Annotated in this window: 53 protein-coding genes (1 of these 53 running past the window's edge); 13 read left to right on the top strand and 40 right to left on the bottom strand. The window is 40.0% G+C overall.

From position 1 onward, the window contains the following. From mfnA to rplJ, 3 genes are all read right to left on the bottom strand, one after another. A protein-coding gene (gene mfnA, locus J2743_RS05740) for a tyrosine decarboxylase MfnA (protein WP_209625621.1) crosses the window boundary here: on the bottom strand, positions 1–792 show its 5' portion. The gene continues 360 nt to the left of window position 1, outside the view; 792 of the gene's 1,152 nt are visible here — the first part of the coding sequence; the start codon lies at positions 790–792; the stop codon falls past the left edge of the window. An 80-nt stretch (positions 793–872) separates the two neighbouring features. After that, complete coding sequence (gene ppsA / locus J2743_RS05735; protein WP_209625620.1) at positions 873–3,164, bottom strand: phosphoenolpyruvate synthase; 2,292 nt, start codon at positions 3,162–3,164, stop codon at positions 873–875. Between the two features lie 62 nt (positions 3,165–3,226). Then, on the bottom strand, positions 3,227–3,709 hold the full coding sequence (rplJ, locus tag J2743_RS05730; RefSeq protein WP_209625619.1) for a 50S ribosomal protein L16: 483 nt from the start codon (positions 3,707–3,709) through the stop codon (positions 3,227–3,229). 285 nt (positions 3,710–3,994) lie between these two features. On the opposite strand from rplJ, the gene J2743_RS05725 reads away from it, so the two are divergent. The 3 genes from J2743_RS05725 (at position 3,995) to serS (ending at position 6,696) form a co-directional block, all read left to right on the top strand. After that, positions 3,995–4,783 (top strand): ATP-binding protein, encoded by a 789-nt coding sequence (locus tag J2743_RS05725; RefSeq protein WP_209625618.1) that lies wholly within the window; start codon positions 3,995–3,997, stop codon positions 4,781–4,783. 18 nt (positions 4,784–4,801) lie between these two features. Then, a complete protein-coding gene (locus J2743_RS05720; protein WP_209625617.1) occupies positions 4,802–5,023 on the top strand; it encodes a KEOPS complex subunit Pcc1 in 222 nt (73 codons plus the stop codon). A 116-nt stretch (positions 5,024–5,139) separates the two neighbouring features. Then, positions 5,140–6,696, top strand: coding sequence for a serine--tRNA ligase (gene serS, locus J2743_RS05715; protein ID WP_209625616.1), 1,557 nt, complete (start codon positions 5,140–5,142; stop codon positions 6,694–6,696). A 164-nt stretch (positions 6,697–6,860) separates the two neighbouring features. Here serS and J2743_RS05710 read toward each other — a convergent pair whose 3' ends face one another. Further along, entirely contained in the window at positions 6,861–7,700 is an 840-nt protein-coding gene (locus J2743_RS05710; protein ID WP_209625615.1) for a peptidylprolyl isomerase, read from the bottom strand. Continuing rightward, a complete protein-coding gene (locus J2743_RS05705; RefSeq protein ID WP_209625614.1) occupies positions 7,691–8,788 on the bottom strand; it encodes a nucleotidyltransferase family protein in 1,098 nt (365 codons plus the stop codon). The genes J2743_RS05710 and J2743_RS05705 overlap by 10 nt, the downstream gene beginning before the upstream one ends. Before the next feature lie 126 nt (positions 8,789–8,914). Between J2743_RS05705 and J2743_RS05700 the strand changes: the two genes are divergently transcribed. Both J2743_RS05700 and J2743_RS05695 read left to right on the top strand, forming a co-directional pair. Then, on the top strand, positions 8,915–10,195 hold the full coding sequence (locus J2743_RS05700; RefSeq protein ID WP_209625613.1) for a dihydroorotase: 1,281 nt from the start codon (positions 8,915–8,917) through the stop codon (positions 10,193–10,195). Between the two features lie 56 nt (positions 10,196–10,251). Continuing rightward, positions 10,252–10,449: a CooT family nickel-binding protein gene (locus tag J2743_RS05695; protein WP_209625612.1), complete on the top strand. Its 198-nt coding sequence runs from the start codon at positions 10,252–10,254 to the stop codon at positions 10,447–10,449. A 143-nt stretch (positions 10,450–10,592) separates the two neighbouring features. On the opposite strand, the gene J2743_RS05690 is transcribed toward J2743_RS05695, so the two are convergent. The 5 genes from J2743_RS05690 to J2743_RS05670 all read right to left on the bottom strand — a co-directional run bounded on the left by J2743_RS05690 (position 10,593) and on the right by J2743_RS05670 (position 24,786). Further along, the gene (locus tag J2743_RS05690; protein ID WP_209625611.1) at positions 10,593–20,282 is read right to left on the bottom strand and encodes an isopeptide-forming domain-containing fimbrial protein; all 9,690 of its coding nucleotides are present in this window, start codon (positions 20,280–20,282) and stop codon (positions 10,593–10,595) included. Positions 20,283–20,727: 445 nt separating this feature from the next. Continuing rightward, positions 20,728–21,966: a 4Fe-4S binding protein gene (locus tag J2743_RS05685; RefSeq protein ID WP_209625610.1), complete on the bottom strand. Its 1,239-nt coding sequence runs from the start codon at positions 21,964–21,966 to the stop codon at positions 20,728–20,730. A gap of 23 nt (positions 21,967–21,989) precedes the next feature. Beyond that, positions 21,990–23,408 (bottom strand): F420-non-reducing hydrogenase subunit MvhA, encoded by a 1,419-nt coding sequence (gene mvhA / locus J2743_RS05680; protein ID WP_209625609.1) that lies wholly within the window; start codon positions 23,406–23,408, stop codon positions 21,990–21,992. Next, entirely contained in the window at positions 23,409–24,338 is a 930-nt protein-coding gene (locus tag J2743_RS05675; RefSeq protein ID WP_209625608.1) for an NADH-quinone oxidoreductase subunit B family protein, read from the bottom strand. 1 nt (position 24,339) lies between these two features. Continuing rightward, complete coding sequence (locus J2743_RS05670) at positions 24,340–24,786, bottom strand: hydrogenase iron-sulfur subunit (protein WP_209625607.1); 447 nt, start codon at positions 24,784–24,786, stop codon at positions 24,340–24,342. A gap of 503 nt (positions 24,787–25,289) precedes the next feature. On the opposite strand from J2743_RS05670, the gene sufC reads away from it, so the two are divergent. The 3 genes from sufC to fae all read left to right on the top strand — a co-directional run bounded on the left by sufC (position 25,290) and on the right by fae (position 28,037). Further along, positions 25,290–26,048, top strand: a complete 759-nt coding sequence (gene sufC / locus J2743_RS05665) for a Fe-S cluster assembly ATPase SufC (RefSeq protein ID WP_209625764.1) — start codon at positions 25,290–25,292, stop codon at positions 26,046–26,048. After that, a complete protein-coding gene (locus J2743_RS05660) occupies positions 26,030–27,265 on the top strand; it encodes a SufB/SufD family protein (protein ID WP_209625606.1) in 1,236 nt (411 codons plus the stop codon). The genes sufC and J2743_RS05660 overlap by 19 nt, the downstream gene beginning before the upstream one ends. Positions 27,266–27,545: 280 nt before the next feature. Further along, positions 27,546–28,037: a formaldehyde-activating enzyme gene (gene fae, locus J2743_RS05655; protein ID WP_209625605.1), complete on the top strand. Its 492-nt coding sequence runs from the start codon at positions 27,546–27,548 to the stop codon at positions 28,035–28,037. Between the two features lie 117 nt (positions 28,038–28,154). On the opposite strand, the gene J2743_RS05650 is transcribed toward fae, so the two are convergent. From J2743_RS05650 to mcrB, 22 genes are all read right to left on the bottom strand, one after another. Next, positions 28,155–28,430, bottom strand: coding sequence for a PRC-barrel domain-containing protein (locus tag J2743_RS05650; RefSeq protein WP_209625604.1), 276 nt, complete (start codon positions 28,428–28,430; stop codon positions 28,155–28,157). A gap of 4 nt (positions 28,431–28,434) precedes the next feature. Continuing rightward, positions 28,435–29,046 carry an NTP transferase domain-containing protein gene (locus J2743_RS05645; protein ID WP_209625603.1) on the bottom strand — a complete coding sequence of 204 codons (612 nt, stop codon included), beginning with the start codon at positions 29,044–29,046 and terminating at the stop codon, positions 28,435–28,437. Positions 29,047–29,237: 191 nt separating this feature from the next. Continuing rightward, the gene (locus J2743_RS05640; protein WP_209625602.1) at positions 29,238–29,639 is read right to left on the bottom strand and encodes a DUF8036 family membrane protein; all 402 of its coding nucleotides are present in this window, start codon (positions 29,637–29,639) and stop codon (positions 29,238–29,240) included. Between the two features lie 48 nt (positions 29,640–29,687). After that, positions 29,688–29,975, bottom strand: a complete 288-nt coding sequence (locus J2743_RS05635; RefSeq protein WP_209625601.1) for an ArsR/SmtB family transcription factor — start codon at positions 29,973–29,975, stop codon at positions 29,688–29,690. Positions 29,976–30,167: 192 nt separating this feature from the next. Next, positions 30,168–31,640 (bottom strand): methanogenesis marker 14 protein, encoded by a 1,473-nt coding sequence (locus tag J2743_RS05630; protein ID WP_209625763.1) that lies wholly within the window; start codon positions 31,638–31,640, stop codon positions 30,168–30,170. Between the two features lie 123 nt (positions 31,641–31,763). Beyond that, positions 31,764–32,186, bottom strand: a complete 423-nt coding sequence (locus tag J2743_RS05625; protein WP_209625600.1) for a universal stress protein — start codon at positions 32,184–32,186, stop codon at positions 31,764–31,766. Positions 32,187–32,219: 33 nt separating this feature from the next. Continuing rightward, on the bottom strand, positions 32,220–33,182 hold the full coding sequence (locus tag J2743_RS05620; RefSeq protein ID WP_209625599.1) for a calcium/sodium antiporter: 963 nt from the start codon (positions 33,180–33,182) through the stop codon (positions 32,220–32,222). A 180-nt stretch (positions 33,183–33,362) separates the two neighbouring features. Continuing rightward, on the bottom strand, positions 33,363–33,794 hold the full coding sequence (locus J2743_RS05615; protein ID WP_209625598.1) for a universal stress protein: 432 nt from the start codon (positions 33,792–33,794) through the stop codon (positions 33,363–33,365). Between the two features lie 10 nt (positions 33,795–33,804). Beyond that, a complete protein-coding gene (locus J2743_RS05610) occupies positions 33,805–34,809 on the bottom strand; it encodes a calcium/sodium antiporter (protein WP_209625597.1) in 1,005 nt (334 codons plus the stop codon). 271 nt (positions 34,810–35,080) lie between these two features. Beyond that, on the bottom strand, positions 35,081–36,034 hold the full coding sequence (gene mtrH, locus J2743_RS05605) for a tetrahydromethanopterin S-methyltransferase subunit H (RefSeq protein WP_209625596.1): 954 nt from the start codon (positions 36,032–36,034) through the stop codon (positions 35,081–35,083). A gap of 17 nt (positions 36,035–36,051) precedes the next feature. Beyond that, complete coding sequence (mtrG, locus tag J2743_RS05600; protein WP_209625595.1) at positions 36,052–36,306, bottom strand: tetrahydromethanopterin S-methyltransferase subunit MtrG; 255 nt, start codon at positions 36,304–36,306, stop codon at positions 36,052–36,054. A 3-nt stretch (positions 36,307–36,309) separates the two neighbouring features. Next, the gene (gene mtrF, locus J2743_RS05595; protein ID WP_209625594.1) at positions 36,310–36,513 is read right to left on the bottom strand and encodes a tetrahydromethanopterin S-methyltransferase subunit F; all 204 of its coding nucleotides are present in this window, start codon (positions 36,511–36,513) and stop codon (positions 36,310–36,312) included. Between the two features lie 13 nt (positions 36,514–36,526). Then, positions 36,527–37,249, bottom strand: a complete 723-nt coding sequence (gene mtrA / locus J2743_RS05590; protein ID WP_209625593.1) for a tetrahydromethanopterin S-methyltransferase subunit A — start codon at positions 37,247–37,249, stop codon at positions 36,527–36,529. Between the two features lie 12 nt (positions 37,250–37,261). After that, the gene (gene mtrB / locus J2743_RS05585) at positions 37,262–37,561 is read right to left on the bottom strand and encodes a tetrahydromethanopterin S-methyltransferase subunit MtrB (protein WP_209625592.1); all 300 of its coding nucleotides are present in this window, start codon (positions 37,559–37,561) and stop codon (positions 37,262–37,264) included. An 11-nt stretch (positions 37,562–37,572) separates the two neighbouring features. After that, positions 37,573–38,385, bottom strand: coding sequence for a tetrahydromethanopterin S-methyltransferase subunit MtrC (gene mtrC / locus J2743_RS05580; protein WP_209625591.1), 813 nt, complete (start codon positions 38,383–38,385; stop codon positions 37,573–37,575). Beyond that, positions 38,385–39,110: a tetrahydromethanopterin S-methyltransferase subunit D gene (gene mtrD, locus J2743_RS05575; RefSeq protein ID WP_209625590.1), complete on the bottom strand. Its 726-nt coding sequence runs from the start codon at positions 39,108–39,110 to the stop codon at positions 38,385–38,387. The genes mtrC and mtrD overlap by 1 nt, the downstream gene beginning before the upstream one ends. Before the next feature lie 12 nt (positions 39,111–39,122). Then, complete coding sequence (mtrE, locus tag J2743_RS05570; RefSeq protein WP_209625589.1) at positions 39,123–40,010, bottom strand: tetrahydromethanopterin S-methyltransferase subunit E; 888 nt, start codon at positions 40,008–40,010, stop codon at positions 39,123–39,125. Positions 40,011–40,064: 54 nt separating this feature from the next. Continuing rightward, the gene (gene mcrA / locus J2743_RS05565) at positions 40,065–41,720 is read right to left on the bottom strand and encodes a coenzyme-B sulfoethylthiotransferase subunit alpha (RefSeq protein ID WP_209625588.1); all 1,656 of its coding nucleotides are present in this window, start codon (positions 41,718–41,720) and stop codon (positions 40,065–40,067) included. 12 nt (positions 41,721–41,732) lie between these two features. After that, entirely contained in the window at positions 41,733–42,482 is a 750-nt protein-coding gene (gene mcrG, locus J2743_RS05560) for a coenzyme-B sulfoethylthiotransferase subunit gamma (RefSeq protein ID WP_209625587.1), read from the bottom strand. 2 nt (positions 42,483–42,484) lie between these two features. Next, positions 42,485–43,081 (bottom strand): methyl-coenzyme M reductase I operon protein C, encoded by a 597-nt coding sequence (gene mcrC / locus J2743_RS05555; RefSeq protein ID WP_209625586.1) that lies wholly within the window; start codon positions 43,079–43,081, stop codon positions 42,485–42,487. 1 nt (position 43,082) lies between these two features. Beyond that, positions 43,083–43,517 carry a methyl-coenzyme M reductase operon protein D gene (gene mcrD, locus J2743_RS05550; protein ID WP_209625585.1) on the bottom strand — a complete coding sequence of 145 codons (435 nt, stop codon included), beginning with the start codon at positions 43,515–43,517 and terminating at the stop codon, positions 43,083–43,085. Between the two features lie 32 nt (positions 43,518–43,549). After that, on the bottom strand, positions 43,550–44,881 hold the full coding sequence (mcrB, locus tag J2743_RS05545; protein ID WP_209625584.1) for a coenzyme-B sulfoethylthiotransferase subunit beta: 1,332 nt from the start codon (positions 44,879–44,881) through the stop codon (positions 43,550–43,552). A gap of 286 nt (positions 44,882–45,167) precedes the next feature. On the opposite strand from mcrB, the gene mmp10 reads away from it, so the two are divergent. Continuing rightward, positions 45,168–46,418, top strand: coding sequence for a methyl coenzyme M reductase-arginine methyltransferase Mmp10 (gene mmp10 / locus J2743_RS05540; protein ID WP_209625583.1), 1,251 nt, complete (start codon positions 45,168–45,170; stop codon positions 46,416–46,418). A gap of 148 nt (positions 46,419–46,566) precedes the next feature. Further along, complete coding sequence (locus J2743_RS05535; protein ID WP_209625582.1) at positions 46,567–47,934, top strand: methyl-coenzyme M reductase glutamine C-methyltransferase; 1,368 nt, start codon at positions 46,567–46,569, stop codon at positions 47,932–47,934. 69 nt (positions 47,935–48,003) lie between these two features. On the opposite strand, the gene J2743_RS05530 is transcribed toward J2743_RS05535, so the two are convergent. From J2743_RS05530 to J2743_RS05495, 8 genes are all read right to left on the bottom strand, one after another. After that, a complete protein-coding gene (locus J2743_RS05530) occupies positions 48,004–48,696 on the bottom strand; it encodes an MBL fold metallo-hydrolase (protein WP_209625581.1) in 693 nt (230 codons plus the stop codon). Positions 48,697–48,705: 9 nt separating this feature from the next. Continuing rightward, a complete protein-coding gene (locus J2743_RS05525) occupies positions 48,706–49,932 on the bottom strand; it encodes a cation diffusion facilitator family transporter (RefSeq protein ID WP_209625580.1) in 1,227 nt (408 codons plus the stop codon). Between the two features lie 29 nt (positions 49,933–49,961). Then, positions 49,962–50,891 carry an ATP-binding protein gene (locus tag J2743_RS05520; RefSeq protein WP_209625579.1) on the bottom strand — a complete coding sequence of 310 codons (930 nt, stop codon included), beginning with the start codon at positions 50,889–50,891 and terminating at the stop codon, positions 49,962–49,964. Between the two features lie 12 nt (positions 50,892–50,903). After that, positions 50,904–51,767, bottom strand: a complete 864-nt coding sequence (locus tag J2743_RS05515) for a nucleotide-binding protein (RefSeq protein WP_209625578.1) — start codon at positions 51,765–51,767, stop codon at positions 50,904–50,906. 162 nt (positions 51,768–51,929) lie between these two features. Next, positions 51,930–52,322, bottom strand: a complete 393-nt coding sequence (locus J2743_RS05510) for a NifB/NifX family molybdenum-iron cluster-binding protein (protein ID WP_209625577.1) — start codon at positions 52,320–52,322, stop codon at positions 51,930–51,932. Continuing rightward, entirely contained in the window at positions 52,323–53,183 is an 861-nt protein-coding gene (locus J2743_RS05505; protein ID WP_425342801.1) for an Mrp/NBP35 family ATP-binding protein, read from the bottom strand. It abuts the gene before it with no gap. A 63-nt stretch (positions 53,184–53,246) separates the two neighbouring features. Continuing rightward, entirely contained in the window at positions 53,247–53,618 is a 372-nt protein-coding gene (locus tag J2743_RS05500; protein ID WP_209625576.1) for a NifB/NifX family molybdenum-iron cluster-binding protein, read from the bottom strand. Between the two features lie 26 nt (positions 53,619–53,644). Continuing rightward, entirely contained in the window at positions 53,645–54,235 is a 591-nt protein-coding gene (locus J2743_RS05495; protein ID WP_245248084.1) for a DUF134 domain-containing protein, read from the bottom strand. A gap of 314 nt (positions 54,236–54,549) precedes the next feature. Between J2743_RS05495 and J2743_RS05490 the strand changes: the two genes are divergently transcribed. From J2743_RS05490 to J2743_RS05480, 3 genes are all read left to right on the top strand, one after another. Further along, positions 54,550–54,777 (top strand): FeoA family protein, encoded by a 228-nt coding sequence (locus J2743_RS05490; RefSeq protein WP_209625574.1) that lies wholly within the window; start codon positions 54,550–54,552, stop codon positions 54,775–54,777. Next, on the top strand, positions 54,774–56,507 hold the full coding sequence (locus J2743_RS05485) for a ferrous iron transporter B (protein ID WP_245248083.1): 1,734 nt from the start codon (positions 54,774–54,776) through the stop codon (positions 56,505–56,507). The genes J2743_RS05490 and J2743_RS05485 overlap by 4 nt, the downstream gene beginning before the upstream one ends. A 247-nt stretch (positions 56,508–56,754) precedes the next feature. Further along, positions 56,755–57,576 carry a DUF5518 domain-containing protein gene (locus J2743_RS05480; protein ID WP_209625572.1) on the top strand — a complete coding sequence of 274 codons (822 nt, stop codon included), beginning with the start codon at positions 56,755–56,757 and terminating at the stop codon, positions 57,574–57,576. Positions 57,577–57,671: the final 95 nt, after the last annotated feature.

Genomic DNA, 57,671 nt, shown 5'->3' with positions numbered 1-57,671 from the left:
CTGTAAATCCTCGGTAAGATAGGGTGTTTCAATTGCCATAACCTCCAAGTACTCACGTTCCCTGAAAAGTATTCCACCAGTAGGTATGGGGGCAAGACCCATCTTATGAGGATCTATGGTTATGGATGAAACTCCTGGGAGAGAAAAATCAAATTCAGGAAGATCATAACCTGCATCTTTTAGGAACGGGATGCTGTAACCTCCAAAGGCCGCATCCACATGTAAGTAGATGTCTTTTTCCAGACATATCCTGGATAGTTCTTCAATTGGGTCAATTTTTCCCAGTTCAGTGGTTCCGGCTACTCCTACAATAGCAACAGTGTTATCAGAGATGAGATCCTCCACTGAGGAGGTGTCCATCCGGTAATCATCATCCAGATCTGCCATTTTCATATCAAGCTTTAACATATCTGCAGCCTTTTTGAAGGAAAAATGAGCTGATTTAGGTACGATTATCTCAGGATCCCTAACTTTACTAATATTCCGAGCGGCTCGCATGGCCATAAGGTTGGCTTCAGTGCCTCCCGTTATAATATGACCGTAAACTTCCTTTTTGCCCATCAATTCACCAAGCATGGTGATTGCTTCTTCCTCCAGGGACTTTGTTCCGGGGAAAAGTCCGGGATCTCCTAAGTTTGACTCTAAAAACATCATATATGCTTTAATTCCCACTGGATGTGGACAGGTGCACATTGATCCTAAGATTCTACCTGAACGATGGGTGAGGTCTTTTTCTTTGTATTTCCTGAGCATCTGGTATATTTGCTCTTCAGGTATTCCGTTGTCTTCCATTTCCATCCCTTAAAAATAAATATCAATTTTTAAAATAAAATAAATGGTTTAAAAAAGAAAAAGTGTTGTTTTTATATGTTTTATTCCTGCATTAATTTTCTGGCAGCTTTTAAGAGGAGTTTTTGCTCCACACGGGCTACGGTATCACGTACTGTTGCCACTGCATCGGTGTTGGCTGATACTGATGTGATTCCCAGTTCCACCAGTTTTTCCACAATTGAGGGTATGCTTCCTGCCTGTCCACAGATACTGGTTTTGACTCCTGCCTTGTTACACTCAATTATGACTCTTTCAATGAGCTTTAAGACTGCAGGGTGGCTTTCAGTGTAGAGGTCGGCTACGTTTTCATTGTTTCTGTCAATAGCCAGGGTGTACTGGGTTAAATCGTTGGTTCCGAAGCTTACAAAGTCCAGTCCTTCAGCAATGAAGTCTTCAATGGTCAGTGCTGCTGCAGGTGTTTCTACCATGATCCCGAATTCAATGTTTTTCTGGGGTTTGAGTCCTGCCTTTCTAGCAATTTTTTTAGCTTCTTTTAGCTCGTCAGGGTGCTGTACTAGGGGCAACATAATTCCAATGTTGGTGTATCCCTGTTCGTGTAATTTTTTAATGGCTTTGAATTCTGCCAGGAGTATTTCTGGTTCATCCAGTTCCCGGCGTATTCCCCTCCATCCCAGCATGGGGTTGTGTTCATAGGGTTCATCTTCTCCACCATCAAGTGATTGGAATTCATCAGTAGGGGCATCCAGGGTTCGGTACCATACTGTCTTTGGATAGAAGGTGTCTGCTACTTTCAGGATGTTTTCCACCAGTACTTTAACCAGTTCGTCTTCGTTGCCTTCCATGATGTATTTTTTAGGGTGTACTCCGGTGGTGAGCATCATATGTTCTGTTCTAAGAAGTCCTACTCCATCTGCACCGGTTGCTGCGGCTTTTTGAGCTGCTTCTGCCATACTCACATTTACTTTGACTTCAGTGACTGTGAGAGGAGCTTGTACTATTACAGTGGATTCTTCAGCAGTTTCTTCTTTTTTCGCAGTTTCCACCAGTTTACCTTCCCACACTATTCCTTTATTTCCGTCCAGGGTTACATTACTGTTTTCCGGGAGTATGGATGTGGCATCTCCGGTTCCCACCACACATGGTATGCCCAGTTCACGGGATACAATGGCTGCATGGCAGGTTACACCACCTTCATCTGTGATTATTCCACTGGCACGTTTCATGGCTGGCACCATGTCCGGTGTGGTCATAATTGTGACCAGAATGTCCCCTTGCTGGACTTTGTCCAGTTCATCAGTGCTGTTAATGATTTTAACGGGTCCTGCAGCCATTCCAGGGCTTGCACCTAATCCTTTGGTGATTACGGTCCGTTCACCTTCTTTTACTGCTTTTCCTTCAGCAGTTCCCATGTCCAGGGTTGTTACTGGTCTTGATTGCAGCATGAAAATTTCACCATCTTCAATGGCCCATTCAGTATCCTGAGGGAACTTGTAATGTTCCTGGATATTCTTTCCCAGTTCAACCAGTTGAGTTAATTCAGTTTCATCCAAAACTTGTTTGTTTTTTAACTCATCAGAGACTGGTACCTGTACAGTCTGGCCATTTTCGGATTTTTTCTGGAACATGGTTTTTTTCTCACTCACCTGTTTCTCCAGAATTTTTCCAGTGGCTTTATCCATCCAGTAGGTGTCAGGGGTGACTGTTCCCGATACAACTCCTTCTCCCAAACCCCATGCTCCTTCAATGAGGATTTTTTCCTCACCTGTGGATGGGTGTACCGTGAACATTACTCCAGCTTTCTGGGCATCAACCATTTCCTGAACCACTACTGCTATGTATACTTTGGAGTGGTCGAAATTGTTTTCTTCCCTATAAAATATGGCTCTTGCTTCAAATAATGAGGCCCAGCATTTTCTGACGTATTTTATCAGATCTTCCGGTCCCTTTACATTAAGGTAGGTGTCTTGCTGACCAGCAAATGATGCTTCTGGCAGGTCCTCTGCGGTGGCTGAGGATCGTACAGCCACGAAAGCGTTTTCTTTTCCTATGCGGTGACATAGTGCATTGTATGCTTCTATAATCAGATTGCTGATTTCATCAGGTATTTCTGTTTCCTTGATGATTTTTTTAATTTCCCGGGCAGATTCCTGAAGTTCTTTGTTGTTGTTAACATCCAGGGCATTAAGAATGTCCATTATCTCCTGGGTGATTCCAGTTTCATCCATGAACTTCTGGTAGGTGGCAGAAGTTATTACAAATCCCGGGGGGACTGGTATCCCTGCTTGGGTTAGCTCTCCCAGGTTAGCTCCCTTTCCACCAGCTATGTCCACATCTTCCTTTTTAAGCTCCTCGAAAAATTCGACATACTCCATGCTTATACACCACTTAGGATTTATTCATAGAATTTATGGTAATTACTAATGATCTTTAGCGTTTATTTAACCAATTCTGCCCCTTCATCAATTACTATTCGACAGGGCACTGGAAACTTCATTGAAGCCCTTCTTAATGCTTCTTTAGCATCAGTGAAGTTCTTTTTATTGGTTTTAATGGTTAAAACCCTCTGATTAGCCTTTACCATTGCTACTGAGCTGACTGGCTTTCCAAAAGCCTTTCTCATACCATCCTGCACACGGTCTGCACCAGCACCAGTAGCCATGGGGTTTTCTCGAACTATGTGATGAGGGTAAACCCTTATCTTTAAGTGGTAACCCATTCTACCGGATTTTCTCTGCATGTATCTATTGGTGGCGATCCTTGCGGCCTCCAGTGCATTGTGGGATAGTTGAGCTTTTTCCTTAAGAGCCAGACTCACTGTTAAAGGGAATTCTCCGGATAGGTTCCCCATATCATATTGAACAATCCTGGAACCAGGAATTTTGCGTATGTAATCTTTTCTAGTGTATGCTCTTACCATCTAATATTCCTCCTTGTATAAATGTTATTTAAAGCTTAAACGTGATTATTGAAGCTATAAACGTTATTTCTCTACCTTAAAAGGTAAATACAATATGTAGTTAAACTAGGTAGAAATCAATAGTACAATTAGTTTGGAGAATTATATTATATAAAATGATCAATAGACTCTAGCTAAATTTATGGGAATTTGAAACAAATGAATTACATAATACTCCCAATTGATCATCATTATATTAAAACTTAATTAATAGAAATGAAAATTTAAACAAACGGTGCAATAACCATGAAGATCGCGGTAACTGGAAAAGGAGGAGTGGGTAAAACCACCCTAGCAGGTACATTGGCTGTTATTTTGTCCGAGAAATATAAGGTATATGCTATTGATGCTGATCCAGATATGAACCTGTTAGGAAGTCTGGGCATCCACCAACCAGTAACCCCCATATCAAAGATGAAGGATCTGATAAGGGAAAGAACAGGGGCCGAGCCAGGATCATCATTTGGAGAAGTTTTTAAGATGAATCCCACCATATCCGACCTTCCAGAGTCTCTTTCAACCGATTACGATCCTGAAGGTAACTTGAAGATTCTGGTTATGGGTACTGTGGATAAAGGCGGAGATGGATGTGTGTGCCCTGCTTCAGTAATGTTAAAAGCCATTTTAAAGAATTTAATCGTTAAAAAAGATGAAATGGTTATTTTAGACATGGAAGCAGGTATAGAACATTTGGGAAGGCGCACCGCTGAAGCAGTGGATGTTATGATCATTGTAGCCGAACCTGGACTCAAGTCCTTGGAAACCGCCAGCCGTATTAAAAAACTGGCTACAGATATAGGCATTCATAATGTGGTAGCTGTGATCAACAAGGTCTCCAGTGATGTGGAAGAAAAATTCGTTACAGAAAAGTTGGCAGAGATGGATGTGGACGTGTTAGGTAGCATCCCCCGTGATGATCTGGTTGTGCTGGCAGATATGGAGGGCCGTCCCCTGGTTGATTACCCTGAATCAGCTGCCCGACAGGCTGTTGAGAAAATAGCAGGAAATCTCTTAAATCATAGCCTATCTGATTAAAATAGGGAAAGTTATACCATGAATGTTAAAACCAGCATCACTTTCTGTTATCATAACGAAGAACAGGCGAAAATTGCCTTTGAATCCTTGCAACCAGATAATATTGGTTTTTTAGAATCATTCCAGGACCATGGCGCTGTGGTGTGTAATCTAAACGGAGAATCGCTTAAAACCATTCTTTCCACGGTTGATGATCTTATATTTTCAGAAATGTTAATTGAAAAAATGTTAGAACTCTGAATAAGAGTATTAAAACTCCAAATAGAATATAATAATACTTTGAATCTCTTAACCCCTCATTAAAACTTTAAATGAAATATTTAACCCATTCATTGTAATCAGAAGGATGTATTAAAATGAAATTTACACTTGAAGGAGAAATTTTACTCAGTAAAGATGCTGATGATGCTTTAGATGATATTGCTGGATTTGTTGAAGAAGCAAACAATGAACTATTCCTTAAAGGAATACCAAAGGACCAGGAAAGTGATGCTTCACATATTGTGGAGTGGAATCTTTCCGGTAAAAATCTACATCTCAAAATAGTATCAGGCAGAAGAGGAAGAGCACACGATGCACTTTTAAGGATTAAAAAACCATTAACTCAACTTTTAGGACCAAAATATCATGTTGGTGTCCGTAAAATGAGTGTTAAAAATTACCATATTGAAATCCCATCTCCTGAAATGGTTGATGTTTCCCAAATGCCCTATGTGGATGAGGCCCTGTTCCATGATGATAAAATGGTCATTAAATTTAAAAAACTAAAAGAAGGAGACCTTCGAAACCATGTGGTGGATCGAGTAATTAAGCAGGTACTAGCTGAATCTGAGAAAACTGCTTCACAAAAAGAATCCGATGAGGATGCTGATGATATTTTAACCCGTAAAGTGACTAAAATTGAACCTGGAACTATCATAGGTCGCAGTCCTAAATTTCCAGTATTTTCCGAAGGAGATCCCACTGAAAAAGCAGTAAAACAGGGATGGGTGAAAAAATTCCCTGGTAAAGGTCAATGGTTCTATGGACCTCAATTTATTACTCTGCAGCGTGCCATTGAAGATATATTCCTGGAGGTTCTGGCAGAACAGTTGGAATTTTATGAGTGCATGTGGCCCAAACTCATACCTATCCCCGTGATGAACAAGATGAGATACTTGGAAGGCCTTCCAGAGGGGATGTATTATTGTAGTGCCCCTCGTCGTGACCCTGAAGTGTTTAAAAAATTTAAAACTGAGCTTTTGATAAAAAAAGAAGTTCCAATAGACCGTTTGAAAGATGGTTTGAAGGATCCTTCCTATGTTCTGGCACCAGCCCAGTGTGAACCATTCTACGAATTTTTCAGTCACGAAGTCCTGGATGAAAAAGATTTGCCTATTAAACTCTTTGATAAGAGTGGTTGGACCTATCGTTGGGAAGCTGGTGGAGCTAAAGGACTTGACCGTGTGCATGAGTTCCAGAGGACTGAGCTGGTCTGGTTAGGTCTGCCTGAGCAGGTTGAGGAGATTCGTGATGCGACTCTAAATATATCACAGGATTTAGCCAACCAGATGGAACTGGAATGGTACACTGAAATCGGTGATGATCCCTTTTACTTGGAAGGTCGTAAAGTAGAGGAAAGAGGTATTGAATTCCCTGATGTGCCCAAATATGAGATGAGACTGGTTGTACCTGGCGCTGATAAGGGTGTGGCTGCAGTTTCTGCCAATGTCCATGGTACTCACTTTACTGAAGGTTTTTCAATTAAAGAAACCCATAACCACACTTTATGGACTGGTTGTACTGGTATTGGAACCACCAGATGGCTTTTTGGTTTCCTGGCCCAGAAGGGTTTTGATGAATCCAACTGGCCAGATATGGTGCGAGATAGGGTAAAAACTGTCCGTGCGCCTAGGGTTCTGACCTGGCCGTGAAATGCAATGATAGTATTTCTACTGATGAAAATATACCCAAGAAAAAAATTGGTTTGTGATGGTTAGATAAGATCACCAAATAATCCAAAAATCGTTAGATAATTCAAAAAAAGATAATGTAAAAGAAAATGTTTTAAAAAAGAAGAAAATTGAAGATAAAAAATCTATTCTTTTTTAACTTCATCTTCAGGCAGTTTTTCTGGAACTTCCTCAGTAGAAACTTCCTCTGTAGAGGCCGCTTCAGGAACTTCCTCAGTAGAAACTTCCTCAGCAGAAGCTTCTTCAGTAGACTCTTCTACTTCCTCTTTTTTAGTGAAAGATTCCACGAATTCTACTGTTTTAATATCCATATTGTCCTGAATGTCCCTTGCTATTCGGAACCGATCCATGGTTATTTCCATGTGTGGCCTCTGGTCGAATTTGGCCATTTCATCCATGGCAATGATCACTTTATCATCTTCAAAGTCCACTTGGTGTTTTTCCGCATCCAAGTTAGGGGTGCGGTAATGAAGGTCGATTAAACTTTTAACTTTTTCCACATCATCTTCAATTACGGAATCCACTTTCATCTGGTATTCCAGGTTTTTACCGGCCAGTTCGTGGTTGAAATCCAGTCTGACTCGACCTCCACTGACACTACGGATTATACCGGTGTTTCCTTCTGAAGTTATGGCCATTCCCACCTGGGGGTTTATGTCCTGTTTTTTGAACTCAGACATGGGCACTAATTGCACTAATTTAGGGTCACGTTCACCAAAAGCTTCTTCAGGTGATAATTGGATGGTTTTTTCTTCACCTTCTCCCATGCCCACTATTGCATCTTCCATACCTTTGAGCAGGTGACCTCCACCCACAATTACTGAGATGGGCCCATAAGTTTTCTTATCTGAATGTACTCCTTTTTCCTCTGCTAATTCTTCATCAGTTGTATCAAAGATATCACCGGTTTCTATAACTTTTCCGGTGTATTCAAGCTTTATAAAGTCTCCATTCTTCACTGGCATATCTCTAGCCTCCTATGTACTATTCTCTTTTTAAATTCTCTTAGCACTTCTTTATTTTTATAGTTTAATATGCGTATGGTTGAAGGGTAATTATCAATGTATCTGGAAAGATCATCCCGATCAACACACACTTCTAATGACGATAAAACCCTCTGACGATGATGCCTACTGAATCCCCTGGCAATACAAGATTCAATTTCCTTTATACTGCTAAAAGGCCTTTTCTGAATCATGTTTTCAATGGTACGTTCATCAATGACGCTGAAAGATTTGAAATCAGGCACTGATGAGTTATTAGCCGTCCGGATAATACTATTTACATCCCGGACCATGTTAAGGGGTGCTCTACCATTTTCCATTTCATTTTTTAATATTTTAATGGTTTCTTCAGGTAACATATCCTTAGCAGATTCTAAAACTCCTGAAACCACTGATTCTCGGATTATAGTTCCACTAACTCCTTCTAACCGAGGTATGAATATGAATTTATCCTTAAAGTCAAAGTCAATCTTGGTTAAGGATTTTGAAAAGGATACAATAACATAATTATCCTCGTTAAGCTTCCCTTTTAAGAGAACTTCACCGGTTTCCATATCAACCATGCGGTATGGTTTAGGGGCCACTCCTACTCCTTTTCTTATTTTTTCCAGTAGGATTTGAAAGTCAGGTTCTACCTTATATCCTCGAGGTATGTAATCTGTGTCCAGTGCTTGGAACATGCGTGCCAGACACAATGAGTATTGTCCTGATCCCATCACTCCCATGGGTGGTCCTTCCACCACCACATCTGCACCCACAGCTATTGCTGCCTCTGCACGTGCTTGGCGGGTCATTATGTATGGTATTCCCCTGCCACTACGTTCAAATGGGCCTGGAACAATTGCCACAAATAATCCATTGGGAACGATCTTTTTTGCCTCTAAAAGGCAGTGCAAATGGCCTTTATGGATTGGGTTGTATTCTGTGAAATCTGCCAGTATTTCAATATCAGATTCTGGCTCTTTAAACCGAGGCCTGGTCCTCAAATCCTTCAGAAATATTTTCTTATCACAGGACATGATAGATTTCACAAATTCTTCAGAAGACATTGTACCCCACACTAGTATTTATCATCATGCAAGGTTATATGATTATTTTTACAGACTATTTATAATCATACTTCAATCTAAGTCTGGTAAGTTTGTGAAGTTTAATTGTTCAATTTAAGGTGTAACATGTTGGACTTGTGTCTTGTTAACTGTAAACTGGATATCAATGCTGAAGAAGTTTGTTTGGGAATTAAAGACGAAATCATAGTTTCCATTAAAAAATTACCTTCAAATGCAGATGAAACCATTGATTTAAAGGGTAAAATTGTTCTTCCTGGCCTGATTGACGTTCATGTCCATTTCAGAGACCCTGGACTTACTTTTAAGGAAGATTTCCATACTGGGAGTGCTGCTGCCGTTGCCGGGGGGTTTACCACCGTACTGGACATGCCTAACACTTTACCTCCCACCAACACCCCACAAGCGTTTAAAGAAAAACTGAAGATCGGTGCAAAGAAGAGTTTGGTTGATTTTGGAATACATGCCGGAGTCTCTGATCTATCATATATTAAAGAACTTGTCGCATTAAGGCCAGCATCTTTCAAGATCTTTATGGATCTGGTTGATGATGACTTTTTAATGGAGGCTTTCAGTAAGATAAATAGCGTTGCTCCTGATCACGTTATTTCATTACATGCTGAAGACAGTAAATTGGTTCAACAGTACACGGAAATGATGAAAAAAGAAGGGAATGATCCAGAACTATACTCCTTAGCACGTCCTCCTCAGGCTGAAATTGAGGCCGTGGAATCAGCCATTTCTTTGGCTGGAAAATATAATCAAAAAGTACACTTCTGTCATGTGAGCACCAAAAAATCACTCCAACTTATTCACAATGCTCGGACCGCAGGTTGCCCAGTTACTTCAGAAATAACTCCCCATCATCTCTTCCTTGATTCCAATTACCTTAATCTATTCGGAAACCTGGCTAAAACCAATCCTCCCCTACGTGATAAGGAAAATCAACTGGGAATCCAATATTTACCTGAAATTGATGTTATGGGAACGGATCATGCCCCTCACACTCTTGAAGAGAAGGAAAAAAATGTTTGGGATGCCCCTCCCGGAGTTCCCGGCCTGGAAACCATACTCCCCCTGCTTTTAACCCAGGTAAATCGTGGTCAATTAAATCTTAAGGATATAAAAAGATTGTTGTGTGAGAATCCTGCAAAAATATTCAATATTCCAAATAAAGGTTTCATATCAGAAGGTATGAATGCTGATCTAGTGGTGGTGGACCTTAAGAAAGAAGGTGTAATTGACCCGGATAATTTCCATTCAAAAGCTAGATATTCTCCTTTTGAAGGATTCAATGTTAAGGGGATGCCAGTTATAACTATGGTAAGGGGTAACTTAGTTATGGAATATGATAACATATTTAAGAATAATGGACAGTTTGTTTATTAGATAAAATGTTTTTATGATATCATTTATTACGAAAATATTAGTAAACGGTGAAAAAAATGTGCGAATCAACAGTTTACAACACTAAAGGGGTTAAACTCATGGATGACGTGATCCACATCAAAGTTTATGGTGACAGAATAGAAATGGTGGACATACTTAACCAGGGAAAGACCGTTGAAGGTCAAATAATTGAATTAGACCTGGAAAAGCATAGTATATTTATAGAAGTGGATGAAGAAGGATTGGTTAATTAAAATCTTTTGATTTAATGTTTTTTTTTATTATTCTAATTTCTATTCTTTTAATCTTTATTGTCTAATTTTATAATTTTGTACTTAATTTAACTCAGTTTAAAAAAGTAAAAATGGAAATTAAGGGAAATGAAAAAAGGAATCCCTTATTTTTTTCTAGTAAAGACCATTGAAAGACCAGTTAAAACAAGGAATAAAACCAATACCAGTGAAGGTAAAGGTACACCTGTATTTTGCATTCCGATTGAATTTTTTCCGGATTGTGGTTGTTCTCGAACATAGATGGAAGCCGAAGCATTGTGACCAGATAGTATTGGGTCATAAGAGTCTGTGTGGACATGGGCATGGTTTTCAATAGATCCTAATTTTTCCACTACTACAGTTATAACCAGTTGGGCAATTGAACCATACGGAAGGTTTCCGATAGTCCATATTCCTGTTGTTGGATTGTAAGAACCGTAATTGGCAGCAGAACTTACATATTTCACTCCATCTGGAAGTTTGTCAACTACGTAAACATTTATAGCAGTGTCAGGTCCCCAATTTTGAACTATTAATGTGAAGTAGATTGTTTCATGAATGTATGGTTGTGGATTACTCACTGTTTTTTCAATGGTTACATGGGATGTTTGGACATCATTGTAAACAGATGCTGTTTTTCTTCCCTCAGGATCAGTTTCTGATGAGGTTCCTGCAGTGTTGTTCAAGCCCTGTGTGGCATTGGAGATCACAGTTCCATTAATCCATATAGTTACATTCTGTCCAGGTGCCAGTCTGTCAATTAGGTAGGTTAAGTTCAGTGGGTTGTTATAGGCTGTCCAGGGTATTCCATTTGATGTGGAGTAGTAGGTGTTTTCCAGCAAGTCTGGAGTGTAATAATCATCAAATGTAACATTTAATGCATCGGAAGGGCCTTCATTAGTTACAACTATGGTATAATGGATTGAGTAACCAGGGACGATGTGGTTGACATCTGATCCATCAGTTTGGGAAGTTTTTGTAATGTTCAGGATGGCCAGAGTATCTATCACTGTGGTGGTGTTGTCTGTCAGATTACCAGTCAGATTAGTGGTGTTACTAGACACATATACGGTGTTATTAATAAGACCTGTGGCATTGGATGGTACAAAACCGCACAGATAGATATACACTGTTTTATTAGCATTTATATGACCAAAGACATATTCATAAGGAGCCAACCATGCATTCCATGACACTCCATCCAAACTATACTCCTGACCAGTCAAACGACTATCCAACACATCACTAACTTTCACATTCCAAGCATCACTAGGACCATAATTAGTTACAGTAATCGTGAAAACAACAAGCCCACTCTGACCAGCCACCACACTTTCCGGTGCAAATTTCGTCACATTCAACTCACTGGTAGTGTTAATCACTGTGGTAGTGTTATCCGTCAAATTACCCGTGAGATTGGTTTCATTACTAGACACAAACACCGTGTTATTAATCAAACCCAACGCATCAGATGGCACCCAACCACGCAAATAGAAATACACAGTTTCCAATGCATTAACCCGATCAAAAACATATGCAAACGGACTACTCCATACAAACCAATCCACATTGTTTAAACTATACTCCTGACCAGTCAAACGACCATCCAACACATCAGAAACTTTCACATTCAAAGCATCAGAAGGTCCTGAATTAGTCACAGTAATGGTGTAAACAAGTGGACTGTTACTTCCAGCAATAACTGTTTCCTGAGATGTTTTAGTCACATTCAACTCACTGGTAGTGTTAATCACCGTGGTAGTGTTATCCGTCAAATTACCCGTGAGATTGGTTTCATTACTAGACACAAACACCGTGTTATTAATCAAACCCAACGCATCAGATGGCACCCAACCACGCAAATAGAAATACACTGTTTGAGCAGCGTTCACACAATTAAACACATACTCATACGGATTAACCCAAGCACTCCAGGACATACCATCCAAACTATACTCCTGACCAGTCAAACGACTATCCAACACATCAGAAACTTTCACATTCAAAGCATCAGAAGGTCCTGAATTAGTTACAGTAATCGTGAACACAACAGGCCCACTCTGACCAGCCACCACACTTTCCGGTGCAAATTTCGTCACATTCAACTCACTGGTAGTGTTAATCACTGTGGTAGTGTTATCCGTCAAATTACCCGTGAGATTGGTTTCATTACTAGACACAAACACCGTGTTATTAATCAAACCCAACGCATCAGATGGCACCCAACCACGCAAATAGAAATACACAGTTTCCAATGCATTAACCCGATCAAAAACATATGCAAACGGACTACTCCATACAAACCAATCCACATTGTTTAAACTATACTCCTGACCAGTCAAACGACCATCCAACACATCACTAACTTTCACATTCAAAGCATCACTAGGACCATAATTAGTCACAGTAATCGTGAACACAACAGGCCCACTCTGACCAGCCACCACACTTTCCGGTGCAGATTTCGTCACGTTCAACGCAGCAGAAGTTTCTACAGTATTATTAACTGTGTTGGAAGTTGTGTTAAATGGGCTTGTTGAACTATTGGCAGTTGCATTGTTAAATAAGACCGTTCCGTTAGGAGTAGAAGCATTTAAAGTACCATTTATCATTACTCTAAATGTTTCCCCGATACCAATATATCCTGAAGAGAATAAAGATGTGACATCTAAGACTAAAGGACCACTGAAACCTGCCCAACTGCTCCATGCTCCACCATTAACACTGTAAGAATAGAACCTGTTGAGGTAATAGCTTGAAAAGGTGTTATCAGTAAGTGTCACATCTCGAGCTACACTAGGGCCTGTGTTAGTTAATGTTAAAGTATATGTAAGGTTGTTACCTGCGATAACAATATTAAATGGGGTGTTTTCTTTTACTAATGTTAAATTAGCAGTTTGAGTCACATTAGTAGTTGCCGTACTATTATTGTTATTGGGATTTGGATCTGTGGTGTTTGATGTAACATTTACTGTGTTGTTTAATATTCCTGCTGGGGCGGAAGCATTAATGGTTGCCCTTATTCTGATGTTTGCTGAGCTTCCAGATATCATGTTTCCTAATATGAGACTCCATGTGCTGGTAGTTATGGAAGTCCATGTACCGAAGTTTAGAGAGTACTGTGGATTGATTAAATAAGTGAACCATGGAGTTAGGAAAATATCGTTAATTGTTACATTTTCAGCTGTGTCTGGTCCTAAATTAGTTACAGTTATGGTGTATGTAACCTGTTCTCCTGCATTAACTTGTGAATCTCCATTTTTTTGCACTTGAAGATCAGCACCGATAACATGAACTTGAGTGCTGTTGCTGGTGGTGTAATCTCTTCCTCCTGTGGATATGGAAGTATAATTCAAATAAGCTGCATTAGTGATATTTTGTCCTGCCAGGAGGTAGTTGTTATTCACAGTACAGTTGAAGAATATAGTGGAGTTGTTATCTGCTAATGTTAGAACGGACCGTGTGAATGTAAGTATGTTTCCATTGTGGGTAAAGATCCAACCGGGACATAACTGAGAACCAGTAACAAATGTCAGGCCAGTGGGTATCGTATCAGTTATAACAAGGTTATATGCATCAGCAGTGCTGGATGCTGTGTGTAAAACCTGTATGGCATAGGTGAATTCCTCTCCAATGTTCAAATCGGTTTTACTTGGTGTTTTGGTTATCTGCAAGTTGGGTTCAACCACATGTACCGTGGCTGTATCGGATCCTCCATTGACACTCTGCCCAGTTTGATTATTGTAATATAATGTGGCACTGTTAATCAAATTCTGACCATTGTAGTTTCCAGCTACATCCATAACCAGAACCGTGTAATTAATAGTGATATTCCCTTCCTGAGTAATGGTTACATTTCCAAAGCTGATCTGGTAGGTGTTTCCACCCAGATGAGTCACCACAAACTGGTTAACATTAACCCCGGAAGTGGTTGTATATGTGAATCCACTGGTTCCTCCGTTTAATAAGAGTCCATCTGGTAGGACATCAATGATCTTAAGTTCAGTTGTGCTTCCCACTGGTAAGGTGAGGATTACAGATTCTGTGGCAGTTTCACCTATAGTGCGGTCCTGTGTTTCGGTTCCGTTAACTTTTTTAGATATTTTTGGTGTTCTGGTAGTTACCAGAGCTGTGGCAGTAGTGTTTATGTTATTCACAGCACCTGCAGGTTGTGTGGGATCTCCTGTCCTTTCACCGGTGCTGGTGCCTGGATCACCAGGAGTGGCATTGTTGGTACCGTGGGGACCCGGTAGGGTGGTTCCAGTTGCATTCACAGTGTTATTTAGAGTGGAATTAAATGTTACATTATGTTTTACTGTGGCATTGTAAGTTATGTTAAGATACTGGCCTGGGTTGAGTTTGTTGACCACTATGTAGATCAGGTCTGCAGTGGAGTAGTTGGTAAATATTATGGATGGATCACTGGGAACTATACTCAGGTTCAGGTAGTCCATGGTGAATCCATTGATTGGATCTACAATAATCAAATCATAAACCGGGGCTCCGTTGGTACTGTTGTTGTTTTGGATCTGTATACTGAAGGTGGCTGTATCTGAATCCGTTAATGTAGTCTGGTTTGCTGTTTTGGTGGATTTAATTTGGGGAACAATTACGTTTAAAACTGTGGGGCATGTTCCAGTCACCTGTTGGCTTCCTCCGGTGGCGTTGGTGAAATTCAATGTAGCATTGTTAGGTATCTGTGTACCTGCCTGATTGCTGGCTATATTCAGGATTGTGGTGTTAAAGATCAGGGTTATGGTTCCGTTTTTAAGGCCGTTAGCACCCAAGTAAGTTACGTTACCCAGATAGAAGGAGAGTGGTGAAAGGGAAGTGGGAGTGATGGTCAAAAATTCATCAACTGAACTTCCGAAATCAAATCCAGAAGCTATGATACCTGCATCACTTCTTTTTATCAGTGCAGTGCCTCCATTGTAACCCAGGTTTGACATTAAAGAATCGATTAATGATACATTAAATGTTTCACCTTCTGGGACGATGAATTCTAGTTGGTAGGTTACTACTTCTCCCACCAGTACATTGGGATTGGTGGAATCTGGTTCAGAAGTACTGTTTACTGTTTTACTGACTGATGGTGAGACTGTGTTGATGTTCACTATATTGGATGTGTTGGTGTAATTTCTGGCATCATTGTAACCAGGGGGCATTGAAGAAAATGAAACATCAGCCTGGTTCTGGAATACAGAACCTGTTGGAACATTATCATTTACCAGAACTGTGAAAATGAAGGTTAAAACATCACCTGGGTTGATAATGGTGCCAGATATAGCTTTGATAACCACAGTACTGCCTGGTGTGAAACTGAAACCCGGTGGTGAAGACACCAGGGAAACTGTGGATGAGTTGAAGAGTATTGTATCCAGAACATCATTTAACTCCATTTGATAGGCTGGTGAACTACCTGTATTGGTGACTTTCAGGGTAACTGTAACCTCATCCCCACCATCAACTGTAGATGGTGTTACATTTTTGTTAACATTTAAAAATGGTTCTACAATGGTGGTATTCACTGAGGTGGTGAATGGTGGTCTGGTATTTTCGGTCCAATTGAGTGCTGCATTGTTGGTTTTAACTGTGCCATTTATGTTACTGGTGTGATTAAGTACTGTAGTATTAAACAGGAGGTAGAATGTGTTGTTGGTGGTAGTACTGTTTGTGATGCCGTTGAAAGTAAATATGATATTCTGACCACTGCTAGAAACTGATAATGATCCTAAAGTACCACTGAATCCTGTGGTGTTCAGGATGTATTCACCTATGTTATAGTTGAACCCTGCAGGTAATGTATCAGTGATGGTGAGGTTGGTTTTCAATCCCTGCGGTAATGTGACCAGTATTTTATAGGTGACAATTTCGCCTATGGTCAGATCTCCTGTATTTCCATGTATAGTGGAATCTTCAACTGTTTTAGTTATCTGCGGATCTCCAGTTCTGATTACAGCCCATCCTGAGTCGGTGTAGTTACGACTATCTGGATCAGGATATCCTCCCACCCATGGCATTGACCAGTAGGTGGCATTGGCTGTGTTGTTATAAATGGGTCCAATGTAAGGTGTGTCCAAGGCAGTTAGGTTAAAGGTGAAATAAAGTGTCTGACCCCGAGTTATGTTTCCTCCAGTGTAAGTTAAAATCCCGGTTAAAGGATCATAGTTAAACACAAATCCAATCGGAGTGAAAACCTCCGTTACACTGTTTAAATCGAAAATATAGCTGGATCCAAGCAATGAATCTGTTATAATTACATTATATGCTGTTGATCTGGCATTGGAACGGGTGTTGCTCACTTGGAGGGTTACAGTGGTGGTTTGCCCTCCTTCAATAGTGCTGGGATTGAAACTTTTAACTACTGTTAACCATGGTTCAACCAGATAAACAGTTGCACTATCAGTTAAAGATGAATGACTTGGATTATTCCAGTCCATAGTGGCCCTATTGGTTCTGGTCCTAGAGGTAGTGTGAGGTGGATTAGCAGTTGAATTATCAGCCATAAGGACTGTTATATTAATGTAGAATGTGCTGTTACTGGTGGTGTTGGTAAGTCCTGTAAACAGGAATTCTATGTTATTGTTAATTTGTGTAAAGTTTAGATTTGCTAAGTTTCCATAGAAGTTACTTAGTTCCAGTACATGTGACACATAAGTGAGTCCTGCTGGTAAAATATCATGAATGACCAGATCATTGATTTGCCCTGCAGGCAGGGTAACCGCAATTTGGAATAATCCAATTTCTCCTATTGTTAGATTAGATCCTGAGCTTATTCCATCAAGTGATCCTATGTAATTTTTCTGGAAATCAACATCACGTACCTGTACTGATGCACTGTCTGAAAGGTGGGACTGATCAACTGCTGGGTTCCCTACGTAATTTGGACTTTCAGGTGGGGTTAATGATGTATATTTAGTGATGTTGACTGTGTTGTCAATGACCTGTCTGGGGTAAACCGTGCTGTTAAGGAGGGCATCGTAGGTTATTATTATGGAGCTGTTGGTGCTGTTAGCTGAGTAAATAGGGTACAGTGAACCAAAATCCAAACCCGTGCTGGTGAAAATATCCATCAGGTTTAATCCAGTGATGGCTGTTCCACTACCATAACTAACTGTTATGTTACTGATGGATAAGATATATCCAGAATTAGATGTTAGTAAATCATCTGTAACCACTACGTTGTAAGCAGGGGCGTTTCCTGTGTTGTCTATAGTTACAGTGTATGTGACCATGTCTCCTGCCTGTAGATCTGAGGTGGGTGTTGCTGTCTTGTTTATGTTAAGTTGTGGTTCTCCTGTTATCAGGGAAACTATTCGATTATCACTGAAAATTTTCCCAGGACTGTTTTCATAATTGATGTTTAAAAGGTTGGTGAGCCATAAACCATCTGTCATTGGATCTCCAGTGGCAGTGATGGTGAACAAGATGTGAACTGTGGCATTGGGTTGGGTGGCATTGTAAACATTACCATAGCTAAATGTAAGGGTGTTCTGAGCGGAATCCACAATCAGTGTGGGTATCACACCAGTCAAACTACTTAAAGTATCATCTTCACCCAGTCTCCATTGTCCAGCAGATGGAATGGTTTGGGTGGTGTTCTGTGCCTGACCTGTTGTAAACTGAGTGGCCCTTAGTAATGGTATCGGTAAATAATCAATCAAGTTAAAGTCGTGCAGGTTGCTGGTGGGTACATCTATTAGTAAAGAAAAGGTCACAGTGTCTCCAGCCCTTATTACATATGGAGCTGTGGGATCCTCTCCGTTTATTTCAATTATATCTTTTTCTGGTGTGGGGGCCACTATTATAACCTGACTTCCACTTGCATCTTCCACATGACTACCATTATGAGTTAATACTGCATCAGCAATCACTGCATTATTTATAATATCATTGGATACTATTGGATGGAGTATGGGTGGTGTTACTCCTTCGTAGTATTCATTGATCATGGTCCAGAAGGTTAGGTTTCCAGTGGTTGCTCCATTGTTGGTTCCAGTGTAATTTCCACCTTCCACAATACCAGTGTATCCATTGTCAACGAGTAACTGAGTGATGTTAAACATCAAATAGGTAACACCTGTGGTGGAGTTATGATAATACTGGAACTGGTTAGGATTGGTCAGGTCAACAAACAGGTCACTGATATCTATACCTGATAGATGTAAGTTGAGTCTGGGATTGTAGTTTAAAGAATCCAGGAAACTTTGACCATCCCCTAAAATATCATAAAGTACCAGATTATTGAGGGAGAAATAATCTGAGGCCTGGAAGTTAAGTGTGTATCTTAATATATCAGTGGGTCTGGGTTGGATGGGATCTGTACTTTCATCATCAACACTTTTTTGTATAGCCAGTGGTTTCAAAGTGAGGGTGTAATCATCTTGGGATGAAACAGGAATATCAGTGTAGTTTCCAGTGACAGTGACAGAGTTAGTGGCATTAACCCAGGCTCCAGTGTCTGGGTCCAGTACGTACTGAGAGTTGTTATCAAATTTAGGGGCATAAACTTGGTATATGATAGTTTTATCAGAACCTAAAACACCAGTAATACTATCGAAGGTTATCCATAATAATCCACCAGGAGTGGTGGTGGATGGTTGTTGGATTAGGTTACCACCATCAATATCAACAACTTGTATAAATTGCAGGTTTCCAGGGAGATTATCTATAACATCAACTGCAGTGACAGTCTGGCCATCTGCTACATCAACTGTGAGGGTATAATCCCATGGATAATTGGAACCAGTGGCAGTTTCATCTTCATGAGGGCTGGCTGTATTTTTAATGATTTTAATCACTGTAGGGGTTACTTGTGCTGATGTCTCATTTCCCCTGATGGGTATTCCCCCAGTTTCATTGGCACCAAAACGAAATACGGGGTAAGCTGTAATATCGAGGGGTGATCCCAGGGTGGAATTACCTAACAAAAATGCATTGATTTCCAGGACTGCACTTGGTTGACCTGAAGTGAAACTACCCAAAGGATATTCAATTACGTAAAGTTGATATCCAGGAGTTCCAGTCACTGTAAGTCCAGATAATGGATCAATTAAGGTGCCACTTAAAGGAAAAGTTCCTACACTGGTAACACTTACTGGTGCTCCTAAAAAGTTGGCACTTTCAAACCGTATCTCTGGGGGTAAGATCAACTGTACTGTGGGGCCGAATCCAGTTTCATTACCATTGTTATTGAAGGTTAGTGTGAAGTTAAAACTTTCATTCAAGAATTGTTCTTTTGGGGCATCAATGGATAAAGTAGGTTCTGGACCTAATTGAAAGTTCACCCACCCGTATAAATTCAGGTCTGATGAGTCAACACCAGGTTCCACTGTTATCAGTTTGTGAGAAGTCATATGTCCCGGATAACTGGCACTGACATAAAAACTTCTTTCATTACTCAACAATGATAATTGATAGTATCCATTTGAATCTGTGGTGGTTTGAGCAATTTGTGTTCCATCAACATTTGTTACAGTTATGGTAACATCAGGGAAGGGACTGCCATTGGTACAAGTAATTACATTACCACTGATTATAGAATTAAAAAGAGATGAAGAAGAGTTGGAGGAAAATGAGGGAGATTGAGATGGATCTTGAAGAGATCCTGAATTGTTAACATAATCAAGATCAGTCTGATTAATTTCAGAATTTAGTCCGGTTACACCATCTAATGATGTCGAATTGTTTAAAACTGTATTTGAAATTTCATCTACACTTTCAACAGCAGAAACTGTGTTTAACATTATAAAAACAACACAGATAGTTAAAAAAATCAATCCTATTTTATTTTTTTTATTTTCAAACCCCAACACTTGATCACCAAATGAACATTTTTCAATTATTGTCCGCCAATAATATTCATAAAACACCATCATATACATGTTCATACCATATAAACTATATGTACGAACTGTTCGTATGCTCTTTAATTAATGCATGACAAGAATATTAGTAATTGATTACAAACACAATAAAAAATAAGCCTAATTAAAACATTTTACGGTTTTAAAGTCAAAAAAAAGTCAATGATCCATTAAAATCATATAAAATATCATGGAATTATGAAAAGTATTGAGATGAAAAAATAATCATTAACGTAGCGATATAATGATCTAAGTATCAGAATTTTTAAAAAATAATATGATATTGTACAATCAAGAAAACTAAATTTTTAATAAAACAAATACTAAAAATAAAGAAATAAAGGTGGAAAAATCCACCAAATTTGTTTTTGTTTCGTGTTTTGGACTTTTTGACCTATTTCAGAGACAATGCATCGTGTGGACAGGCAGGTATGCACTGGTCACAGAGTATACAGAATCCTTTGAGTGGTACTTTGTCGTCGGTGAGTTTCAGCATGTTGTAAGGACATACTTCTACACAGTCACCGCACTGTGTACACTTATCTGGACTGTATTGTACTCTGTTACGTTTTACAACTTCCCCATCAACAACTTTGTCAATTTCTTCCAGGTTCAATGCACCGTTAGGGCAAGCAACTGTACATGCTCCACAACGGGTACACATAGCGAATGATGGTTCTCTTCCGACTTCCTCGTCTCCTGGGACTTGGATTCCAGTTTTGGTAACCACTCGCATGGCATCGTTTGGACATATACGGGCACAAGCTCCGACGAAGTCACATTTAGATTCGTCCCATACCAATCCTGCCTCAGAAGCAGGTTTAGCAGGCCCCAGTTCAATATCTAGATTAATTGCATCCACTGGACACATTTTTTCGCAAAGTCCACAGTAAGTACATATTTCAGGTAGTTCTACTGTTATTGCAGAGGCTTTGGGTGTTATAAATTCACCTGGACAGGCGTCTACACAAACATTACAACCAATACAGGTTTCTTCATCCACTTCGAAAGTGTTGAGGTCTTTGGTACGTTTTTCTGGTTTTTTACCTGATATGAATACTGCATTCCATGGGCAGGTCTGGGAACAGACCCCACATTTGATACAGGTATCCTCGTCGATGGTGATGCTTTCCCCATATTCAGGGAGTGTGATGGCATCTACAGGACATTCGTCCACACACATACCACATCCTACACAGTCAACTATGTAAATTGGGCCGGTGATTTCGAAATCCAGTTTTTTGGGTTCCTTAACTCCTTCCACTCCAATGACTTCTACTGGGCATATGTCAGCGCACTGCTGGCACATGACACAGTATCCCTGTAGTGGTAGGGTCTGCACTTTACCAGTCTGTAGTTTGAGGATTTGGGGTGGGCAGACTTCTATGCAGTCACCGCACTCATTACAGAGTTCGGGGTTGAAGGTGACCCTGGTCTGGGTGTTACCTGATTCATCCACTGCTAACTCATCAGTTTTAAGAGCGCCGGTAGGACATGTATCCACACACTTAGGTGCGCCTCCACAGACGTCACAGTAAATAACGTCTTCTGGAGATACTGCGATTGCTGCAGTTGGACAGGTTCCCTGACAGGCCCCACATCGAATGCAGTCTTCCTTGTTAACCACTATCATCTTTTTCACCCTCTAAAATGTATTTAAATTCGTTTAACGAGGTGACCCTCGCTGTCGTACACTTCAAGGGTGGCCAGTCTCATTTGACTGTCGATTTCGTGGGTAGCACAGGATAGACATGGGTCGTAGGCCCTGATAACCATCTCCATTAAGTTGAAGATCTTGTCATCTACTTCTACTCCTGGTTTGATGTAGTCTTTGGCTACTTTCTGGATACCCATTTCCATGGCAGGGTTGTTCTGGATGGTTGCTACCACGATGTTGGCTTTGGTAACCAGTCCGTTTTCATCACAGGCATAATGGTGAGTTAGTGTTCCTCGGGATGCTTCCACAATACCGACACCTTCACCAGCAGTTCTTTCCAGAGGACCTGGGAATTTCTGTCCAGAGAGGTCTCCTTCCAGGGTGGCGGCTGCACATTCTGCAGAGGCCAGTAACTCTATGAGTCGGGCCCAGTGGTATAGTAATGGTTCGTGTGCGTAGCCAAAGGTTTTCTTGAATTCTTCGAATTCTGCCTGGGCTAATGGAGCTTCATCAGGCATTTTGTCTGCTACGTTAAGTCGGGATAATGGGCATACCCTGTAAACTCCGTCAGGATATCCTAAGTCTTTTATGTATGGGAATTTCAGCCAGGAGTATGGTTTAACATGTTCTGCTATGTAGTCCAGGTAATCAGCTGGTGCAAATTCACAGTATGGGTTACCTTCTTTGTCTTTCATGCGGACGTTTCCGTCATACATGTCCCAGACACCGTCTTTTACCAGTCCACAGTGGTAACTTTCCATGTAACCTAATGTTTTAACCAGGTCCAAGTTTTCTTCGAATATTGGTTTGGCCAGGTCTAAGGTGGCTACACTTAATTCCACGTTCCTTTTCATTTTATTTAGGAGGTCTTTCTGGGTTTCATCATCCAGACTGGTGGAGATACCTCCAGGAGTAGAGGATGTGGGGTGTATTGGTCGTCCTCCGGTGGCTTTAATGAGGTCTAAAGCGTTTTTTCGGAGTTCAATTGCCTGTAAAGCTGCTTCAGGTGCATCTTTTACGATCTGGAACACATTTCTGGTTTTCCGGTCTTTTCCAGCTATAAAGTCTGGAGCTGCAAGGAAATAGAAGTGCAGAGCGTGAGAGTGCATGGTGGAACCCCAATCCATTAGTTCCCTCATTTTGTAAGCATCTGGAAGAATGTCATCAGGTTGGAATCCGAAAATAGCATCTACTGCTTTGGCAGCAGCCAGGTGGTGTTGCACATCACAGATACCACAGATTCGGGGTACTAATCGTGGTACTTCCTCGATGTTTCTTCCCTGCAGGAATTTTTCAAATCCACGGAATTCCATTACGTGGAGTTTGGTGTCCTGGACGTTTCCTGCATCATCCAGATCCACTGTGATTTTGGCGTGACCTTCGATCCTGGTCACAGGTTCCATTTTCAGTGTAACCATTTATTTACCCTCCTTTTTCATCTTAAGGGGCACTAAAGCCGCGGGGAGTGTGTAGGTGTAGAATGTTCCAACTATGTCATCCAGTTCATTGGCTACTTCTTCAGGGTCCACAGTTTTATCGTGTTCCACACCGAAGTCAGAACCGATGGCACTGATCATTTTAGCACCTTGATCAGCTACATTGAAGGTAGGTCCGTAGCATCCACGGCATGGGATTGCAATTGATGGGCATTCAGCACCACAGATGGAAGTAGTGGCGGGTCCCATGCATACCAGTCCCTGAGGCACCAGGCACATATCTGGGTCTGGTTCTCCCAGTTCGAACTGTCTGATGATTTTGTCCATGGCCATTCCTTCTGGTGGTTTTTCCCTTGGACAAACTTCACAAAGGTTAGTTTGTGGTATTTCAGGTAATTCTTCTCCTTTTAAGAGTGCCATAACTATCTGAGCAACTAAATCAGATCTGGGGGGACAACCAGGTAAGACTAAATCCACGTCAATAACATCGGTAAGTGGTCTTACTCTGCTTTCGAGATGAGGGACTCCTTCACTGGGTATTATTCCAGCATCATTGTAGGTACTCTCGGAGTTGACGTATGCCTCTTGAGCAAGTTCTTCCGGAGTCCATAAGTTTCCTAATCCGAAAAGACCTCCGTAACAAGCACAAGTACCATAAGCTATTACTACTTTAGCTTTTTCCCTTACTTTCAGTGCTAATTCTCGGTTCTCATCATTTCGAATGCCTCCACTTACTATGGCGACATCCACATCGGTCCATTCATCATATTTGACGTCCATAAGAACTGGCATGAATTCAAAGTCTGCTAAGTTCAGAACATCTACTATGGCTTCATGTATATCTGCAATGGACAGTTCACATCCAGAACATACGCTAAGCCAAATGTTTCCTAGTTTAACTTTGTCTGCCATATTAGGCCTCCATTTCCGATTCTTCTGGAGCTTCTATCTGTGCCTTCAGTGGGGATGGGCCTAGAGCAGTTACACGATCCACCATCATTTTAACGGTGTCTGCAAATTTTTCCCCTTCTGATGCAGATATCCAGTCATGGTAAATCCTTTCTCTTCCGATTCCCAAGTCATCTGCTAATTTGTAGATTAATCTCATTCTTCTGTCGAGTTTGTAGTTTCCTGCGTCGTAGTGGCAGTCTCCATGGTGACAGCCGGCCACAATGACCCCATCAGCACCTTCTCTGAAGGCCTTGAATATAAACTGGGGTTCAATTCTTCCCGAGCACATTACTCGGATGACCCGCACATTTGGAGGATACTGCATCCTAGCGGTTCCTGCAGTGTCTGCTCCACCGTAGGAGCACCAGTTACAACAAAACATCACGATCTTTACATCATCCTCAGCCATTGGCTTTCCTCCTTGCTTTGTCGGTGTACCATATTACTGTACATTATATGCATTTAGGAATAGTTATTATAAAGGTTACTTCAAAAACAAATCCGAAAAATATATATATTATAATACATATTCGAGAATTCTAATATAGCCTAAAATAACATCAATAGGGCACGTATTTATGAATAACCTGTTAAATACCCTAAAAGTAAGTTTATCAATTTTAATACAACAAATACGTTATTTAAATTATTTATATTTATAAAAACTATGATTTAAACCATTAAACACATGACATCATTTTAACTCTGATTAATATTATAAATGCAATTTTATATCACCTAAATCCCCTATAAATGTAATTTTATATTACCTAAATCGGGAATTTGGTTCCAATGGACTTAATCTTAATAAATATTAAAGAAAAAATCCATATAAATAATAGGATGTTTTATATAAATTTGTTATAATATCCTTAATTCTGTTAATAAACAAACAATATGGTGGTGGTTAAACTGCTACTGGAAATAACTGATCTGGCAGTGGAAGTAAGTGGAAAAGAAATACTTACCGATGTAGACCTGTATATAGATAAAGGAGAAACACATGTGCTTTTAGGACCTAACGGAGCCGGTAAAAGCACTCTTTTCATGACTCTGCTTGGATTTCCCAAATATGAAGTAACACGAGGAGAGATAATCTTTAAGGGTGAAGACATAACCAATCTTTCAACCACTGAAAGAGTGAGAAGAGGATTTGGAGTAAGTTTTCAGAACCCCCCATCTATCCGTGGGGTTAGATTGGGCGATCTTTTAAAAATCGAACATGGTGAAAAGGAAGAAAGTGAAGATCTGAGTCCTGAAATGATGAAGTTAGTTCACAAACTTAAGTTCAATGAAAAATTCCTGGAAAGAGATGTTAATCTTGGTTTTTCTGGGGGAGAAGTAAAAAGATCAGAAATACTGCAATTATTAGCCCAGCAACCTGATTTCATAATGTTTGACGAACCAGATTCTGGTGTTGATATTGAAAATGTAGAACTTTTAGCAGAAGAAATCAATATTCTTCTGGATAAAGATAAAAAACCAGGCCTTCGGGAAAAATCAGGTCTTTTAATAACCCATCTTGGTTACATCCTTAATTTTGTGGCTGCAGATACTGCTCACGTGCTTATGGATGGTAGAATTGCCTGTTCAGGAAACCCAAGTGAGATTATTGAAGATATACGGAAAGAAGGATTTCATGGGTGTGTGGAATGTTGCAAAGTACAATAGATCGTGCCAAGAAAGCTACAGAAAAAAAAGCACTCTACGGTGATGATATAGATTTGGAACAGTTCATCAAGGAAGAGGCAGGTGAACATGAGCAGGTTTCTCGAGCCAACGAAGTTTCCAAAAAGGTGCAGGAAAGCCTTCTCAAGGTGGGAGTTGATCCCAGTGAAGACGAAAGATCAGGTACTTTTGTACAAGTAGACCAGAGTGAAGTTTGTTCCACTTGCACATCCGAGTCTGTGGAAATAATGGGAATGAACGTTGCCCTTGATAAATATGGATGGTTGAAAGATTACATGTGGAAGGCTGTAGCACCTGACACAGATAAATACACCGCACAAACTGCCCTAAGAGAATCTGAAGCAGGAGGATTTGGAGGTTACTTCATAAGATCCCTGCCTGGATCTAAAGAGGTATTCCCCCTTCAGGCCTGTATGTTCATCGGTGATGAAAAGATAATGCAAACTGCTCATAACATCATCATTGCCGAGGAAAATTCTGAATTGCATATTATCACAGGATGTGCCACAGGAGAAGATGTTTCCTCAGCTTTACACGTAGGAGTATCTGAATTCTACCTGAAAAAAGGGGCTAAAATCACCTTTACCATGGTGCACAACTGGGCAGAACAAGTGGATGTACGCCCCCGTACTGGAGTAATGGTAGGAGATGACTCAACCTACATCAGCAATTACATCTTAACCAGCCCGGTTAGAAGCATACAATCTTATCCTACTGCTTATTGTACTGGTAACAATTCGAAAGTTGTTTTCCAATCTATACTGGGTGGTCAGAAGGAATCTATCCTGGATATGGGTTCAAGAGTGATCCTGGAGGGAGAAGGATGCAGCACTGAAATGATATCCAGATCTGTTTCTAAGGATCAATCCCAGGTTTATGCCCGCGGCCATCTTGCAGGACGAGCTAAAAATGTTAAAGGCCATCTTGAATGCCATGGACTGGTTTTATCTGATGATTCAATGATATATGCTGTGCCAGAATTGGAAGGTTCCTCCACAGAACTGGAACTATCCCACGAAGCTGCAGTAGGTAAAATCGCCGAGGAAGAAGTGCTTTATCTCATGTCCAGAGGGTTAAGTGAAGAAGAAGCATCATCTATGATTGTTCGAGGATTTCTGAGCATGGATATAGCAGGCTTACCACCTGAACTAGCCGCTGAAACCAAGAGAATGATTGATCAAAGCCTAAAAGGAATGTAAAATTAATACATTCCCCATTTATTTATTTTCTTTTAATCACTCATTGCACACATTATTTTGTACAAACCCATTAATCCCTATAAAACCCCTGAAAATTTTTTTTAACTATTAAAATTTAAAAAAACTCCAAATTTCATCGATTTTCGAAAATCCCCCTTATTTTGTATGGTATAAATAAATGGATTCAAAAATTATATTTGATACAAATAATAGAAAATAGATCACTTATCTTATTTAATACTAGAAAAAAATTGGTAATTTATAATTGAGGTGTTTAATCATGTATCTTGCTGGAGAAGCATTAGTCGGAGATGGAGCAGAAGTATCTCATATAGACCTTCTGATTGGAGATAAAGAAGGAGCAGTTGGTAAAGCATTTGCCGATGCTTTGGCAAACCAGGTTGATAAACATACCCCACTATTTGCAGTTATAACCCCTAATTTAGTGGCTAAACCTATTACCATGTTGATACCCAAAGTTAGCATCCGAAATTTGGATGATGCCACCAAAATGTTCGGACCGGCACAGAAAGCTGTTGCTATGGCAGTAGTGGAGTCTGTTGAAGAAGGAATTATCCCTAAGTCAACTGCAGAAGATATCTGTATACTATGTGGAGTTTTCATTCACCCAGAAGCTCAGGATGCAGACAAAATTTACCAGTACAACTATGAAGCCACAAAAATTGCTATAGAAAGGGCTTTTAGTAAAAAACCAACAATGGATGAAATAATAGAGAAAAAGAATGAAACCAGGCATCCTTTTTACAAATAAGCCCTATTCATTTTTTCATTTAAATATTTATTTTTTTAAAAAGGTGTAAGAACATTCAACTTAGGCCATATAATTCTGTTTTATAAATTTTAATGATAAAAAAGGTAGGTTAAACTGTTATTCTGAAATGATGATGAATTCGCCCACCTTTTCCACTTTGCCGAAAGGTACCAGTAAATTGTCGCCTTTCTGTTTAGAACCTTTTACTGCCACATTTCGTCCTTTGTCAACCTTAATGACAACATCAGTTATTTTACCAGTTCTATCATTTATAATGAGTTCTTCAAGTTCACCTAAGATACGTGCATTGTTAGTTGCAACCTGATAACCCTTTATTTCACTCCAAACCTTTTCTTCCCCTTTTATGAGCTTTCTTTCTTCTTTCTCAACCATGACCTCACCTTCTGGGGTTTCCCCAAAGTTTTTCTAAGCATATTATGTCCTCGGGGCTATTAATATTTAATGCCAGTTCTATTTTATCGAGGACTAGAACTTCTTCATCTTGTTCTGTATCCTTCCCCCTTAATATATTTAATCCAGAGGGAACCACTTTTCCCAGCACCAAACTAGGCTGGAGATTATATTCATGGAATAATTCCACTGGTACCATTACTGACATGGCTGGTTTGGATGATTTTTGATACTCCTCCATTACCTGGTCGATTATTTCACCGGTGATGAGAGGAAGATCAGAGGCGATGGTGACAATTATTTCATCCTTAAAATCATCCTGCGAAAGTAGGTAAGAAAGATCTTCTATGTAACCCGAACCAGGAGTATCTAAAATGCCAATAGAAGGATTATCCACCAGGATATCTTCAACAAATAGGGTAGTTTGTGGAGTTTGAGAACTGGTGGCCACCACTATCTTATCCACAATGGAAGAATTTTTTAGTGCTTCCAGGACATATTGGATAACTGGTTTTCCACTTAAAAGTGTAAGGGGTTTTTCCCTGTCAGTTTTCATTCGGGTGCCCTTCCCACCAGCCATTACCACTGCTATTACCATGTTAATAAAATAATTATGTATTCCATTTTAAATCTTTTTAATTCATATTTAAAAACCATATTACATTAAAAAATCAGGGAAAAAAATAGTTCTAAGTACAATCTAGACATCTAAGTGCATCTATCCAGGTCATTATTTGATAAAGGGTGGGTTTTTTAAACTCCCACCAATTATTCATCAGGTTAATGAATTTATTCCTTGGTTACTCCGATCAGTACCGAAAGGGCGAAAAATTCTATCATGTTTAAAAAGAAAATAGGACCACCCATTCCAGGACCTTTGAATCCTTCGTAAACCAGTAAAAATCCAGTGAATAGTACATTCTGTATTAACAGGAGGAAAGCAAAGGCAACCAGTCCAAATGTGAATTGAGATTTAAATTTTCTGTAGCTTCCAATGTACATGTATAATAAAATCAACAACAGACAGATGTTGGCCATTCCCAGCAATATATCTACTGTGATCAGTTGGGAATTATCAAATTGAATCATTCCCATTCCAGTTCCATTACCCCCACCAGGTCCAGTTGCATTTTGTCCATGATATCCAGGTCCTCCAGCCCCACCAGACCCTCCATATCCTTCTGATAGCATTTCGTCACCTCTAAACTCTAACTCGTAATTCAAATTAGTTAAATTTTCTTATTCTGTTTTCATTTTACTCAAAATGTCCAAGAATGTGGAGTAGTTTTCCTCCATACGATTTGATAAAAAGTACATTGCCCCATACTTTTTCTTTCCCGTGGAGTTAAAGATTATGTCATGATCTTCCAAGACTTTAATATGGTGTTTGATAGTTTTATAATCAAGATTGAGCTCTTTTGAGAGTTGATTGATATTGTATGGCCTATTGTGGAGGCTTTTGATTATTCTGGCCCTGTTAACCCCCCCTTTACTGCCAGCAATCAAGTACCATAAAATTCTTTTCATGACAATCACAAATCTCAAGATATAAGATCAATATGATTTTAATTACTAAAATAATCCTCTTTTTCAGTTATTTTTATTGTTCCTAAAAGATTAGAGATTGAATTTGCCCACCTATTGATGAGAAATTAATCTCTAAATTTTTCTACCATTATATTTTATTGTATTAAAGTACTTATAACCATTTAAAATAAGTTATCTCTGCTGTAACTTCATCCGTTGTCCTAATATACATGGACCTCCTTGTCGACCACCAAGTGGTATGTGGGGGGTTCCCATGGAGTTCATGCATCGAGCCATTACTGCTGCACCCATAGCCAGAGCATCTGAGACAAATAAAACATCCTCAAAATAATCCTGGGCAAATTCTAAAATCAGTTCTGGTTTGCGGCCGGTGATTCCTGCCCTGCCTGTGATTCCCAAGACAGATCCTTCTTCAATAACACCTTCATCAGCAGCTTCTTCAATTAATCTTTTAACAATTGTAGCGCTAACATGATCCAGGGTGGCAAATAACGTGTGCATATCCGTTGATTCTATTATTTCATAACCTAATCGGGTGAGATCTGGTATTTCGTCACCATCTTTACCTACGTCACACCCAATAAGAGTGGTTCCTGCATCATAGGCAGCTTGAGGATCTACTGGTACAGTTCCAAATCTCTCTCTACCTTCAGGAACTTTGCGAATGTCAACGTGTTCGTGGGCACGTTGGGCAAATTCTTCTGCTGCTTTCCAGTCAGCTTTTTTGAGGATGTCCTTTGTATACAGGTCCAAAGCTGCACCACCACGTTTATCTACCTTTTTTGTTCCTCTTATTATGGAATCAGCAACCGCTCCTGCCAGTCCACAGAAGTTTCCAATAGTTTTGGCGTAGGGTTCATCGTTATTTACAATTCTACCAGCCAATGTTGTTCCAAAATCCATTGAAACACATGGATTACGGTAATCAATTTCAGTCCATTTTGCACCTGCTTTTATACCGGCAGTTACCAGTTCTCCTTCCATTTCATTTGCTACTACAGCTCTTCCTGTGGGGGGGATTACACTTACCACTGCTCCGTCGAACATTACTTTGTCCAGTAATGTGAATTCCTGTAATTTTTTGGGTAAGCTTTCCTTGGAAATTGATGGTGACATTTTGCCTGGTGGTATCCCTGCATCCAGGCAACCGTCTGCCAGGGCTATGATTAGTTCACCCACCTCTTTGGGGGATGCAAACCCGGCGGTGACTCCAGTTGAACGAACCACAAAATCCAGATCATCCTCTATACTTATCTTTGAACGTTTTACAGATTCTAGGATGGTGTCCTTGACCAAATCAGCTACTGATTCTTTGGTTAGCTCAACATGCCAAACTGTCTCCCCAAAGACTTTTTCGCCCTTTTTAGGGGGTCTAATATCCCGGGTCATTTTCACTGTTTTGTCCAATAGATAGGTTCGGCTGGTGTTGAGGTTGGTGGCAGTGAGGATGCACTTAGTGGTGGTGTTTCCCAACTCCACCGATGCCACAACGTAATATTCATCAGGACGCAGATTAGCACCGTAACCTCGGCCCACAGTTTTCCTGGTGAATGGTGCCATTTTGGCGTCTTCAATGGTAATGTATCTGCTCTTGGCCATGATGGGTTTAGGACCCAGACCTAATAGTTTCTTTAAGAATGACAGGACAATCCCTCCGGATTAATATAACTCCATAATTATAACTTGTAAAATAGGTTTTATCTAAAATAGTTATAAATCTTGTGAAATGAATTTCGGATTTAGGAAAAAAGGAAAGAAAATGAAGAACTAACTAGCAGTTCTCACCAGAAGAATAGTACAGGGAGCAGAATGAACCACTTTTTCCGATACACTTCCCAGTAAATGTTTGTCTACTATACTTTTACCTGTGCCCATTACTATAACATCTACTTCTTCATCAGTAGCTGCTTTAACTATCTCATCAGCAGGATTACCTTCAACCATCAATTTTTTGAAAGTTATTCCGGGTTTATCAAATCCTTTAGACATGTCCTCAAGAATATCCTTACCTTTAGCTGTTAACTCATCTATCATCATTTCTTTAACCTTTTTAGGAGTTAAAAATGGTACAGATGTTTCCACTATATAAATACATATTACTTCAGCTTCCCTCTGAATCAAGTTTAAAGTGTGTTCTATGATTTCATCCATGTATTCGCCCATGGTGGTTAACAATATTTTGTCATACATCTTAATCACACGTCCAGTTTCAATTATATGATTTCAACTAAAAATAGTTAGTCTTGTCACTATATATATTATGTAAGATGCTACAAGAATAATTCCTTCTACACGGGTAAGTTTCATTCCTCTTTTTATTAAAAACAAGAGGAGTAAAGTCATGAACACCATTACCGGAGCATCGAAATAGATGGTGATTGGTTCAACTGGAATGGTAACAAATAAAGATGGAATTCCCAGCCCAATTAATATGTTGAAAATGTTACTCCCAAATACGGTTCCTATAGCAAGGCTGTTTAATCCCTTTTTAGCCGAAGTTAAAACTGTGAAAAATTCAGGAGCTGTGGTTCCAAATGCCAATAAAATACCGGCTAATACCTCAGGAATACTGGCCATTACCGAAAGTTCCACTGTGCAGTAAACTATAGCTCTGCAACCAATTGCTAAACCAACTAATCCCAAAACAGCCATCAAAATAGTTTTTTTATTTAAGTCTTTATTTTTTTCATCAACTTCACAACACTCTATTTCCCTATCTTTACTGCTTTTTTGGGCTCTGATTAGGATCCAGAGATATACAACATACATTATAATCAGGATAACACCTACAACAAATGAAATCTCTCCCATCAAAAGCAGGGCTGTCGTTATTGTTAAAGTCGTTAAAAAAGCCATTGATCCGTCTCTACGCACTTCCTGCATTTTTGTTGTGATTAATCCTGCAAATATTGCAGATACACCCAATATACCCGCTATATTCCAGATGTTGGCCCCAATAGCACAGCCTACTCCCACATCAGGACTTCCAGTTAGAATAGCAATCATTGCAGAACCAAATTCTGGCAGAGAAGTTCCCACTGCTGAAGCAGTGACTCCCAAAATTATTTCAGATATGCCCAAGGTCAATCCAATTTCAACTATACTATCAACAAACACGTCGGCAGCTTTAATTACGATAATCAATGATATAATTAAAGCCAAGATTAATATGAATAATTCAAACATATTACCACCGGAATTCCCATATTCTTATACATAGAGACTTTTTGATGATTATCTATACTAATTGAAAACTGTTACTGTTAATCAATGCCAATTTCTTTGTTTCGTTAGAGTCTATTTTATTTTGACGTTTAAATGATAGTTTGGTCAAAGAAAAAGAAATTTAGAGAATCACTGTCCATTTTAAATTGTTTTAATGAGCATTATATTGCATGGAGCTGAATGAACGACTTTTTCAGAAACACTTCCCAATAATCGTTTATCAATGATATCCTTCCCTGTTCCTAAAATTATTAAGTCAACACCTTCTTCTTCTGCAGTTTTTACAATTTCTTCAGCTGGATCTCCTTCTCTCAACAGTTTCTTGAAGTTTATCATGTAATGTTTGGATGATTGAAATTTCTGTCGCATGCTCTCCAGAATTTCTTCGCCTTGATCCCTTAATTCTGTTGCCATCATTTCTTTAACTTTTTTAGGGGTTAAAAAAGGCGTAGAAGTTTCCACTACATATATACCTATTACTTCTGTTTTTCTTTCCTGGATAATATCCAAGGTATATTTCATTATTTCATCCATGTATTCGCCCATAGTAGCTACCATTATCTTTTCGTGCATCTCATTCACCTTAAGCAAGTACAAATATTCGTAAAAAGGCATAAACAATGTAAGTTACCAATAATATTATGCCCGCCACTCTATTCAATTTCATATTGCTCTTTCTTACCAGTACAAATAATAAAATTGTCACAAATATCATGACCGGTGCATCAAAGGTTAAGGAAAGCCTTTCCACAGGCACACTCATAAATAGGGCAGGAACTCCAATTCCAATTAGGATATTGAAGGTGTTACTTCCCAATACTGTTCCAATGGAAAGATCATGCAATCCTTTGGTGGCTGAGGAAAGAGTCACTACTAGTTCAGGTATGCTGGTACCAATGGCCAATGTGAAGAGTCCCATTATCATTGCAGGTATGCCTGCTATGCTAGCCAGTTCCACACCACTGTAAACCATCAAGCGACATCCAATAACCAATCCCACAAAACCCACAATTACAAAAGCAATTGATTTTTTATTGATGGCCTTTTCGGAATTTTTTTCCAGTTTTTCTGGTGTTTCATCTATATTCTGTGATTCTTTTTCTTTTTCTTGACCCTCTTCATCACTATGCTTCCTTTGAGCTTTGATTAAAAACCATAAATAGAAACAGTATGCTGCGATCATGACCACTGCTGCAGTCCAAGTTATATCCCCAAATAACATGAAAAATAGTAAAATTAAACCAGTCCCCAATGTCATTAACCAATCACGAGTCAGGCCTTCACTACCTGTGCGGATTGATCCTGCTACAACAGCTGATATACCCAGAATACCCGCCATGTTCCAGATGTTTGAACCAATTACTGTTCCCACTCCTAGTTCTGTACTACCAGATAAAGATGCTATCACTGCTGATCCAAATTCAGGTAGGGAAGTTCCAATTGCAGAAGCAGTTACTCCTAATATTATCTGGGAAATTCCAAGAGCACCACCAATTTCAACTAAATTATCAACAAACACATCTGCTGATTTGATTACAATAATCAATGAAATTATTAATACTCCTATCAGTGCGATTATTTCCAACAAGTTATCACCGGAATAGGGTTTCCGCTTTCCAAGATATATACTTTGTGCTTATTATATTTAGATCTTTGAAAGTTTAGTTTTGATCTTTGAAAGTATAGTGTTTAATGATCAAAAAACAAGTTAACGGATCCAACCCATATAAAGTTTTTTCCCTAACTGAAGATAAAACATTTTCATTATTTTAGAAATAACGAATATCACTCATTAAAAAGAATCATTGAACTAATTTTCTCAAAAAATAAAAAAAATAGGTTGTATAGGTGTTATACACCTATAACAGTTTGAAGAATGGGTGTTCTTCAACAGGTTCGGTTCCGAGATCTACTGCTGCTTCAGCCATGAAGATATCAGCCATACCACAAGCTGGGAAAGCCATTGATGCGTTTTCAATAGGACCGAATAATACGAAGTCTCCACCCACAGTTTGCTGTATCAGGTTGGATCCTACGTCACAAACAGGCCAAGCTTCTGCGTGTCCTTGTCCACCTTTGTCCACAGGTTTTTTGTATCCTCGTAGCCAGTCCCATGCAGATGGCACGTTGTGGATACCACTACCCACAGGTAATCCCCATTTGCTTTTAACAGCGTATGAAGTCCTGAGGGCTGGTCCTGCACCTTGACCCAATGGAGTTATAGCAACATCCATGAATGGTTTGGTGATTCCACACTCTTCAGCCATTTCCATAAGTCCTTTATCTATAGCGCTTCCACCAGTTTCCCAGATATCTATTTTACCTTCTACACCTGGTGCCATGGGGTTGAATCCCAGAACGATGGATGCTGATATATCGGTGTCTGCAACAGCTTGCAGTTCATCAGCTTCGGAAGCCATGTTTATGGAGTTGTAAATAGCCCTTTCAGCCAGTCCAGCTTCATCAGCGTATTTTGCACCGGCAACTTTAGCATCTGCTGAAGTTGAGTCAATCATAAATGGTGCGTCAGTTACCTCACCCACAAATTCCAGGTATTTAACCATTGCTTCGGCTGTTGCACCAAAGGTCTGGACGATACATGGGTTTCCGGTGACGTCCTGCATTTCTTCCATAGTTTTTATTCTTTCTTCTGCTGCGTCTCTATCAAAGACACCTGCTTTTTCATCGCTTATTATGTTGTGTCCACCGTAAAAGATGGTTCCAGCTAAAACTGTGGGGTATTCACCTGGTTGTCCACCTACTTTGACACCAGCAACATCTATAACCACTTGTTCCTTGTCAAACCTTATCATACGTAAACCTCCTTGAATTAGACGCCTCCAAAGGCGGATAGGATATATCCTACTTTCACTACTTTGAATGCCACCAACAGGATTATTAGTCCTATTATTATTCCATATAAAATACCAATATCCCTGCCTACTTGCTGACCAACTCTCTGGTTCATTTCACCCCAAGTGAATTCAACTTTTTCATCCATTTCATCTAATCTTTCATTAGCTTTGTTGAACTCATCTACAGGGACTATAACACGAGGTATAGCGGTTTTTTCTTCGTCAGCCATATTTTAGGCCCCCATATATGCTGCCCATAATACTGGAATACCTACCAGGATAACTGCTATTATGAAACCTATAGCCATACCATAAATTCTGGTGGCTATGAGTCCTGAGAACAGTCTCTGATCCCTTCCAATGAGTTGGGTTCGATATTTTACATCTGCTGCTACTTTTCTTATGCCTCGAATATTAGGTTTGTTTGATATTAACATCTAAAAACCCCCATTATTTCAAGAGCAGTATGGTTCCAATAGTCAGGATGAAGATCAGTCCTACCATTATTCCCTGAACTTTTCCGGCGTACATACCTGCGGCCATCCTATTAAGACCACCAATGGATTTCACTTGGGTCTGGATGTTACGCATTCTTGCCTCGATTAAAGCTGTTTCAGGGGCGACTGGTGGTATTTCTTCACCTTCTTCTTCTTCGCCATCGCCTTCTTCCACTTCTATGACCATTGCTTCTTCTTCAAAAGCTCCTGGATCTTTGTCAATACATTCTTTGACTTTGGACTGTATGGTAGCAGCGTCCTCTACGTCAATTATGCTTACAAGTTCCATTTGCTGTTGGAATCGTTCGATTCCTTCATCGGGTATGTTTTCTATGAATGGAATAGCTCCAGTTGCATCGACGATTTTCCTTTTTTCAGGGTCAACACCATTGGCATGTAAAGCTTCTATACTCTGACCAGTGATGTGTCCCTGCACTTCTGATCCAGTCAGGATCAAAAACCGGATGTTGGGGTTTGAGATGAGATTTGCAAGCATCTTCTCTATTCCTAAGTTTTCAGTTTTGCAGGGTCCTGCTATGGCGGCTCCAGCATCTACAGGAATACTTTCGATGTGAGAAGCCAGTGTTGTGGCTGCAACAGGACTTTCAGGGTCTCCTACTTCATAGTCCCCGTTTATTACAGGCCATCCTTCTGCTGGTGATTTCTTTTCAGCCAACTTTAACACCTCCTATAACAATAGGGCTATCAGTAGTACAAGCCCTAATATAAATCCATATACCATGTTGGTAATTGTACCGGCAGTTAGGTATGTTCCTTCTCTTCCAGGATATGCACCTTCAGACACGGTAGTTGGATCAAGGGCTGTGTATACATCTTCTACTGCAACCTCTAATTCATTTAGTTGTTCGTTTATTCCATCCATGGATACAATGACGGCGCCACCTACAGCTGCGCCAACCATACCCGTGGAAGGGTCAATGGTTAGGTTCATTTCAGGAACTACTTGTACGAGTGGTAACATTTCCATTTTTATTCCTCCTAGTGTTCCTCTTCTTTAGGCCACAGTCCAGACCATGCAACAGATGCTGCTTCGTCTTTGGATGCTTGTAGGAACATTCTAATGGATATAAACCAGGCTATGGCACCAATGATAGCGATAAGCCACCATGCATCAGTAGAGCCCATTCCTAAGATACCTACTATAGCCATTGATATGAATCCTGTAGCTGCTGCAAGTTTCAGGGTTCTCACTCTGTTTTCTTGTGGTCCTAAACAGGCGTTGAATGGATGTTGGATAGCCATGGTGTTCATGATAAATAGGAGTCCAATGAAACCAGTGGCAACTACAGATTGTGCAATGGATGCCATGCTATAATTTCCTGCAATGGCTGCTGAAAATCCGATTATTGATAGTGCAGCGGCACCAGTGAGCTCCATTGTACCAGTCACCAGAACCGGTATTTTCATTCCCACAACCTTCTTACCAACTATGGCAATCACTCCACCAAGAATTACTGATAGAACTACTCCCAGTAGAGGGGCAATGATTGTATATGTTGAGCCAAGCATTATTCCGCCGGCAAGACCGGCTAATGTGCCGATAACACCAACAGCCAGTGACATGTATCCAATAGAGGGTACACCAGTACCTAAACCGTAACTGGCTACTCTGCCTATGGCATCAGCACCCCATATTATGGCACATACTGCACCTAATGCTGCTAAAAGTGGTCCTATCACACCGAAGTATGGTGTGAGATATATACCAACGAATCCTCCGATTATTCCTAAAGCTGCGGTCTTTTTTGGGTCTATTGCGGGTTCACCGCCGCCTCCTGCTGCTACTGACATTAGAAGACACCTCCTTTAAGTAGTAATACTCCTATAAGTCCACTTACTAAGGATGCAATGAGACATGCCAGAGCTCCTTTAGGTATTCTTTTGAATTTAGGGTCGTGGAACCCTTCTATGGTTCCTCCAATATTGTATGAAGCAATTACTGAGTTGACAAAGAATAGTCCTAAAGCAAAAGATCCTGCAACCATTACTGCAAGCGTTGATACTTGTCCGGCAATTAGTGGCGCATATGCAGGTAGGGTTACCAGTGATTCATAGACTGCCCAGTAAGCAAGTCCACCACCTATACCACCTAATAGTCCACCTATTATTCCGCTAACAAAACATACAGTGGGTATTCCATGTCCTTCAGTTCCAGGGCTTACATATTTCTCTTGATTATATTTTGTCAATGGGTCGGTTTCCACTTTTGCTGATGCGGGTACGGTTCCTACACCAAATACATATACCCAGTTACCTACCATCATGGTGACACCGATCATGAGCATGGAACCAACAGCTCCCCCTGCTAAGATCAACCATAGTGGAGATCCAGTCATGGCTGCTGCGGTGATGAGTCCGGTCATGGCTGAACCAGCTGCTAGCATGGCTGTACCGGTTCCCACACCTGTTGCTGTTGCTATAGCTGCTGGGGCACCACCCACTGGTAAAAAGTGTACACCTCCACCAATGAGGACACCGGCAACGGTTACAGCGCCGATCATTAATAATGGGTCCATCTTAAAACCTCCTTATTCCTTGTATGGTCCGTATTTGTTTCTGGCAAATACTTCAATTCTATTGTTGATGTATATTAAGAGTAAGACTATCACAATACCTGCAACTATTCCTCCAGCAGCTCCGAAAACTATTGTGATCCAGAAGCTGAGGAATACTATGAGTCCAAAAGCAAATCCAGTTACAGGTCCACCAAACTTGGCACAGAAATAAACAACATCAATGGAGTTTCTGGCACCTAGTTCAGCATTTCGGGTTATGTCACCGTGAATGGCTACTGGAATACCACCACCAAATGGATACTGTTGGTATTCCCTTTCAGCACCATAGTGAACGTCTCCTGTTGATGAACCTATGGCGCCGATGGTTATTCCCCACAATACTGCCAGGAAGGGCAGTGCAAATGGGTGAGCGAAGCCTGGTAAGTTTAAAGTCATCAAATATGATAATCCTACTATACAGAAAGATACTATAAATCCATGACCAGCTATTGGTCCTAAGTGTTGGGTAACAACATCCATGAATAATGGTTGATTAAATTGTGATTGACTTACTATTCTTCCCAAGTGAGATGTTGTGGCATATACTGTGTGAACTAAAGCTGCTATAGCTGCTCCTCCAGCTATTGACATTATAACTGGTAGTTGCAGTGATCCCATAAGAACAAAAGCTACAGAACCGGCTATGCCTGCCCAAGTACCAAAAGCTACAGGTTCACCTGAAACAGCTTTGTTTATCATCCTGTGAAGGTTACCCATCTGGGGTGCCAGTTGCACCTGGGAGTTAGGGTTACTCTGTGATCCTACATCAGACTCTAAGTCCTCTGCAGCACCAGCAATGGTTGCGGCAGCTCCCATTAGAGCAACAACACCTAATCCTGCTATCATACTCGTAGGGTCCATATTTTATCCTCCTTTTTTTAAATAAATAAAAAAATAGGTGTTAATAACACCTATTTATTTGGCTGGGGAAATGAGAGCTCTTTCTCCGGCTGGTTCGAATTCTCTTAGTGCACCTTTAGCGAATTCAGACCTTACTTCGGTGTAATCGAAGATTAGGTTTTTGTCGGCAAAGGCAATTTTGACCAGTGGGTTAAGCACAAAGGCGTCTCCACGGGCAATGTGTGCTGATTGTGAGATACCAGCGTATTCACCCTGGTGACCCACGTTCATGGCGTAGTTGGGGTAGTTAGCTCCTCTTAGTTCCAGTGGTAATCCTTCGTCTCCTCTAATTGAGAACACGTTGGATGCTCCACACTGGTCCTGTAGGTCGTAACCATAGAAACCGAGTCTGCTGTGCTGTTCTTTGTGCAGGTACATTGATAGGTACCATCCACTTAGAGCAGTTTGAGCGTTTCCGGTAGCGAATCCAGTGGAACAACCAGATGCTGCAGCACAGATAGCTGCTCTCTGTGATCCTCCGAACTGGTCTTCTAAGAGTGCTGGGTATTCTTCGTACTGTTCGAGACCGTAGAATGTTACTTCAGATGCTACGTCCAGTACAGTGTCCAGTGTGTTTGGTGCTTCCGTGATTCCACCGTATTTATCTTCGACGTATTCTTTACCATAGTAGGTGAAGTCGTCGAGGATGTTGTCAGTGTAGGCAGCGGTAGCGTATTGGGTGAATCCAACACCACCAGACATGTAAGATCCTAGCCAGATCTGGTCGTATAGCATGGCACCAGAGGCCACAACGTCCAGAGTTACTCGGACAGGGTCTTCCCAGTGTTTTCGGGAGGACTGACAGATGTCAGCCAGGAATCCGAAGGCAATTCCTCCAGGTTCGTTTTCTCCTCGAGCTCTTCTTACAGGTAGGTAAGTACCCATGTGGATAACTTCTGCGTGTTTTGCTGCGTATGCAAAGTCACCGGTAGCGGCTTCACCTGCAGCCTGTTTGTAGGCAGAAATCATTGACATACCAACTTGCATAGCGGACCATCGTGAGGTGGTACCACCGTCACAGGTTCGGGATACAATGGTTGGAATACGTACAACCGTCCACATTCCATCTCCTACTTCTGCTTTGAGGACGTCAGCTTGGTGTTCTGGGAACTCTTTGTTGATGTTAAGGACGTATCTCTGGTCGATTTCATCAGCAATTTCGTCGTTACCAGTGAACACTTTCACGTAACTGTCGGCAGTTAGTAGAGGGTGGGTTTCCACCATGTGTTCTTGGACAACTGCTGCACCAGGCATTGCGTGGTTTACAGTTTCCAGGTAGTGGGTGATTGTTTCAGGGGTAACTTCTTTACCTAACCTTTTTTCTATAACATTATGTGCAGTGTTTAATCCCACGATAACAGTTCTTCGGATGTCATCCCAGAACTGCTGCATGGCGGCGTTGTTTACGAAGTGAAGGTCGTCACCTTCTACAAAGGTGTCGGTTGTGGAAACCTGGTAGGGCATTAATACCCTTTGTCCTAGAGGTGTACCCACATCTGGGTCGTATTGTGGGATTCCACGTTTAGCTGCTACTTCTTTACCAGCTTCCACGAATTCCCTTTTCCTTTCGGATTGTCTCCATCCTCCATATTTGTAAAAGGTGGTTGTTTTATCTTCAGGGGCTTCTTCGAACTTTTCCTTTAATGCTCTTATAAACATTTTGTCAGCCATTTTTCCACCTCCTTATTCAGGACAGAATCCACCTTGGGATCTCAGTACGTGTATTCTGTGTAGTATTTCTACTGCGTCAGTGTCGTCTCGGTAAGCTTCACCATCTTTACGGTAGATGGTGGTTATGCTTTTGAGTTTTTCTTCATCCAGTGGTTCTCCCAGTATTATTGGTTCGTCGAGTTCGTCACCAATCTGGTTTTTGACTCCTTCAACTTTTCCAGTGGATTTGTTGTAGACCTGTCTTCGCAGCATGTCGAACATCATACCGTCTTCGTCAAGTCTTAGGGAGTGTCCGTGTACAGTTTTTCCTCTGAAACCGCTTCGAGCTGGGTCAAAGAATTCAGTTTCCAGTAGTTCTTTGGCAACTTTTTCCAGGTCTCTTTCACGGGTTTCTATAATTTGCCGTCCTGATAGGGTACCAGCGTCAGCTCCTCTAAATCTACATAGATAAGCTCTTGACCTTAAGAATGGGTGGGCTGGAGCAAAGTACATGGAGTCTGCGAATTGTATGTATCGTACTCGGTCACCGGCTTTTGCACCGTCTAATGGTTCAACCATTTCTCTGATGGCATCGTCAGGTTCATCCATCTCTTCAAGAGGTGGGTGTACACTGGGATATTCTTCACCAGGAGCTCTGTGACCTAATATATTAACTACATCTTCGTCGGAGATCTCCCTTAATTTTTCTAATTCTACATTTGGGTCGCAGAATCTTCTTCGGTTTTCTGCTACCTTACTGGTTCCAGGGTAATATTGTGCCATATTCATGCACCTCCTAATGCTAATCTCACCTTTCTAATAATTTCATCCAATTTCTCTTGGGGACAGGTTTCTCCTCTTATAACTCCGCTTATTATGTCCACAATTTCACCTTTGGTTTTAGGTTCTTCGGGCATAACTGCTTTGGTTTTGACACCGATCTTTGCGAAATCCTCAAAGTCCACGGGGTATTCGCATATAATGATACATGGCCGATTTACATGACGTAAAATCAGGCGGGCCTTGTATATTATGTGATGTTTAACCCCTCCCAGATGTACTACCACAAGTTTGAACCTTTTTATTTGTTCTTTCTCCTTGGGAGTCAGTCCAAAAAGACTGCCTCCACCGGCAGTGGGTGCGTCTTGAGGTACTCCTGCTCCTGCGTTCAGGACCAGTGTGCTGGTCAAAATGTTTGCTTCTCGCAGTGCAAAAGTTATTTCGCATACTGGTTTAGTTATGTGTCTCCTTCCTGGAGACATTGCTATGGCCAGTACTTCATTTCCACACTCTGCAAATGTCCCACGCTGGGCTATTCCGCCTCCTTCACCCATTCCCATCGTTTCTCTACAATCAACAACGTGAGTGCATTTGCCAATCATTTTAATCCTTCTTTTTGATAATAGTTGCTCTTTCACTGAGTTGTGCGTTTTGATCTGTTAACCCAACCATTTCATCAGGGATTTCATCAACTGATTTTCCGTATTTCATGTCGTCGGTGACAGTCTTCTTCTTCCTTATGAAGGTTCCAACGTGTATGTTGTAACCAAAGGGGAGATGATTCTCACATATGGGTTTCAATTCTTCAATGATGTCTTCTTCCTCTATTTCCATCAGAACTCTCCCTGTTTTAACCTGCAGATCCACTTTTTCACCTTTAATGGTAATGAATCTCCGTTCAGGGTTTATTTCTTCTGGAGGGAGTCTTTGTCCTTGTATTACCATTCTTTTAATGCCTTCTACTCCTTCCAAGTCGTTTAACAACTTTTCAGTGGTTTCAGTGCTTAAAAGTCTGTGTGGGAATATTTCGATGTCCATTTAGTTATTTACCCCCAAATTTGGATTTATTTTTAGACTTGGTTTTTTATCTCCGCTGCTGCTTCGTTCACGTATTTCAGTGGTTCTCGGAACGCGTCTACTTGACTGTAAACTTCTTTGATAAGTCCGGAGGTTGCTTCAGGTGAGAACATTTGGGTACCGGCGTCTAATGCCATGGCTGCTGCCACACATGGTATGGCAAACCCTTTACTGTGTCGAGTCACGATGTGGTTTCCGTTAAAGATACCAGGACCTCCACCACCATATATAGAGTGGCTGAAGAAAGAGAATCCTACAGCTACACCTTCAGCTCGACCGAAGTCTACGCTTGGTAGTCCAGTTTCGAATTCTAGAATGTCGTTGTAGTATAGAATGGTTGATGAAACACCTTGTCCTGCACGAGCAGCACCCTGGTTTACCATGGTGGCTGCTATGAGTCCAGCAGCTGCGTATGCGTTCCATTTAGCCAGGTCATCGGTTCCATAGACGCTGAATCCGTTCAGATCTTTTTCTACACCGATTACACCATCAGCTTTTGCTCTTTCCACCGTGGATTCTATGACTGATCCAACAGTACCAGTGGCACCATTATCTTTAACCAAGTCAAAAACCATGTTGTCGGCGTTCATTCCCTGATAAGCCAGTCCTAATAGGTGCATTCTTTCAAATGCCCCGACTGCGTCACCCATTTCAAACATAGCTGATTGTTCCAGGATGCTGGATAGAGCAGATGTTTGCATGGTGTTTTTCAGGGTTGCGGCTACCACGTGGTTAACCAGAATGTTACGCAGAGCATATCCTGGACCTTCCAGTTTCTGTGGTATGTCTAACATGGTTGCTATGTTTCCACCCATGTATTCCACAGACTGTGGATATCGTCCCAGGATGGCTGCTTTGACCATGTTAGCGTCGTACATATCGACGTCACAAACGTCAATTATAGCCTGGATAAATGCATTAGCAGTTACCAGAGGTGCGGCTGAGTATTCAGCTGCTGCTTCAAACCGGGCATGTGGAATTTGGACTAATACCCTTTTTCCTCCACCTAACAGTTCAACGTTGGTAGTGTCACCTTCTTCGACCTGTATCATTTCCTTTGCTTTAGCTGCAATAGCTTCAGCATTCCCTACAATGTCCAGATCAAGTTCTCGGCCCAGTATCTTACATGCTGGTCCACCAACTTTTGCAGTTTTCAAAGCATTTTCTGTACCTTCGAGGTTCACTGCTACAGTCCTTTTGATACCTTGTACAATCCCTTTGATTGCAGGGTTCTTCAATGGACTTAAGGCTTCTATGGGGACCTGTTCTTCGACTAGATTGCCTCTGTCATCGTACAAGTCGACCTTATCTTCAAACTTTGCCATTTTTTCCCTCCTACAGATTCTTGCATACCAATTCTTTGCACCAATTCGCTTGTAAACAGGAAACAAGCCTGTTCACACGGGGTTCAAAGACCCCATGGTACAATTTGATATACGACTCTCCGTTTACCTTTAGATATGTATTAAAGTTTCTTCTTGAATTAAATAGAAAGACTTATAAGTGACTATATTGTAAACTTATGTCGGTGTATTATAATAACTCCTTATTATATCGGAACACTAAAAAAATCTTATTTTACAATATTATAACGTGTGAAACATTGATATTATGCAAATAATCGCTGATGTGGGTGGAATACCAGGTAAAGATTGTAGAGGATTCTGCAAATACTGTTATTTCCGGAAGGTTAAAGATGGGGATCCCCTCGGATGCAAATCATGCCTACCAGGCACTTTTGGTTGTGAACAGTGCACTACAGGGGTGCGAGAATCAAAAAACGAATTTATACCTCCTTTTATGGTCATAAACTCGGTCAAAACATCCATGATGATGGGAAATTATGGGGAAGATGATTTTAAAATAAACATCAGTGGTGGGGGAGACGTGAGTTGTTATCCCTACCTTTTAGACATTACCTCCGCATTTTCCCAGTGGAATATTCCCATTCACCTGGGTTACACCAGTGGAAAAGGGATTGATAACCCACAGATGGCCAATGATCTCATATCCCACGGCGTAGAAGAAGTCACTTTTACTGTATTTTCCACCAACCCCGAGCTTAGGAAAACGTGGATGGGTGACAAGAACCCTCAGGCATCTCTTGATGCTTTGAAGATATTTTCTGAAAATTGTGAAGTCCATGCAGCTGCAGTAATCCTTCCCGGTGTAAATGATGGGGAAGATCTAAGGAAAACCTGTGCTGATTTGGAAGAATGGGGAGCCAAGGCATTTATCATGATGAGATTTGCTAATTTCCGTAATCAAGGCCTTATACTTGGAAACGAACCCCTAATCGAAGGAGTAACTCCACATAGCCTGCAGGAATTTGATGAACTGGTGCGCAGCATAAACCAGGAGTTCAATCTCAGAGTAACTGGTACCCCTTTATGTGATCCAGAAAACAATACCCCTTTTGCCCTTGCCAAAGATAATGACAAAGAATATCTTGATATTTTATCCGATGTCACTTCAGAAGCAACCATCATATCAGGTAATGTTGCCGGACCATTCATTGAACATATATTTGACATAATGGGGGCTTCAGACCTGGTTAACGTGGTTGTAGTGGATCAGGATATTAGCTGTCTTATCACCCAGAAAGATCTGGAAGATATTGATCTGAATGAATTAAAGGAAACAGTTATCCTACCTGGAAGAGCTTTTGTTCATGACAAAAAGGCAGAAGAAATTCTATGTAGGGATGGAGTAGATCGTATTGTAGCCAGAGGTCCAGATAAACTTAGTGTTGATGGGGAAATGAGCGGTACCCTAAGTCAGGAAGATGTGTTAAAAACAGAGTTAATAGCATTTCAGGATCTAATTGAAGCCATAAACTTCTTTGGGGTAAGGAAAAAATAAAAACAGATGCCGAAAACCCAATAAAATTCTTCAGTTATAATGAATTTAAATATTGAATAATATAATCTCTTAAAAAAAATAATTTTCAAATATTAGAATATGTTTTTATCCGCATAACTTGCTTAGATTTATTATATTTTGTGATAAAATGAGCCATAAACCAACAATAACTGTTTTGACTCCTGAATTTTATAGTTACGGTGCCTTACTAATAGCCGGAATTCTCCAAAAACACGGTTTTAGTGTAAAACTTCAAAAAGGATTTAACCAGGAGATAAATACCGATATTATTTTTTTAAGTCTCCAATCCACCATCCACTTACTTAAATATCAAGAAGAATTGAATGACATAAATGCCTTCAAAATCATTGGTGGCCCAGTAACACTGTCCCCTGAACTAATTTTTAGGTGTCTTTCTGTGGATCTGGTGGTGGTGGGTGAGGGTGAAAATACCATATATAATATATTAAGAGTTTTTGAGAAAAAATCCATACTTGAAAAAATTGAGACTTCCACCCTTCAAGGCTCTGATTTTAAAGATTTGGAAGGTGTTGCCTTCCATGAAAATGGCAAGATTATAACTACAAGTTCAGGATCCCCTGCATCTTTGGATAAACAATTATCACTAGTTCCAACCGATATCTCATCTGAAAACATCAGAGGAGCCAATGTTTATCTGGAAACTCATCGTGGCTGCCCTGGCAACTGCGGATTCTGTGGAGTGCCCTGTTTTTTCGGGAGAAAAGTGAGAAGTCGTCCTTTAGAAGATATACTCCGTGAAGTTAAGCATTTCTTAAAAAAAGGAGCCAAGAAAATTGCCATAAGTGGAGGTACAGGTTCACTTTATGGAAGTGGCAAATTCAAAAATGTGGATGAAGAAGCCTTTATCGAACTTTTACAAGGAATATCCAACCTCACAGGACCTAAAAATCTTACTATACCGGATATTAGGGTTGATTTGATTAGTGATGACATTTTAGAGGCTATTAGTAAGTACAGCAATGGATGGGTTTTTTTTGGGATTGAATCCGGCAGTGACCAAATTCTTCGCCATATGAAAAAAGGTATCACTGTGGATCAGGTTCGGGAAGCAGTGAAAATGGCTCGTAAACACAATATAAAAACTGCTGGTTCTTTTATTGTTGCTTACCCCACAGAAGAGGAAGAAGACTTCCAGGACACACTTGATCTGGCAGATGAGTTAATGTTAGATGATTATTTCATAAGCATTGCCGAACCCATACCTGGAACTGATTTAGGTGATGAAGTAACTGATTTGCCCCTGGAAGATAACATCCTATTTCATGAAAGCCAAAAGTATAAACGACACAACTTAAGTCTGGCTGAAGAAAGAGCCCTGGATTTGATGATGGAATCCTACGTATTTAGAAGTTATCCTGTTCCCATGACACAAAATCTCTTGGATAACCTTATAGCTGAGGTTAAATCTCAGGGGGACCATATAAAAAGTGTTACCAAATTGATTAAAAATCCAAAAAAAGGTCAATCTGAATAAATTAGTAACCATTTCATGTTTAAAACACAAGCGATGGTCAATAAAATTAAAATAAATTATTCAATTTCCCTAGTCAATTTCTCCAAATTTAAACACATCTCCAGCAGCACATTTTTCATAAGAATTAAGGTATTTACTGCGGATTTCATCCTTTCTCTGAGTACAGTGACATGGAACTAACAGTTCAAATTTTCCCATCATTCCCAGTTCCCTTGAATCATGCAAACCCCCAATTAACGCTTTTAAATCCCCTTTACCAACATTTTGAGCTGTTTTAATTATGGATTTTAGATCAGGATGGGCACATCCAGTTATTAGAACTTTGCCCGGAACTTCCCCTTCCATTTCCGGGATCTCCACAACCAGCGACTGTTCTTTTATTTGATTTCCCAGTTCTCCAGTTGTCCACACACCATCAACTATCATTTGAGGATCTTTAACCTCTAAAACTTCTGTTTTAGTTCTTAGTTCCTGCTTCAGATTTTGTGAAAATGATTTTAAGAGTAAAACCTTGGGTTTCCTCATCAAAGGAAGGATATGGTTCAAACCACCAATATGATCCCAGTGTGCATGGGAAAGTACAACCCCATCAATTTTTTCTAATTGAACATTGGCTAACCCCAGATTGTGGAGTAATATATTACCATCCCAGCCAGTGTCAAAGATTATTGTGTTTTTATCTGTTTCTACCAGGCAAGAAAAACCCCAACTAGCTTTAAAACCAGGACGACAGTTATTATCATACAGTATAGTTATTTTCATTCAATCAACTTATTCCATCATCTTCTGAGCATTATCCATGATTTCTCCAGTTGTTGTACCTTCTGGAGTTAAAAAGTGTATGAGGGACTCAGAAAGAACATATTTTGGACCTTCACCAAGTTCATGGCTTAAAATCACATCCACATTCTCTTTAACCAGGAATTCTGCAGCTTTTATTCCTCTCTTTTTTTCAATGTCTTTTGCAGGGTTTTCTCTGATCTGATAATCCTTAATTTCACCATTACGAACATCCCATATCAGGAAATATGATGCTTTCCCAAAATGTGATGATGGTTCTGATTGCAGACCTTCATTTGTGTCCACTGGAAGAGCATACCTCATGGTATCCTTCTTAGCCGGTTCTATCTGGACCAGAAGTGTTTCTAGTTCTTTAATTTCATTTTTGATGGTTTTTTCTACTTTTTCCGAAATTTCATGGGCTTTTTCAACTGATAAATCTTTTTTTGTCTCAAGGTGGAGTTCAGAGAAAATGTAAGGTCCAGAACTTCTTACTCGAACTTCATGGACACCTTCCACTCCATTTACAGATAAAGCAAGCTTTTTAATTTGTTCCACCCGTTCAGGGTTTAAGGTAGCATCTAAAAGTACCAAAACAGCGTTTTTACCAATCTTCAAACCCATCCAGATTATCAAAATAGACACTAATAACCCAGCAACTCCCTGTAGACTTAAATAACCTACATATGATCCCAATACCCCTACAAAAACCAGTACAGATGCAAAAACATCAATAAGACTGTGTTTTGCATCACCCAAAAGAGCAGGGGATTCTATTTCTTTGCCCACCTTCTGCTTGTAACGGGACATGAGGAAGGAAACAGCGACTGAAATAGCAGCGACTAAAATGGCAATAAATGGTATTTTCAATGGTTGGGGATTAATTATTCCCTGCACAGATTCTATTACAATTTCCAGACCACTGAAAACGATAACTCCTGCAATGACAAGAGAAGACAATGTTTCTGCCTTGTAATAACCATAAGGGAACTTTTGGTCGGGTTTGCGTTGCGAAAGTTTAAGACCTATATAAACGGCTAAAGAAGCAAATATATCAGAAAAAGAATTAATCGAATCAGCTATGAGAGCTACACTACCTGATAATAGCCCAAAAACTCCTTTCATAATACTTAGGGCAAAGTTGATAAGAGTAGCATACTTCGCTGCTCTTTCACCTTTTTTTAACCTTTCAAACTTATTTAAAGTCTTTTTCTCCATTATTAAACTTAGCCCCCATAATGGAAGTATTAAAAGATATTCTTCATATCCAACAAACAATTATCCATTATTTCTTCAAAAACTTTTTTAAAATTGGGTTCATAGATTACTGCGGGTTTTAAATTAACTAGTGCCTCCACAAATCTGATATCATAGGGTATAGTTCCTAACAACGGGATGTCGTTATCCCTAAAATAGTCCTGTAACTGGTAGGTGAAGTCCCGGTTAATTCCACAACGATTGATAACTGCTCCACATGGGATATTGAAATGATCTACCAATTCTATAGCCCTGCTAAGATCCCAAAATGCTACAGGAGTGGGTTCAGTTACTAGTATGACATAATCACTGCCCCTTACTGAGGCAATGACTGGGCAGCCAATCCCCGCTGCCGCATCCAAAATCATGTAATCTGCCTGGATATCTTCGGCAATTTCAGAAGCCTTCTTTCGAAGCTCATTTACCACCTTACCCGAACCGGATTCCCCTATTTTTAACTGTCCAGAGACTATGGGGAATCCATATCGAGTTTGTCCAACACCTATCCTGCCATTTTCAACCTTTTTAAGAGTAAGAGCCTCTACTGGGCAGGCTAGTACACAAGCTCCACATCCAACACATAACAGGTCATTTATCTCAGGCAGATCTTTTTCCTGGTTCCAGGTGATTGCCGAATATTTACAAGCATCTACACATTTTTGAAGACCCTGACATTTGGGGCAGAATTTAAGTGACTTACACTTCTCTTCAGACAATTGAATTTTTTCACCAGTTGTCAGGGATTCCCAACTGTCAAAATCATCATCCTCAAGACCCAAAACAAGAGCTAAATTGGGTGCATCAGCATCACAGTCAACTGCAACCATTTTATTATCATTTGCAAGCATTACAGATAAAGATGCAGTTACAGTGCTTTTTCCAACGCCTCCTTTTCCGGATAGTACAGTAATGGTTTTCATTTTTTGCACCCTTCATGATTTTTCTGATAAAACATAAGCGAGTTCTTCAATATTTTTATGAATCACTGGCTGACCTCGAGAGTGTTTTTTTAATATATCTCTTTCATATGGAACTTTTTGAATTATAGGCACATCATTCTCCTGGGAAACCTCTTCAATGAGTTTCAATTCACCTATATCTGATCTGTTAACGATGATTTTGGTGGATACTTTCATGATTTTTAACAGTTGAAGGATAAGTTCTAGGTCATGTCTTCCCAGAGGAGTTGGTTCTGCCACTGCAAGAGCCAAATCAACATCAACCATTGCCGAAATAACGTTGCAATGTGTTCCTGCTGCTGTGTCTATCAACATGCAATCATAATCAGAAGTTCTATTTTCAGCATATTCTCTGGTAGCGTTGACCACCATGGAGGTGTTTTCACAACCAACTTCCATCTCACCCCAGAGCAGGAGGAGATCATGTTCCTGCTTTAGGTATGGCTGTTGGCATTTGCCCTGGTATATAGCCCCAATTACTTGTTGCCCTTCGGTCAATGCTCCGGAAGGACAGGTCAAAATACAAGCCCCACAACCATTGCACTGTTTACTTACTATGAATGGGTATTTGTCTTTAATAAAGACAACTGCGTTTTCCTTGCAGACTTCAGAGCAGCGTCCACATTTTAAACATTTTTCCTGATCAAAACTTGGAAGAATAGCATGGACATCTCCCACTTTTTCACGGGTGGTTGACAGAATTATATGATCATCCGGACATTCAACATCAGCATCAACTAATAATACCTTATTATCAGTTGACAGTTCTAGGGCCAGGGCTGTGGCTATGGTTGATTTTCCAGTACCACCTTTTCCACCAGTTATTGCAATTTTCATGAGAAATTCCTTCAATTAACTAATTGACACCTTTACGAAGGTGAAGTTATGTTCGTACGTCTATATGACTATTTCGTACAAATTTAACGTTCTTTGATTCAATTTAATTACTTGATTAGGTGTGGAATTTGAAAAAGCCAAATTTCTAAATTTGACTTATAACTACCTTCTTCCTCCACCTCTTCCCCCCATACCACCTCTGCGTCCTCTGGCAGATGGATCCAAAGTTTGCAGCTTTCCCTGGGATAGGAGGGTTAAATTTTCTTCAACTGTCCCTGGTACCATTTGGTAAGTTTTTATACTCAGTTGTGTTAAAACTTCAAAGGCGTTAGGACCAACAGATCCTGATATAATAGCCTCTGCCCCTTCATTTCCCACCATTCTGGCAGTTTTTATACCCACTCCCCCCTCAGTTGTAACAGGGTTGGGTATTATCTTAACATCTTTAAAATCCCCATCCACCAAATCAACCACAATTAAATGAGAACATCTTCCAAATACAGGGCTGGCCTGGGAATCCAGGCTTCCACCGTTAGCAGCTATCGCTACTTTCATCTAATCACCTCTTTTATTAGAAATCGTGTTTTCAATCTTGGAAACTATTTCCATGAACTTCTTAGATATTTCAGACTCTTGATCAGAGAGAATGAATGGTTTTCCCTGGTCAGATTTTTCTCTAACCTGCGTTTCCAGGGGTAGGCTTCCTAGGTAAGGTATCTCCAATTCTTCTGAAAGTTCCTTTCCTTCACCTTTTCCAAAAATATTAATTTCTTTTTTGCAGTGAGGGCAGGTGAAACCAGACATGTTCTCTATGATACCTAAAACCGGGATTTTCAGCCCTTTAACCATGTTAACACATTTTCTAACGTCTTCACCAGCAACTTCCTGAGGAGTGGTAACCATCACCACTCCATCCAGGGGACTGATGGATTGTAAAACTGTTAAAGGTTCATCTCCAGTTCCTGGTGGATTATCAACGATCAACATATCGAGTTTGCCCCATGAAACATCAGATAAAAACTGTCTTATTGCACCGGTCTTTTTAGGACCCCTCCAAATGATGGGCGATCCTTTGGATGGTAACATGAACTCTATTGATAAAATATCCAAGTTCTCCATTACGTTAAGTGGCAATATACCCAGGGGTGACTGCTGCAAAATCGCGTTTTCAACACCTAACATATGTGGAACATCTGGACCGTGGAGATCCACATCCATTAAACCAGTATGGTATCCCTTTAAAGCAAAGGCCACTGCCAAGTTAACAGCTATGGTTGACTTTCCTACCCCTCCTTTACCGCTCATTACAGCAATTTTGTGGTTAATATCGTTCATTCGTTTTATTATGGCTATATCCTGTTGCATTATAAGTTTTTTCTGTTCTTCTTCCGAAATTGTTTCTTCTTCTGCTTTCAAAAGACCATCTCACTATTTGTAATGGTACATTGTATAATAATTACCGACATAATATTATTTGGATTAAATGTGGCCATCTGCACAGGCAGAGTCCATGCTAGCTAGTTTTAGTTTTCCTTCTTCCCAATCATGTAAAGCTTCAATTACTGTTCCTGATGCCCCAGTATAAACCTCAATTCCAGCAGCTTGGAGCATTTGGATAGCTTTGGGCCCTAAATTACCACATAAAAGCTTATTAGCCCCTGAACCAGCAATGAATTCACCGGGAGTCATGTTACCGCCAACGTGTTTGGCCATACTTTCTAAGATCTGAATATTTTCGATTTTGTCATTTTCATATTTTATTAAAACAAAGTAGGGGGTTTTTCCCAGGTGTTGGGATATTTTACTTTTCAAACCTCCCTGATCCAGACTTGGAATACATATTAATACCATTTCTGTTACCTCCATTAAAGAACAGTTTAATCAGAACCGCAAAGTGGAAGACCACATTTAGGGCATTTTGATTCACGGCAAGGGATTCCCGGAGTTTTTGGGGCTTCATAACCACATTCAGGGCATTTACATGCCCTTGGAGGCCCAGCACCCATTCCAACTCCTCTTCCAGAGCCCATACCCCTACCAGCAACACCCCTTCTTCTTCCTAATCCGGGTTGTGCTGTGGAGATTTGGGAACCTGCTTCTAGATTTATTAGTTCAATGTTTTCTGAATCACAATCTGGACATTTATCATATTCTTTACTTGCACTTTGCCATTCGAAACCGCAATTTTTGCATAAATATCTTTTTTTATCCATAATATAATCTCCTCCTTTTATTTGGATTATTCTACCTTCAACTAAGGCCCTTGAGATTTTTTTACGAGCTGAATTAAGAGTTCTGTGAAATGTAGATTGAGAAATATCCATGATCTCTGCTGACTTTTTTTGCCGGATACTCTGATAATCACTGAGTCTTAATGATTCAAACTCCTCCATTGTGATATTTAATGGTTCAAATTCATTTGGACCAACTATATCTGGAGAAAACCTGCATACTCTGGGTTTTTCCAATATTCGACTCAATCTTCGAGGCCTAGGCATGTTATGAATATATATTCAAAACAGTATATAAACTTTACCCAAGCCCATAAAAACTATCAACAGAAAATAAAGTATAAAAACTATCAAACCATAAATAAAGTAATAACATACTATTAACCTTAAAATCAAAATAATTGGTTTATAATCTGGAAAATAAATTTAGATACTCGTTTATGCGTTGATTAAACAAATTAACAACTAATTATTTTCGATTCAATTCTACCTTAAAATTATAAATATGTGAAAAAGAAAAGTTAGGTTTATCTAACATTTGAAGGTGTATCATGATCACATTAGTAGAACTAGAAAATGGGAAAACCGCAACAATCAAAAAAATTGAAGGAGGTCCTGGTTTAAAAAATCGTTTAGAAGTGATGAACCTTCGTGAAGGGAAAAAAATTAGGAAAACATGCTCAGCACCACTACATGGCCCGGTGGTCCTGGAGATAGATGGCTTCAAAATGGCAATAGGCCGAGGAATGGCAAAAAAGGTATGGGTGGAAGAAATTTGAAGAAAATATTGCTGATGGGCAATCCCAATGTGGGTAAAAGTGTTGTTTTCTCCAGATTAACTGGAGTAAACGTGATCCAATCGAATTATCCGGGTACCACAGTAGGATACACTAAAGGACATCTTAAAATAGGTAAAAATGAAATGAACATCATAGATGTGCCTGGAACATACTCGTTATCTCCCTCCTGTAAAGCTGAAGAAGTAGCCAGGGACATGTTCTTTGATGAAAACCCTGATCTAATCATCAATGTTTTAGATGCCACTAACCTGGAGAGAAACCTTTATCTCACCCTTCAGATTCTAGAAAAAAATATTCCCACTGTGATTGTACTTAATATGTGGGATGCTGCCAAAAGAAAAGGGATTCACTTAAATCTAGAAAAACTCCAAGAAATCATAGGACTCAAAATTATTCCCGCAGTAGCTGTTACTGGTGAAGGAATAAAAGACCTGGTTAATATTATAAACGAAATAACACTAAATAAGAATATAAAACTTTCCAAAATCCCTAAAATGGATGATAGTGAAAAATGGGCCTTTATAGGAGGGATACTATCAGAAGTTCAGAAGATAGAACACCGACACCCCTCCCTACTGGAAAAATTAGAAGATGCATCAGTAAAACCTTTTTCAGGAATTATAATAGCAATAATCGTTTTATTAGTCACCATGCAGGTGATAATAGGGATCGGAGAGTTTTTAATCAACTATATTCTAGATCCATTATATTACCAGTACTACGGGCCATTCATCACTAGTTTAGTGCAAAACTCTATCCCCACTGGTTTCATCCACGATATCTTAATAGGCAGTGGATATGAGTATGAAACTTCCTTTGGCCTGTTAACCACTGGAATATATGTAATATTCGCCGTTGTTTTACCCTATATTTTATCGTTCTATTTTATTTTAGGTTTCCTGGAGGATTTTGGATATCTTCCCCGTCTTGCAGTGCTGCTTGACAGTATAATGCATAAATTAGGGTTGCATGGTTATGCAACCATACCAATTATTCTTGGCTTTGGTTGTAATGTCCCGGCCATGCTTTCAACGCGAATCTTGGAAGGCAAAAGGGAAAAATTCATAGCCACCACACTCATCGCCATATCGATCCCATGCATGGCCCAAACCGCCGTCATAATCGGTTTACTAGGCCAATACGGTATTCAATATATTATTATGGTATATGGGACACTGCTAATACTATTCATAACACTGGGAGCGATTTTAAACTTTTTGTTGAAAGGAGAAAGTCCAGAAATTTTCTTTGAAATCCCTCCCTACCGCATACCCCATATGGAGACTCTGCTTAAAAAAACCTGGATGAGAGTGAAGGGTTTCCTGTTAGAGGCTTTACCCTTTGTATTTCTGGGAATACTGGCCATCAATATCTTGTACCTTATAGGAGTGATGGGAGCTCTTTCTAACTTACTATCCCCCATCATGTCACAAATGTTGGGACTTCCAGATCAGGCCATTGACGCATTGATCATGGGATTTTTAAGGAAAGATCTGGCAACAGCCATGCTCGCACCCTTAAACTTAAGTCCAAACCAGCTTGTTGTGGCCTGTACTGTTCTGGCAACAAGTTTCCCATGTATTGCCACGTTTATAGTCTTAATTAAAGAGATTGGCATTAAAGACATGCTAAAAACCGTTGTTCTAATGTTATCCGTTGCCCTGATCACTGGAACAATCCTTAATATAATACTGAATGGATTACTATGAAGAATAATGGGAAAAATTTCTTTCAAAATCTCCTTCCAAATATTCATAGTATAAGCCAGGAATCATCTGCGGAACTGGAAAACAACAGAGTAACAAAAAAAACATTGGGAAAAGAAGACAAATAGACCTAACATCACACCACACTTAAAAGAAGAAATCAATATGGTTATTAAACCCGCTTGATTCAGAGGCTGTTTTTGAGCTATTATAAAAACAATTTTGCAATCAATATGGAGTTGAAAATGAGATGATAAATTGGAAATATTGTATTATAGGGGCAGCTTTGGTTGTGGTAGTTGGAATGATTTTTAAAAGGGTTGAATATGGTGCTTTTATAGGTATTTTTATTCCAGGGGTAATTGTGGGATATCTTGTAAATAACGGATATAAAAATGGAGCTAAAAATGGAATTATCACAGGATTGATAGGTGGATTTATACTGGGAATTATAATCTTTATTACAATTGATTTTAACCTACCACCGTTCCCCAACGTAGTATATTACATTTTCATGTTCGCGCTTTTCAGTGCGGCTACTTCAGCAATTTTAGATGCTATAGGTGGAATCATTGGGTCCTTAGTAAAGGATAAAAAAGCAGGGTCAGCATATGATGACTCATCAACTGCGGCTGTCAGTGGAAATGAAAAAGGAATGATTAATTGGAGATTTAGTATAATTGGGGCAGTTTTGGTTGTGGTACTTGGTGTTTTACAATTTTATTTAATTGGGTTTGATCTTATCTGGGGTACTTTGGTTTCGGGGATTGTTGTGGGATATCTTGTAAATAATGGATTTAAAAATGGGATTATAAATGGATTTATTGCAGGATTGATAGGTGGATTACTGCTGGGAATTTTGTTTTATTTCGTATATATTATAGTTTTACATACAAGCAATAGTGATATTTCATCACCTTTACAGTTGGTACTTTTCTTCCTTGGAATGGCAGTTATTTTTTCATTTTTAGGTACTTTAGGTGGACTTGTTGGATCTCTAATAAAAAAAATTTCCAAAAAGATGAATTCAATTATAGTCCACGACATTAAAAATTTAACAATTTGTTCTTAAAATTTTTTTTATCCATCCTTCGTAAAATGTTTTATTTCCGATTATTTCATTGTAGTAAGATTTAAATTTTTGAATTAAGAATGTTTCATCTTTTA

This window comes from Methanobacterium petrolearium (assembly GCF_017873625.1).
Classification (GTDB): domain Archaea; phylum Methanobacteriota; class Methanobacteria; order Methanobacteriales; family Methanobacteriaceae; genus Methanobacterium; species Methanobacterium petrolearium.
Note: the sequence above shows the minus strand (reverse complement) of the source record. Positions and strands in the feature narration are given on the sequence as shown.

Coding starts and splice junctions, on each gene's coding strand:
- ppsA (WP_209625620.1), bottom strand. CDS start 3,164: ATGGAGTATGTCGAATTTTTCGAGGAGCTTAAAAAGGAAGATGTGGAC.
- rplJ (WP_209625619.1), bottom strand. CDS start 3,709: ATGGTAAGAGCATACACTAGAAAAGATTACATACGCAAAATTCCTGGT.
- J2743_RS05725 (WP_209625618.1), top strand. CDS start 3,995: ATGAAGATCGCGGTAACTGGAAAAGGAGGAGTGGGTAAAACCACCCTA.
- J2743_RS05720 (WP_209625617.1), top strand. CDS start 4,802: ATGAATGTTAAAACCAGCATCACTTTCTGTTATCATAACGAAGAACAG.
- serS (WP_209625616.1), top strand. CDS start 5,140: ATGAAATTTACACTTGAAGGAGAAATTTTACTCAGTAAAGATGCTGAT.
- J2743_RS05710 (WP_209625615.1), bottom strand. CDS start 7,700: ATGCCAGTGAAGAATGGAGACTTTATAAAGCTTGAATACACCGGAAAA.
- J2743_RS05705 (WP_209625614.1), bottom strand. CDS start 8,788: ATGTCTTCTGAAGAATTTGTGAAATCTATCATGTCCTGTGATAAGAAA.
- J2743_RS05700 (WP_209625613.1), top strand. CDS start 8,915: ATGTTGGACTTGTGTCTTGTTAACTGTAAACTGGATATCAATGCTGAA.
- J2743_RS05695 (WP_209625612.1), top strand. CDS start 10,252: ATGTGCGAATCAACAGTTTACAACACTAAAGGGGTTAAACTCATGGAT.
- J2743_RS05685 (WP_209625610.1), bottom strand. CDS start 21,966: ATGATAGTGGTTAACAAGGAAGACTGCATTCGATGTGGGGCCTGTCAG.
- mvhA (WP_209625609.1), bottom strand. CDS start 23,408: ATGGTTACACTGAAAATGGAACCTGTGACCAGGATCGAAGGTCACGCC.
- J2743_RS05675 (WP_209625608.1), bottom strand. CDS start 24,338: ATGGCAGACAAAGTTAAACTAGGAAACATTTGGCTTAGCGTATGTTCT.
- J2743_RS05670 (WP_209625607.1), bottom strand. CDS start 24,786: ATGGCTGAGGATGATGTAAAGATCGTGATGTTTTGTTGTAACTGGTGC.
- J2743_RS05660 (WP_209625606.1), top strand. CDS start 26,030: ATGTTGCAAAGTACAATAGATCGTGCCAAGAAAGCTACAGAAAAAAAA.
- fae (WP_209625605.1), top strand. CDS start 27,546: ATGTATCTTGCTGGAGAAGCATTAGTCGGAGATGGAGCAGAAGTATCT.
- J2743_RS05650 (WP_209625604.1), bottom strand. CDS start 28,430: ATGGTTGAGAAAGAAGAAAGAAAGCTCATAAAAGGGGAAGAAAAGGTT.
- J2743_RS05645 (WP_209625603.1), bottom strand. CDS start 29,046: ATGGTAATAGCAGTGGTAATGGCTGGTGGGAAGGGCACCCGAATGAAA.
- J2743_RS05640 (WP_209625602.1), bottom strand. CDS start 29,639: ATGCTATCAGAAGGATATGGAGGGTCTGGTGGGGCTGGAGGACCTGGA.
- J2743_RS05635 (WP_209625601.1), bottom strand. CDS start 29,975: ATGAAAAGAATTTTATGGTACTTGATTGCTGGCAGTAAAGGGGGGGTT.
- J2743_RS05625 (WP_209625600.1), bottom strand. CDS start 32,186: ATGTATGACAAAATATTGTTAACCACCATGGGCGAATACATGGATGAA.
- J2743_RS05620 (WP_209625599.1), bottom strand. CDS start 33,182: ATGTTTGAATTATTCATATTAATCTTGGCTTTAATTATATCATTGATT.
- J2743_RS05615 (WP_209625598.1), bottom strand. CDS start 33,794: ATGCACGAAAAGATAATGGTAGCTACTATGGGCGAATACATGGATGAA.
- mtrH (WP_209625596.1), bottom strand. CDS start 36,034: ATGATAAGGTTTGACAAGGAACAAGTGGTTATAGATGTTGCTGGTGTC.
- mtrG (WP_209625595.1), bottom strand. CDS start 36,306: ATGGCTGACGAAGAAAAAACCGCTATACCTCGTGTTATAGTCCCTGTA.
- mtrF (WP_209625594.1), bottom strand. CDS start 36,513: ATGTTAATATCAAACAAACCTAATATTCGAGGCATAAGAAAAGTAGCA.
- mtrB (WP_209625592.1), bottom strand. CDS start 37,561: ATGGAAATGTTACCACTCGTACAAGTAGTTCCTGAAATGAACCTAACC.
- mtrC (WP_209625591.1), bottom strand. CDS start 38,385: ATGTCAGTAGCAGCAGGAGGCGGCGGTGAACCCGCAATAGACCCAAAA.
- mtrD (WP_209625590.1), bottom strand. CDS start 39,110: ATGGACCCATTATTAATGATCGGCGCTGTAACCGTTGCCGGTGTCCTC.
- mtrE (WP_209625589.1), bottom strand. CDS start 40,010: ATGGACCCTACGAGTATGATAGCAGGATTAGGTGTTGTTGCTCTAATG.
- mcrA (WP_209625588.1), bottom strand. CDS start 41,720: ATGGCTGACAAAATGTTTATAAGAGCATTAAAGGAAAAGTTCGAAGAA.
- mcrG (WP_209625587.1), bottom strand. CDS start 42,482: ATGGCACAATATTACCCTGGAACCAGTAAGGTAGCAGAAAACCGAAGA.
- mcrC (WP_209625586.1), bottom strand. CDS start 43,081: ATGATTGGCAAATGCACTCACGTTGTTGATTGTAGAGAAACGATGGGA.
- mcrD (WP_209625585.1), bottom strand. CDS start 43,517: ATGGACATCGAAATATTCCCACACAGACTTTTAAGCACTGAAACCACT.
- mcrB (WP_209625584.1), bottom strand. CDS start 44,881: ATGGCAAAGTTTGAAGATAAGGTCGACTTGTACGATGACAGAGGCAAT.
- mmp10 (WP_209625583.1), top strand. CDS start 45,168: ATGCAAATAATCGCTGATGTGGGTGGAATACCAGGTAAAGATTGTAGA.
- J2743_RS05535 (WP_209625582.1), top strand. CDS start 46,567: ATGAGCCATAAACCAACAATAACTGTTTTGACTCCTGAATTTTATAGT.
- J2743_RS05530 (WP_209625581.1), bottom strand. CDS start 48,696: ATGAAAATAACTATACTGTATGATAATAACTGTCGTCCTGGTTTTAAA.
- J2743_RS05525 (WP_209625580.1), bottom strand. CDS start 49,932: ATGGAGAAAAAGACTTTAAATAAGTTTGAAAGGTTAAAAAAAGGTGAA.
- J2743_RS05520 (WP_209625579.1), bottom strand. CDS start 50,891: ATGAAAACCATTACTGTACTATCCGGAAAAGGAGGCGTTGGAAAAAGC.
- J2743_RS05515 (WP_209625578.1), bottom strand. CDS start 51,767: ATGAAAATTGCAATAACTGGTGGAAAAGGTGGTACTGGAAAATCAACC.
- J2743_RS05510 (WP_209625577.1), bottom strand. CDS start 52,322: ATGAAAGTAGCGATAGCTGCTAACGGTGGAAGCCTGGATTCCCAGGCC.
- J2743_RS05500 (WP_209625576.1), bottom strand. CDS start 53,618: ATGGTATTAATATGTATTCCAAGTCTGGATCAGGGAGGTTTGAAAAGT.
- J2743_RS05490 (WP_209625574.1), top strand. CDS start 54,550: ATGATCACATTAGTAGAACTAGAAAATGGGAAAACCGCAACAATCAAA.
- J2743_RS05480 (WP_209625572.1), top strand. CDS start 56,755: ATGATAAATTGGAAATATTGTATTATAGGGGCAGCTTTGGTTGTGGTA.